The organism is Microbacterium sp. JC 701 (assembly GCF_021026215.1).
Lineage (GTDB): Bacteria > Actinomycetota > Actinomycetes > Actinomycetales > Microbacteriaceae > Microbacterium > Microbacterium algihabitans.
The window spans coordinates 849,128-904,134 of record NZ_JAJNCV010000001.1; the positions used below are offsets into that span (position 1 = coordinate 849,128).

Annotated in this window: 56 protein-coding genes (2 of these 56 running past the window's edge); 26 read left to right on the forward strand and 30 right to left on the reverse strand. The window is 69.9% G+C overall.

Features of this window, described 5'->3' with window-relative positions; all coding sequences use genetic code 11:
- Both LPW41_RS04060 and LPW41_RS17005 read right to left on the reverse strand, forming a co-directional pair.
- On the reverse strand, window positions 1–145 hold the beginning of the coding sequence (locus LPW41_RS04060; protein WP_144829682.1) for a hypothetical protein. 428 nt of this gene lie to the left of the window's left edge; 145 of the gene's 573 nt are visible here — the first part of the coding sequence; it begins with the start codon at window positions 143–145; its stop codon lies beyond the left edge, outside the window.
- A 176-nt stretch (window positions 146–321) separates the two neighbouring features.
- Window positions 322–2,091, reverse strand: coding sequence for a DUF4012 domain-containing protein (locus LPW41_RS17005; protein ID WP_144829679.1), 1,770 nt, complete (start codon window positions 2,089–2,091; stop codon window positions 322–324).
- 101 nt (window positions 2,092–2,192) lie between these two features.
- On the opposite strand from LPW41_RS17005, the gene LPW41_RS04070 reads away from it, so the two are divergent.
- Window positions 2,193–2,819, forward strand: coding sequence for a hypothetical protein (locus LPW41_RS04070; RefSeq protein WP_154096184.1), 627 nt, complete (start codon window positions 2,193–2,195; stop codon window positions 2,817–2,819).
- Here the strand turns inward: LPW41_RS04070 and LPW41_RS04075 are convergent, their stop codons facing one another.
- Both LPW41_RS04075 and LPW41_RS04080 read right to left on the reverse strand, forming a co-directional pair.
- Window positions 2,820–3,938, reverse strand: a complete 1,119-nt coding sequence (locus LPW41_RS04075; RefSeq protein WP_154096183.1) for a hypothetical protein — start codon at window positions 3,936–3,938, stop codon at window positions 2,820–2,822.
- Window positions 3,935–5,602 carry a cell wall metabolism sensor histidine kinase WalK gene (locus LPW41_RS04080; RefSeq protein WP_144829671.1) on the reverse strand — a complete coding sequence of 556 codons (1,668 nt, stop codon included), beginning with the start codon at window positions 5,600–5,602 and terminating at the stop codon, window positions 3,935–3,937. The genes LPW41_RS04075 and LPW41_RS04080 overlap by 4 nt, the downstream gene beginning before the upstream one ends.
- A gap of 180 nt (window positions 5,603–5,782) precedes the next feature.
- Here LPW41_RS04080 and LPW41_RS04085 point away from each other — a divergent pair, with 180 nt between their 5' ends.
- Entirely contained in the window at window positions 5,783–6,583 is an 801-nt protein-coding gene (locus tag LPW41_RS04085; RefSeq protein ID WP_230704517.1) for a fructose 1,6-bisphosphatase, read from the forward strand.
- Between the two features lie 20 nt (window positions 6,584–6,603).
- On the opposite strand, the gene LPW41_RS04090 is transcribed toward LPW41_RS04085, so the two are convergent.
- On the reverse strand, window positions 6,604–7,683 hold the full coding sequence (locus LPW41_RS04090) for a hypothetical protein (RefSeq protein ID WP_144829668.1): 1,080 nt from the start codon (window positions 7,681–7,683) through the stop codon (window positions 6,604–6,606).
- Window positions 7,684–7,825: 142 nt separating this feature from the next.
- On the opposite strand from LPW41_RS04090, the gene LPW41_RS04095 reads away from it, so the two are divergent.
- Window positions 7,826–9,301: a glycosyltransferase gene (locus LPW41_RS04095; RefSeq protein ID WP_144829665.1), complete on the forward strand. Its 1,476-nt coding sequence runs from the start codon at window positions 7,826–7,828 to the stop codon at window positions 9,299–9,301.
- A gap of 87 nt (window positions 9,302–9,388) precedes the next feature.
- Here the strand turns inward: LPW41_RS04095 and LPW41_RS04100 are convergent, their stop codons facing one another.
- A complete protein-coding gene (locus LPW41_RS04100) occupies window positions 9,389–10,342 on the reverse strand; it encodes a response regulator transcription factor (RefSeq protein WP_186325411.1) in 954 nt (317 codons plus the stop codon).
- 120 nt (window positions 10,343–10,462) lie between these two features.
- A complete protein-coding gene (locus tag LPW41_RS04105; protein ID WP_230704170.1) occupies window positions 10,463–11,488 on the reverse strand; it encodes a glycoside hydrolase family 6 protein in 1,026 nt (341 codons plus the stop codon).
- A gap of 75 nt (window positions 11,489–11,563) precedes the next feature.
- On the opposite strand from LPW41_RS04105, the gene LPW41_RS04110 reads away from it, so the two are divergent.
- Window positions 11,564–11,884 (forward strand): ATP-dependent DNA ligase, encoded by a 321-nt coding sequence (locus tag LPW41_RS04110; RefSeq protein ID WP_144829663.1) that lies wholly within the window; start codon window positions 11,564–11,566, stop codon window positions 11,882–11,884.
- A gap of 6 nt (window positions 11,885–11,890) precedes the next feature.
- On the opposite strand, the gene LPW41_RS04115 is transcribed toward LPW41_RS04110, so the two are convergent.
- On the reverse strand, window positions 11,891–12,346 hold the full coding sequence (locus LPW41_RS04115) for a MarR family transcriptional regulator (RefSeq protein ID WP_144829659.1): 456 nt from the start codon (window positions 12,344–12,346) through the stop codon (window positions 11,891–11,893).
- Window positions 12,347–12,532: 186 nt separating this feature from the next.
- Between LPW41_RS04115 and LPW41_RS04120 the strand changes: the two genes are divergently transcribed.
- Window positions 12,533–12,859 (forward strand): hypothetical protein, encoded by a 327-nt coding sequence (locus tag LPW41_RS04120; RefSeq protein WP_154096181.1) that lies wholly within the window; start codon window positions 12,533–12,535, stop codon window positions 12,857–12,859.
- A gap of 15 nt (window positions 12,860–12,874) precedes the next feature.
- Here LPW41_RS04120 and LPW41_RS04125 read toward each other — a convergent pair whose 3' ends face one another.
- Window positions 12,875–13,168 (reverse strand): hypothetical protein, encoded by a 294-nt coding sequence (locus LPW41_RS04125; RefSeq protein WP_144829653.1) that lies wholly within the window; start codon window positions 13,166–13,168, stop codon window positions 12,875–12,877.
- Between the two features lie 169 nt (window positions 13,169–13,337).
- Here LPW41_RS04125 and LPW41_RS04130 point away from each other — a divergent pair, with 169 nt between their 5' ends.
- From LPW41_RS04130 to LPW41_RS04140, 3 genes are read left to right on the forward strand one after another with little or no spacing between them, the layout of a single operon-like run.
- Window positions 13,338–13,715 carry a hypothetical protein gene (locus LPW41_RS04130; protein WP_144829650.1) on the forward strand — a complete coding sequence of 126 codons (378 nt, stop codon included), beginning with the start codon at window positions 13,338–13,340 and terminating at the stop codon, window positions 13,713–13,715.
- 7 nt (window positions 13,716–13,722) lie between these two features.
- The gene (locus LPW41_RS04135; RefSeq protein WP_230704171.1) at window positions 13,723–14,256 is read left to right on the forward strand and encodes a 2'-5' RNA ligase family protein; all 534 of its coding nucleotides are present in this window, start codon (window positions 13,723–13,725) and stop codon (window positions 14,254–14,256) included.
- A 2-nt stretch (window positions 14,257–14,258) separates the two neighbouring features.
- On the forward strand, window positions 14,259–14,636 hold the full coding sequence (locus tag LPW41_RS04140; protein ID WP_154096179.1) for a PPOX class F420-dependent oxidoreductase: 378 nt from the start codon (window positions 14,259–14,261) through the stop codon (window positions 14,634–14,636).
- A gap of 175 nt (window positions 14,637–14,811) precedes the next feature.
- On the opposite strand, the gene LPW41_RS04145 is transcribed toward LPW41_RS04140, so the two are convergent.
- Entirely contained in the window at window positions 14,812–15,861 is a 1,050-nt protein-coding gene (locus LPW41_RS04145) for an Lrp/AsnC family transcriptional regulator (protein WP_230704172.1), read from the reverse strand.
- Between the two features lie 114 nt (window positions 15,862–15,975).
- Between LPW41_RS04145 and LPW41_RS04150 the strand changes: the two genes are divergently transcribed.
- The 6 genes from LPW41_RS04150 to LPW41_RS04175 all read left to right on the forward strand — a co-directional run bounded on the left by LPW41_RS04150 (window position 15,976) and on the right by LPW41_RS04175 (window position 24,360).
- A complete protein-coding gene (locus tag LPW41_RS04150; RefSeq protein WP_230704173.1) occupies window positions 15,976–17,523 on the forward strand; it encodes an AbgT family transporter in 1,548 nt (515 codons plus the stop codon).
- A gap of 50 nt (window positions 17,524–17,573) precedes the next feature.
- On the forward strand, window positions 17,574–18,797 hold the full coding sequence (locus LPW41_RS04155) for a M20 family metallopeptidase (RefSeq protein WP_230704174.1): 1,224 nt from the start codon (window positions 17,574–17,576) through the stop codon (window positions 18,795–18,797).
- Between the two features lie 115 nt (window positions 18,798–18,912).
- On the forward strand, window positions 18,913–19,911 hold the full coding sequence (locus LPW41_RS04160) for a right-handed parallel beta-helix repeat-containing protein (protein ID WP_230704175.1): 999 nt from the start codon (window positions 18,913–18,915) through the stop codon (window positions 19,909–19,911).
- 81 nt (window positions 19,912–19,992) lie between these two features.
- Window positions 19,993–21,291, forward strand: coding sequence for a glycosyltransferase (locus LPW41_RS04165; RefSeq protein ID WP_154096177.1), 1,299 nt, complete (start codon window positions 19,993–19,995; stop codon window positions 21,289–21,291).
- A complete protein-coding gene (locus LPW41_RS04170; protein WP_230704176.1) occupies window positions 21,284–23,443 on the forward strand; it encodes a right-handed parallel beta-helix repeat-containing protein in 2,160 nt (719 codons plus the stop codon). The genes LPW41_RS04165 and LPW41_RS04170 overlap by 8 nt, the downstream gene beginning before the upstream one ends.
- Window positions 23,440–24,360, forward strand: coding sequence for a helix-turn-helix domain-containing protein (locus tag LPW41_RS04175; protein WP_154096175.1), 921 nt, complete (start codon window positions 23,440–23,442; stop codon window positions 24,358–24,360). The genes LPW41_RS04170 and LPW41_RS04175 overlap by 4 nt, the downstream gene beginning before the upstream one ends.
- 68 nt (window positions 24,361–24,428) lie before the next feature.
- On the opposite strand, the gene LPW41_RS04180 is transcribed toward LPW41_RS04175, so the two are convergent.
- The 3 genes from LPW41_RS04180 to LPW41_RS04190 all read right to left on the reverse strand — a co-directional run bounded on the left by LPW41_RS04180 (window position 24,429) and on the right by LPW41_RS04190 (window position 27,307).
- Entirely contained in the window at window positions 24,429–25,394 is a 966-nt protein-coding gene (locus LPW41_RS04180; protein ID WP_144829621.1) for an LLM class F420-dependent oxidoreductase, read from the reverse strand.
- Window positions 25,395–25,509: 115 nt separating this feature from the next.
- On the reverse strand, window positions 25,510–26,532 hold the full coding sequence (locus LPW41_RS04185; protein WP_230704177.1) for a TerC family protein: 1,023 nt from the start codon (window positions 26,530–26,532) through the stop codon (window positions 25,510–25,512).
- A 202-nt stretch (window positions 26,533–26,734) separates the two neighbouring features.
- Window positions 26,735–27,307, reverse strand: a complete 573-nt coding sequence (locus tag LPW41_RS04190; RefSeq protein WP_230704178.1) for a TetR/AcrR family transcriptional regulator — start codon at window positions 27,305–27,307, stop codon at window positions 26,735–26,737.
- Window positions 27,308–27,424: 117 nt separating this feature from the next.
- Between LPW41_RS04190 and LPW41_RS04195 the strand changes: the two genes are divergently transcribed.
- Together LPW41_RS04195 and LPW41_RS04200 are read left to right on the forward strand one after the other, a co-directional pair.
- Window positions 27,425–30,031, forward strand: coding sequence for an MMPL family transporter (locus LPW41_RS04195; protein WP_230704179.1), 2,607 nt, complete (start codon window positions 27,425–27,427; stop codon window positions 30,029–30,031).
- Window positions 30,032–30,120: 89 nt separating this feature from the next.
- Window positions 30,121–30,309 (forward strand): hypothetical protein, encoded by a 189-nt coding sequence (locus tag LPW41_RS04200; RefSeq protein ID WP_230704180.1) that lies wholly within the window; start codon window positions 30,121–30,123, stop codon window positions 30,307–30,309.
- 152 nt (window positions 30,310–30,461) lie between these two features.
- Here LPW41_RS04200 and LPW41_RS04205 read toward each other — a convergent pair whose 3' ends face one another.
- The gene (locus LPW41_RS04205) at window positions 30,462–31,904 is read right to left on the reverse strand and encodes a glycosyltransferase (RefSeq protein ID WP_230704181.1); all 1,443 of its coding nucleotides are present in this window, start codon (window positions 31,902–31,904) and stop codon (window positions 30,462–30,464) included.
- Window positions 31,904–32,149 carry a hypothetical protein gene (locus LPW41_RS04210; RefSeq protein WP_144829604.1) on the reverse strand — a complete coding sequence of 82 codons (246 nt, stop codon included), beginning with the start codon at window positions 32,147–32,149 and terminating at the stop codon, window positions 31,904–31,906. Before LPW41_RS04210 ends, LPW41_RS04205 begins: the two co-directional genes overlap by 1 nt.
- A 183-nt stretch (window positions 32,150–32,332) precedes the next feature.
- Here LPW41_RS04210 and LPW41_RS04215 point away from each other — a divergent pair, with 183 nt between their 5' ends.
- Window positions 32,333–32,968 (forward strand): triacylglycerol lipase, encoded by a 636-nt coding sequence (locus LPW41_RS04215; protein ID WP_230704182.1) that lies wholly within the window; start codon window positions 32,333–32,335, stop codon window positions 32,966–32,968.
- Between the two features lie 23 nt (window positions 32,969–32,991).
- On the opposite strand, the gene LPW41_RS04220 is transcribed toward LPW41_RS04215, so the two are convergent.
- Window positions 32,992–33,582, reverse strand: a complete 591-nt coding sequence (locus tag LPW41_RS04220) for a MarR family winged helix-turn-helix transcriptional regulator (protein WP_144829597.1) — start codon at window positions 33,580–33,582, stop codon at window positions 32,992–32,994.
- Between the two features lie 80 nt (window positions 33,583–33,662).
- Between LPW41_RS04220 and LPW41_RS04225 the strand changes: the two genes are divergently transcribed.
- Window positions 33,663–34,040 carry a hypothetical protein gene (locus tag LPW41_RS04225; protein ID WP_230704183.1) on the forward strand — a complete coding sequence of 126 codons (378 nt, stop codon included), beginning with the start codon at window positions 33,663–33,665 and terminating at the stop codon, window positions 34,038–34,040.
- A 167-nt stretch (window positions 34,041–34,207) separates the two neighbouring features.
- Here LPW41_RS04225 and LPW41_RS04230 read toward each other — a convergent pair whose 3' ends face one another.
- On the reverse strand, window positions 34,208–34,426 hold the full coding sequence (locus LPW41_RS04230; protein WP_230704184.1) for a hypothetical protein: 219 nt from the start codon (window positions 34,424–34,426) through the stop codon (window positions 34,208–34,210).
- A gap of 476 nt (window positions 34,427–34,902) precedes the next feature.
- Between LPW41_RS04230 and LPW41_RS04235 the strand changes: the two genes are divergently transcribed.
- Window positions 34,903–35,589 (forward strand): DUF998 domain-containing protein, encoded by a 687-nt coding sequence (locus tag LPW41_RS04235; protein WP_230704185.1) that lies wholly within the window; start codon window positions 34,903–34,905, stop codon window positions 35,587–35,589.
- A gap of 31 nt (window positions 35,590–35,620) precedes the next feature.
- Window positions 35,621–35,833, forward strand: coding sequence for a hypothetical protein (locus tag LPW41_RS04240; RefSeq protein WP_144829585.1), 213 nt, complete (start codon window positions 35,621–35,623; stop codon window positions 35,831–35,833).
- On the opposite strand, the gene LPW41_RS04245 is transcribed toward LPW41_RS04240, so the two are convergent.
- The gene (locus LPW41_RS04245) at window positions 35,811–38,279 is read right to left on the reverse strand and encodes a LuxR C-terminal-related transcriptional regulator (RefSeq protein ID WP_230704186.1); all 2,469 of its coding nucleotides are present in this window, start codon (window positions 38,277–38,279) and stop codon (window positions 35,811–35,813) included. The genes LPW41_RS04240 and LPW41_RS04245 overlap by 23 nt on opposite strands.
- A gap of 396 nt (window positions 38,280–38,675) precedes the next feature.
- On the opposite strand from LPW41_RS04245, the gene LPW41_RS04250 reads away from it, so the two are divergent.
- Window positions 38,676–40,310: a polysaccharide biosynthesis tyrosine autokinase gene (locus tag LPW41_RS04250; RefSeq protein WP_230704519.1), complete on the forward strand. Its 1,635-nt coding sequence runs from the start codon at window positions 38,676–38,678 to the stop codon at window positions 40,308–40,310.
- Between the two features lie 87 nt (window positions 40,311–40,397).
- Here LPW41_RS04250 and LPW41_RS04255 read toward each other — a convergent pair whose 3' ends face one another.
- A complete protein-coding gene (locus LPW41_RS04255) occupies window positions 40,398–41,873 on the reverse strand; it encodes a sugar transferase (protein WP_230704187.1) in 1,476 nt (491 codons plus the stop codon).
- A 340-nt stretch (window positions 41,874–42,213) separates the two neighbouring features.
- On the opposite strand from LPW41_RS04255, the gene LPW41_RS04260 reads away from it, so the two are divergent.
- The gene (locus tag LPW41_RS04260; RefSeq protein WP_144829575.1) at window positions 42,214–42,489 is read left to right on the forward strand and encodes a helix-turn-helix domain-containing protein; all 276 of its coding nucleotides are present in this window, start codon (window positions 42,214–42,216) and stop codon (window positions 42,487–42,489) included.
- A 94-nt stretch (window positions 42,490–42,583) separates the two neighbouring features.
- The gene (locus LPW41_RS04265) at window positions 42,584–42,937 is read left to right on the forward strand and encodes a hypothetical protein (protein WP_144829572.1); all 354 of its coding nucleotides are present in this window, start codon (window positions 42,584–42,586) and stop codon (window positions 42,935–42,937) included.
- A 61-nt stretch (window positions 42,938–42,998) separates the two neighbouring features.
- Here the strand turns inward: LPW41_RS04265 and tatC are convergent, their stop codons facing one another.
- Together tatC and tatA are read right to left on the reverse strand one after the other, a co-directional pair.
- Window positions 42,999–43,730 (reverse strand): twin-arginine translocase subunit TatC, encoded by a 732-nt coding sequence (gene tatC, locus LPW41_RS04270; RefSeq protein WP_154096166.1) that lies wholly within the window; start codon window positions 43,728–43,730, stop codon window positions 42,999–43,001.
- Window positions 43,731–43,798: 68 nt separating this feature from the next.
- Window positions 43,799–44,260 (reverse strand): twin-arginine translocase TatA/TatE family subunit, encoded by a 462-nt coding sequence (gene tatA, locus LPW41_RS04275; protein WP_230704188.1) that lies wholly within the window; start codon window positions 44,258–44,260, stop codon window positions 43,799–43,801.
- Here tatA and LPW41_RS04280 point away from each other — a divergent pair.
- Window positions 44,259–44,924 carry a hypothetical protein gene (locus tag LPW41_RS04280; protein ID WP_186325410.1) on the forward strand — a complete coding sequence of 222 codons (666 nt, stop codon included), beginning with the start codon at window positions 44,259–44,261 and terminating at the stop codon, window positions 44,922–44,924. The genes tatA and LPW41_RS04280 overlap by 2 nt on opposite strands.
- A 430-nt stretch (window positions 44,925–45,354) precedes the next feature.
- On the opposite strand, the gene LPW41_RS04285 is transcribed toward LPW41_RS04280, so the two are convergent.
- From LPW41_RS04285 to LPW41_RS04305, 5 genes are all read right to left on the reverse strand, one after another.
- Entirely contained in the window at window positions 45,355–45,516 is a 162-nt protein-coding gene (locus LPW41_RS04285; protein WP_186325409.1) for a hypothetical protein, read from the reverse strand.
- A gap of 107 nt (window positions 45,517–45,623) precedes the next feature.
- Window positions 45,624–47,630, reverse strand: coding sequence for an AarF/ABC1/UbiB kinase family protein (locus LPW41_RS04290; RefSeq protein WP_144829555.1), 2,007 nt, complete (start codon window positions 47,628–47,630; stop codon window positions 45,624–45,626).
- Between the two features lie 54 nt (window positions 47,631–47,684).
- Complete coding sequence (locus LPW41_RS04295; protein ID WP_144829552.1) at window positions 47,685–47,909, reverse strand: hypothetical protein; 225 nt, start codon at window positions 47,907–47,909, stop codon at window positions 47,685–47,687.
- Window positions 47,910–48,090: 181 nt separating this feature from the next.
- Window positions 48,091–49,416, reverse strand: a complete 1,326-nt coding sequence (locus LPW41_RS04300; protein ID WP_144829550.1) for a UDP-glucose/GDP-mannose dehydrogenase family protein — start codon at window positions 49,414–49,416, stop codon at window positions 48,091–48,093.
- Between the two features lie 74 nt (window positions 49,417–49,490).
- The gene (locus tag LPW41_RS04305) at window positions 49,491–50,948 is read right to left on the reverse strand and encodes a sugar transferase (RefSeq protein WP_230704189.1); all 1,458 of its coding nucleotides are present in this window, start codon (window positions 50,946–50,948) and stop codon (window positions 49,491–49,493) included.
- Window positions 50,949–51,309: 361 nt separating this feature from the next.
- Between LPW41_RS04305 and LPW41_RS04310 the strand changes: the two genes are divergently transcribed.
- Window positions 51,310–52,413, forward strand: coding sequence for a PIG-L family deacetylase (locus LPW41_RS04310; protein ID WP_144829545.1), 1,104 nt, complete (start codon window positions 51,310–51,312; stop codon window positions 52,411–52,413).
- A 6-nt stretch (window positions 52,414–52,419) separates the two neighbouring features.
- On the opposite strand, the gene LPW41_RS04315 is transcribed toward LPW41_RS04310, so the two are convergent.
- From LPW41_RS04315 to LPW41_RS04325, 3 genes are all read right to left on the reverse strand, one after another.
- Window positions 52,420–52,638, reverse strand: coding sequence for a three-helix bundle dimerization domain-containing protein (locus LPW41_RS04315; RefSeq protein ID WP_230704190.1), 219 nt, complete (start codon window positions 52,636–52,638; stop codon window positions 52,420–52,422).
- 9 nt (window positions 52,639–52,647) lie between these two features.
- A complete protein-coding gene (locus tag LPW41_RS04320; protein ID WP_144829539.1) occupies window positions 52,648–53,172 on the reverse strand; it encodes a YbhB/YbcL family Raf kinase inhibitor-like protein in 525 nt (174 codons plus the stop codon).
- Window positions 53,173–53,242: 70 nt separating this feature from the next.
- On the reverse strand, window positions 53,243–53,524 hold the full coding sequence (locus LPW41_RS04325; RefSeq protein WP_144829537.1) for a hypothetical protein: 282 nt from the start codon (window positions 53,522–53,524) through the stop codon (window positions 53,243–53,245).
- Between the two features lie 186 nt (window positions 53,525–53,710).
- Between LPW41_RS04325 and LPW41_RS04330 the strand changes: the two genes are divergently transcribed.
- Window positions 53,711–54,781 (forward strand): PIG-L family deacetylase, encoded by a 1,071-nt coding sequence (locus LPW41_RS04330; RefSeq protein WP_186325408.1) that lies wholly within the window; start codon window positions 53,711–53,713, stop codon window positions 54,779–54,781.
- Window positions 54,782–54,853: 72 nt separating this feature from the next.
- Here the strand turns inward: LPW41_RS04330 and LPW41_RS04335 are convergent, their stop codons facing one another.
- Window positions 54,854–55,007 carry the 3' portion of an organic hydroperoxide resistance protein gene (locus LPW41_RS04335; RefSeq protein WP_144829531.1) on the reverse strand. Its footprint extends 266 nt past the window's final position, so only the last 154 of its 420 coding nucleotides appear in the window; its start codon lies beyond the right edge, outside the window; it ends in the stop codon at window positions 54,854–54,856.

A 55,007-nucleotide genomic window follows, 5' to 3' on the forward strand; every position in this document is an offset into this window, starting at 1 on the left:
CGCCGGCCGGCAGCGTGGCCGGGTTGGCGACGATGGCGCCGGCGTCGGTGTACGCGTTGGCGGCCGTGGGGGCCATCAGCGCGGCCGCGGCGAGCGAGAGCGCGGCGACGGCCCGGATGATCGTGGTCTTCATGGTGTGCCCCATCTGCTTAGCGTGGTCGAGCCGTGTGCCGTGTCGGAGGGGACGCGGCGTCTTCCGCGTCCGCATGACATGGCGGCTCCTTTGCCCGAGTCTGTCGGCCGTGCCGTGTGCGACCCGGCGGAAAGGGCTCGCTTTCACGCGCCGGCGGGGCAGACTTCACCAGGGGGTCCGGCGCGGCGTCACTCACCGGACCGACATGTGCCTGCACGCGGCACCTCGTCGGGGATGCGGGTGGGCGTCGAGACCGCGCTGACCGCGGTCATGCCCGGCACCGAGACGGTGACCTCGAGATCGGCGCTCTCTCCCGGTGCGAGCTGCACCGACCACTTCAGCACCCGGCGGCCGTCGTGCACGCCGCCGGCGAAGCCCGGGGGATCGCCGTCGCTCGTCGTGCGCTGGCCGATGATCTCCGCGCCGGGCGGCAGGTAGACGTAGACGCCGGTCAGGACGTCGCCCGGGGGCACGCCGTGCTCGCCACCACCGGTCACATACGCGGGGAGTGTGGCGGGGTCGGGGGCGTCGCTGCGCAGCGTCACGTGCACGGACGCCGTTCCGTCACCGCACGACGCGGTCTCGACCTGCGGGTGCAGGTAGTAGTCCATCTTCGAGCCGGTGCCGTCGTTCAGGTAGACCCCGAAGACCCCGGTGGTGGCGCCGGAGACGGGCAGCGCCCCCTGCAGGGTGGTGCCATCGAGGAGCGCCTGCTGCACGGCATCCGCATTCCAGACCAGCAGACGTCGCTCGAGTCCCGCGCGACGGACCGCGTCGATGAGGGCAGCCGGGTCGGCGCGACCGTCGGCGACCGCCTGGAAGACCGCGGTCGACGCGCTCTGGAAGAACGCGTCCTGCTCCCGCGAGTCGGAGTAGCGCCGGTACACCTCGTCGAGCAGGAGGGAGACGGCGTTGTCGGCGGTGAGCTGATCTCCGGAGGGGAGGGCGACGGGTCCGGTGGCGCGCAGCAGGTACGACAAGGTCACCGGGTCGACGGCGACGACGGCGTCGACCTCGGTCCCCGACAGGCGTCGCCACAACTCACGTGCGACGGGGGCTCCCACCGAGAAGTCGGGCACCTGTGTAGCGTTCTGGACGAATCGTGCCGGCCGGGTGTCGTAGATGCTCTGCACGTCGGCCGGGAGCTCGCCTGCGGGCGAGGTGGCGACGGGCTCGAACTCCGGGCTGGAGGCCTGCGCGACGAGCGCCAACCGCCCGTCGTCGGCGTCGAGTTGAGCGACGGCTCCGACGACGCCCCCGAGCGAACGCCACTCGGCGTTGTTCTCGAAGAGCACGAGCGTCGACCGGGGGCCGTCGGCTCCGAGCATGCTCGGGACGAGCAGGGTCGCCCGTCTGAGCGCGTCGGCGTCGTCGGCGGCGGTGTCGAGCTGCTGCGCCGAGGCGGCCACGGCATCGGCGAGCCGTCCGAGGAGCGGAGCCCGTTCGATGCCGGCGACGTCATCGGCGGCGGCCCGCAGTGCGGCGGCGGCCGTCGAGGCGGCGGGCGCGACCGCGGCCAGTCGTGCGACGTCGAAGGCGCCGCCCACCGGCCGGAGGGACTCGGGAGACAGTCCCGCCGAGGCCTCGGCGAGCGGTTCGAAGGCGTTCGCGGCGACGTCGTCGATCGCAGCGGCGGTGCGGGTCAGCGCGTCGAGCTGCGGCCCGACCCACGGGAGCGCCGTCGCCGCGGCCCAGATCGGATCGCTCGTCAATTCCCGCGCCGCGCGGGTGTCGTCAGCGACCGTCGACAGGCGGGAGAGTGCTGCGGCGAGATCGTCGCCGTCGCTGGCCGCGTCGGAGACGCCGGCCTGCGCGGCCGCGAGATGGCCCGCCGCGAGTACCCCTCGCGTGCCGATCCAGGCGGCTGCGGCGAGACCCAGCACGAGCACTCCCACCACCGTCCAGGCGAAGACGGAAGCGGCCGGCGTGGCCGACGAGCGGCGGGTGGTGCGGATCACGCCGAAAACTGTAAGCCTGCCTCATCCGCGCACCGGACCGCGCCGACCGCGGCCACCTAGACTGGGAGGAACGACTCGGGGGAGAATCCATGGTGCGGGCGATGCGGCGCGGCAGAGCGTTCTGGAGCGCGGCGATGGTGGGCGCGTCCGTGTTCGCACTCACCGCGTGCGGGGCCCCGCCATGGGCCCAGGGCGGCGGTCAGGGCACGCCCTCGGCGTCGCCGACTGTCACGCAGACCACGGTTCCGCAGCCGGTGCGCAACGACCTGGCGAGCGGCTCGACGCAGCGGACGCTGACGGCGGGTGCCGTCGGTGCCACAGTGGACTACTGGTCGACGCTGTCGATGGACAAGTGGACGCCCACGGCGCTCAAGCCGGTGAACCTGTCGATGGTCACCACCGTCACGCCCAACGACGGGCAGAAGGTGTACCTGCAGAGGGCGACCATGACGGCCGTGCCGGGCAACGCTTCGCAGTCGTTCTCGCCCCTGTCGGCACAGTCGGATCAGACGGATGCCCCGGGATATCTGGTGCTTGCGCCCTACAGCTACTCGCAGACGTTCAACGTCGGAGAGGTCCCGGCGGACGCGACGTTTGTCACCCTCCAATTCACCTTCGAGTTCTTGGTCCAGACCACCCCCACGTCCAACGAGTTCGCCAAGCAGACGGCCAGCGACACTCTGACGGTCGCCATCGCCGGGGGCGGCGAAGCGACGCCCGCAGGCTGATCAGGGTCGGACGCGCTCCCACCGATCGCCGCCCTGACGGGTGGCCTCGGCCGCGGCTTCTCCGGCCGCCAGCACGAGGGCTGCGAGGTCGTAGTCGGCGCTCTCGGCGGGCACCCAGCCCACGCTCGCCGACAACTGCACGTCGACGTGGTCGGACACGTCCAACTCGGTGATGCGGCGCAGGGTCGTGCGGACGTGCTCCCGGATCACGGAACCCGGTCGGGCGAGGACGATCACGAGGCGACCCCGCGTCTCGCGTCCGATGTCCGCGTCGGCGGGGAAGCTCTCGTCGACGACCGCCTCGAACTCCGTGACGAGCCGCAGCCACCCGTTCTCTCCGGCCGCGCTGCGGATGTGCGTGGGGTCGTCGAGCCGCACCGTCAGCACCGCCCAGGACTGCTCGCGCGCACGGCGGGCGCGACGCAGACGGTCGGATGCCGTGATCACGAAGTGCGGCCACGTCGACGCCGTGTGGCCCCCGGTCGGCGACACCGAGGTGAAGTACAGCAGCGAGACCGTGGCGCACACCAGGTAGATGAGCATCGCGAGTCCGTTGATCACCCGGGGGAGGGCGAGGTCGCCGATGTCGGCAGGGGCGGCCAACCCCGACACGAGGATCGCGGCTCCGACGGCGACGAAGCCCGCCGACACGATCGTGAGCGGCAGAGCGAGTCGCTCCAGGCGATCGGCGGCGCGCCGCAGCTCGCCGATGGTGAGTCCGGCGAACACGGCCGCACCGACGAAGGCCAGCCGGAAGGCGAGGCCGTAGGCGGCGGCGTCGGTCACCGCCGTGAACGCGATCGCGGTCAAGACCGCCTGCATCCCGCCGATCCACGGGAACGCCGGCACCCCGCGACGCGCGCGGAACCCCGACCAGATCAGGGCGGGCGCACCCAGCATGAGTCCGAGCCCCGCGCGGCGCACGGGCTCGGCATCCGCGATCGATCCCATGATCGACACCCAGGTGCTCGTCATCGCCAGCACGAAGGCGAGCGACCACAGCAGCGCGGAGCGCGAGGGACGATGCAGGAAGCCGAGGCCGATGATCATCACCGTGGAGACGGTCGCGACAGTCGCCTGCGCGAGTCCGAGGTTCGAGAGGACGTCGGTGGTGTTCATGCGACGGCGGCGTCCGATCGCGAGGGGAGCACCACCGTCACGGTCGTACCCGCGCCCAGCTCGCTCTCGAGGAAGAGCGACCCGCCCTGGTCTTCCACGATGCTGCGGATGATGCCCATGCCGAGCCCCGTGCCGGGCGTCGGGCTCTCGCGCACCGCCTGCGCGCGGAAGTACGGGTCGAACACCCGATCGATGTCATCGGGATGGATGCCGATGCCCGTGTCGGCGAAGTGGAGGATCACGTCGTCGGGGGAGACCTCTCCGCTGATGCGGATGGTTCCCCCGGCGGACGTGTACTTGATCGCGTTGCTGAGGATGTTGTCGAAGGCCTGCCGCAGGCGGAACGCATCGCCGAGCACCTCCGCGGACTCGGGGAGTTCGTCGATCACGCTCACCCGGCGCGCGGCGGCGGCGGGGCGGAACGAGGCCAGCGACGACGCGATGATGCGGCTCGCATCGGCCGTGGCCGGCCCCGACGTCTCGCGGAACACTCCACGGGAGGTCGCGAGGATCTCGGAGATCAGTTTCTGCATGCGCTCGCCGGCCGCGGCGATGACCTCGAGCTGCTCGTGCACCTTGGGGGACAGGTTCGGATCGTCGAGCGCCAGGTCGGCGTGGCCGATGATCGCCGTCAGCGGGTTGCGCAGCTCGTGCGACACGGTCGCGGCCAGTCGCTCCCGTGCGCGCTCGGACTCGATCAGGGCCGTGATGTCGTGGATGATCAACAGCGTGCTCTCGGGCTCGTCCGACGAGATGAGACGACGCGTGGATGCCGAGAGGGCGTGCCAATCGCCGTGCGGATCGAACAGCCACACCCGCTCGTCGTCGAACTGCTCGCCGCGGGCCGCGCGGGCGAAGGGCCGCTCCGACTCGGGCAGTGGTTCGCCGCGGAGGTTCGCGTACTCGACCGCGCCGCCGGGTCGTTGCGGCTCGTCGCGCTCGACGCCGTACAGCGCGACGTACGTGTCGTTGAGGGCGAGCACCTCGCCGTCGGCGGAGAGGCGGGCGATGCCGGTGTCGAGACCGTTGAGCATCTGCGAGACGCGGCGCTCCTGGCCCGAGACACGTTGCAGAGTGCCCTGCAGGCGGCTCGCCTGGCGACGCAGGAGCTGCTTGAACGCCCGCGTCTGTCGCGCGGACAGGTAGGACGTGATCGCGATGAAGGTGAGAGACAGCAGCACCACGATCAGACGCAGCGCGGTGACGGGACCGGTGGCGTTGACGGCGGCGTCGATGACGATGATGACGCCGACCGCGCCGATCGCCGAAATCAGGTAGACGAGGGTGAAATGGGTGGCGATCCAGATGATCGGGAAGACCCAGAAGAAGCTGAAGCGCAGGTCGGTGCCGAAGCTCAAGAGACCGATGCCGACGATGTCACCGAACGGAATCAGGGCGACCGCCGCGCGGGGCAGCTTCTGCCACGGCACCACGATCGCCACCGCGGTGAGGGCGATGATGACGCCGACGCCCGAGGAGAACGGCCACAGGGCGAACAGCGACGGCTCGAGCGCCTGGACGAGCAGCACGGTGATGACGACGCTGGCGCCGAGCACGAGCTGGAGGAGCCAGACCGACCGGGTGCGGCTGCTCGGGTTCGTCGCGTCGTCGTCCGGCACGACCTCGGGAGGAACCGCCGGCGGGACGCTCCTCAGTGATGCCATGTGTTCGAGTGTATAGAGAGTGGTGTAGTCTTCTGCGCGCCATCCTGTCTCTGCTCGCCGCTCGTGGTTTCGCACCCACGCGCCCGGTCAGACTCCCCCTGAGGCCTGCATCCCGCAGCGTGATGGTCGTTCGTCGACCTCGGCGCGTCCGCGCCCATTCCTCAGGAGTCACCTGTGAGCATGACCTCTCGCCGTCGCGTCCGCGCGACCGCCCTGGCCGTTGCCCTCGCCATCGTCGCGCCGGCCACCTTGACCGGTTGCGGTCAGATCGCCGATGCCTTCAATTCGCTGCCCGGCCAGCCGGGGAGCAACCAATCGGTGGTCGTGCCGACCGCCGCTCCGCAGTCGTCCGCCGACGCGAAGCCCTTCGACTCGCAATTCACCTACGACGGCTCGGTGCGGCTGACCTCCGAGGTCGCCGACGGCCTCGAGCTGCGTCTCGACGTCTGGGCGGTCGACCCCAAGCGCACCATGGAGTGGACCCCCACCAACGAGAAGCAGCTCGGCTTCGCGGTCAACATCGTCGACAACCGGGTCGACGAGAAGGCGGTTCTCGCCGAGAAGCGACGCGTGTACGTCTCGTCGATCTCGGTGACCTCGCAGACGGCTCAGACCAGCGGTCAGGTGTCGAACCCGTTCCAGTTCAGCGCCGACCCGCGCACCCTGGTTCCCACCGACACCCTGCGCTCCGAGCGCGGGCTGCTGCTGAACAGCTACCAGGGCGGCCTGCTGGTGCCCACGACCTCGATCCGCCAGCTGCCGAACGACACCTACGGCATCACGCTCGAGTTCGCGCTCAACGTGGCTGTCGAGGGGACGGCGAACACCGACACCTCGTTCTCGCAGCAGACCGTCTACCAGTACCTGCCGATCGCGATCTTCGCCGACGACGGACAGGTCGACGGAGGCAGCCAGGGGACCGGCACGCAGAGCAGCACGGGCCGCGCACCCGGCTGGGGCCAGACCAACGGGCAGGGCTGAGCGGGCGGCATCCGCCCCTCTCACTCCGCGCCGTTGTGCCCCTGCCGCGGGCGGAGGCGTCGACTCTCCATGAGCAGCGAGAGATCCTCGACGTCCATGACGAGGTAGTGCTCGAACGTCAGGTCGGGAACGTCGTCGTAATCGATCGCCGGCATGCGGCGGGCGAAGGCGCGTCGCACGGCCTGCTCGACCTCGGCGGTGTCGAGAACCGACGGGGCGACGACGAAGACCGTGTCGCGCGCGGGGAGGCCGGTGGCGGCTCCGGGTAGCACGTCCTGGGCCGCCTCGCCGACCGTGCGCAGGATCGTGTCGCCCCGTTCGCCGCTGTGTGCGGCGCGGATGAGATCGATCTCGGGCACGCGCACCAGGGTCGCGCGGACCGACACGTGCTCCGCGAGCAGCATCTCGGCCTCGCGGCGCAGCGAGCCGCGATCGTGCGCGCGGGTGCCGGGGGCGGGGTCGTCGTCGAGTTGCCGGCCGATCCACACGGCACCGACGGAAACCGCGGCGATCGCGAGCGCGCTGACGACGGCCGTCGTCTCGGCCGATACGGCTCCCGGGCTCAGCAGGGGTGCGATCCCGACGGCGGCCACCACGGCGAGTCGGGAGAGGTTGTACGCCGCGAAGAGGCTGAGCGTCCACGCGATCAGCTTTGCTCCGCCCAACTCGCCCAGCGGTCGTCGTGAGAGCTCGAGCGCGCCGAGGGCGGCGAACACCACCAGCCCCGCGGTCTTGAGCAGCGTGGCGTCGTCGAGGTCGATGAGGTACGTGACCCCGAACATGAGGATCACGACCGCGACAGTGCTCACCCCGCCGATCGCGGAGCGACCGTTCAGCCGCCGCGCGCCCGCCCACTGCAGGCCCACCGCCAGCAGATTCGTGGCGTTGCCCGCCGCCGCGGCGGTCACCCCTCCGCCCGCGGTCTCGACGACGTTCATCGCGCCGCACAGCAGAGCCGCGATGGCCGCCATCCCGAAGTAGCGCACCATGTCGGCGCGGGCACCCCCGCGGTCATCGCCGGGGCGGCCGTGGGCGAGGAACAGCATCGTTCCCGCGACGCCGGCTACGGCGATCGATGCGAGAAGAGCGAGGACGATCACAGGGGTCGTCTCCTTCGGGCGTCAGACGCAATCTTGAGGAAATCTTGCGCAGACGGGGGTGTTCGGCAGTGGTCGTCTTGCGGCGAACCTACCAGAGTAGGAACAAGCCGATACGCCGCTCCACCGACAGGAAGACCCCGCCATGACCGATGCGCGCAACTTCACCCCGCAGTCTCGGGATCTTCGCATCCACCCGGGCGAATTGACGGCGACGGCGAGCGAGGAGCACGGCTTCGCCGATGACTTCGCCGCGGTCCTCGAGAACACGTCGGTGCACCGCTCCACCATCGGCTGCGTCATCCCCGCCTACAACGAGGAGGAGTCGATCGCCGATGTGATCGAGGCCCTCCTGGCGCAGACCCGCGTTCCCGACGTCATCCACGTGGTCGTGAACAACACCTCGGACGCCACGGTCAAGATCGCTTCGGAGTACAGCGGACCCCACGAGCTGCACACCGAGCTCGGCGAGCAGTTCACCGAGGTCTTCGTGCACGACATCGGCAAGAACCCCGACAAGAAGGTCGGCGCGCTCAACTACGGCTACTCCCTCGTGGAGGGCTACGACTACCTCCTCGGCGTCGACGGCGACACCATCGCCGACAGCAAGGCCGTCGAGTTCCTCGAGACCGAGGCCGTGTCGGACTCCCGCATCGGCGGCATCTCGGCGATCTACACGATCGACGACAAGCCCATCAAGGGAGTCATCGCGCGCTTCCTGACGGCCGGTCAGCGCACGCAGTTCGCCGCCTTCAACCTGCAGAACATGCTCCGCGGCCGCAATATGGCGGTCCTCGGCGGGCAGTTCTCGATCTTCTCCACGAACGCCCTCCGCGACGCCATGTCGCAGAACCACCAGTCGACCCCGTGGGTGAAGGACTCCGAGGTCGAGGACTCGCTGCTGTCGCTGCAGATCAAGAGCGCCGGCTACCTCACCAAGATCAGCCCGTACGCCCGTGCCGACGTGGGTGGCATGACCACCCTCTCGGGCTACGACGCACAGCAGGTCAAGTGGACCTACGGTGCCATCGAGCTGATGTGGCCCGGCCAGCGTGGTGACACCAAGGGCCAGCCCTTCCACCCGAACCTGCGCCTGCGGTGGTTCGAGAACTTCGGCATGCTCACGAACCTCTTCGTCCGCGTCGCGTTCCTGACGCTGCTCGCCGGTTCGCTGACGCTGAACGCCTTCGTGTTCTCGCCGCTCTGGCTGATCCCGCCGGTCATCGCCATGCTGCTGAACCTGCGCATCGCCCGCACGATGAAGAACGTCAACCGCAACGACGTGCTGTTCGCCGTGTTGTTCTTCCCGGCCGAGTTGTTCATGTGGATCCGCATCAGTCACTTCGTGCGCTCGTGGACCCGCTTCCTCTCACGCAAGAAGGTCGACAACTGGGCGATGCAGGCCAAGGCCGAGCGCGGTGGCGGCCTCGGTCACTGGACGCCGATGATCGTGCTCATCGGCGTGGCGATCGCCCTCGCCGTCATCTGGATCATGGTGGGCCCGATGGTGCAGTCCTCGATCCTGTGGATCGGATGGCCCATCGTCGGCGTGGTCACGGTCCTGCAGACCCTCCTGATGTTCTCCAAGCTCGTCCGTCGCCAGCACGGCTTCAAGGTCTGACGGACCCACGATCTGACCCGAACGCGTCAGAAAGGACGAATGCCTCGGCCCTGGGGAGGGCCGAGGCATTCGTTATGTCCGGGGGCGTCAGGGCGCGGCCAGCAGCTCGGAGGTCAGACGGTAGCCCACGCCGCGCACGGTCTCGATGTACCGGGGGTTCGCGGGGTTGTCGCCCAGCTTGCGCCGCAGGTTGGTCATGTGGGCCTCGATCGCGCGCTTGTCCGCCTCGCCGACGAAGTAGCTCGTGACGTAGGACTCGCCGCGCAGGACGAGGGTGAGGTCGGCCTTGCTGCGCACGCGTCGCTTCGACTCCATCAGGGTCGCGAGCAGGTCGAACTCGGTGCGCGTGAGGTCGAGCTCCTCGCCACCGACACGCACGAGGCGACTGTCGGGGTCGAGCTGCAGGTCGCGGTGCGCCACCCAGGCTCCGCCGGTCGGAGTGAGCTCGCCCGCAGCGGCGCGCGGCACGATCTCGCCTCCGGGTGCCGCGGCGCGCGGTTCGGGTCCCTGCGACGACGGCACGACCACCGGTGCGCTCGCCGCGGGGGCCGAGGCGACCGGTGAGGGTGCCGCGGGTGCGGGCGAATCGGTGCGGGCGGCGGGGAACGAGGGGCCGACGCTGTCCTGTCGAGGGGCCGCGGATGCCGCGGAGTCGCCGGCGCGCGGACGTCGCAGCAGCGCCTCGATGCGCGCGCGGAGTTCGCGCGGACGGAACGGCTTGACCACGTACTCATCGGCGCCCGCGCCGAGGCCCAGGACGACGTCGGCCTCTTCTTCGAGGCCGGTCAGCATGATGATGTAGGTGTCGCTCTGCTGGCGGATGCGGCGCGCGGCTTCGAACCCGTCGATGCCGGGCATGTTCACGTCGAGCGTGGTGATCAGCGGCTGGTAGGCGATGACCGCCCGCACGCCGTCGATGCCGTTACCGACCGACACGGTGGAGAAACCGGCCGATTCGAGCACTTCGACCAGGAGGTGTCGGATGTCGGGATCGTCTTCGACGATGACGGCTGTCTTCAGCAACTCGGTGCTGTCGCTCATTTCACCCACTCTTCCGGCTTCGCACGAGATCGTGCCCGCGTTCTCCCCCGAGACACGGCGTCGCACAGCGACGAGCGCAATCTTGACACACTTCGCGCGCGGGGAGGACGGTCCGCGCCGTCAGCGCTGCTCTCTGGTCAGCTCTGCAGCGGCCGCCGGCCACCACGTGCCGGCAACCGGGCCCCCGTTGCATTCGCCGTCGCTCTCGCCCGGGGGCTTGATCCACAGGTTCGTGTCGACGACCCCGTCGCCGTAGGAACCGCCCGGGCTCCCCACGAGTCGACCCGCGGGGTTGCACCACTCGGAGCCCGCCGGCCCGGCACCGTTTCGCGAGGTGTCGATGACCGCGTGGATGCCGCCGAGCTGGTCGGAGAGCGCGTGGGCGTAGGCGAACTCCGCCGCGGTGTCCTGGTAGTTCGACACATTCAGCGCGACTCCGCGCACGTCGGAGAGAAGATTCGTCGCTCGCAGGAGGTCGGCCATCTCGGCCGGCGGATGCCACGAGGAGTGGCCCCCATCGAGGTAGATCCAGGTGTTGGTGCCGCGGATGCTGTCGACCGCCCCGCGCAGGTAGCCCGCGCGGTCCTGGATGGACCCGCACGAGGATGCCAGAGCGATGCTGTCGGGCTCGAGGACGACGATCTTCTGGATGTCGGAGGCATTGCGCAAGGCGTCGCCGATCCGCCCGGTCCATTCGCGGTAGGCGTCGGGGTCGAGTCCGCCGGCGGAGTGATTGCCGCAGTCACGATCGGGGAGTCCGTACACGGCGATCGACAGCGCCGCCTTCTGGTCGCGGGCTTCAGCGGCCAGGTGCGCCACGCGGTCCCACACCTCATCGACCGGATCAATCTCGGGCGTGAGCCAGTATGTCGTGGGCTGGGTCGAGAGCCACTCCGCGGCCGCGTTCTCATCGGCGTCGCCCGCGCCGGCGCGGGCCGCCTGCGCGGCCTTCGACTCGTCGGGAGCGACGATGCGCGTGTCGACGGCGGGCGGGCGGGCCCCGAGGGTCTGGAAGAGAGTGGTCACGAGGCTCCCGACCACGGCGATGGCGGCGATCAACGCCGCGATGACGACGATGGCTCCGACGACCACGAGGGCGCGCGGAATCCGTCGTCGGGGCCTCTTCGGCCGGTGCGTTCGCGCCACGTTGAGGACTCTATCCGAGGTGAGCGGGGGTGGCGCCGAGGTAGTTAACTCGGTGAACGGGCATAGACTCTCTCCGTGGGAAAACTGGTTTACAACACGTCAGGTCACTCGTTCGACATCGAGGACCGGACGCTCTCTCACCTTCGTGTCGTCTTCATGAACAAGCTGCGCCGTGGCGAGCCGTTCATGTTCCACTTCCCGATGGGTGACGGCAGTGGCACGCGTTCCCTGTGGATCTCGCCGTCGATTCCGCTGGTCTTCCACTTCTACGGCAGTCGTGCTCCGCAGCTGAACCGCCGGTGGATCGACGACCTCATGAACGAGGCGAGCACCCCGCAGGGTCTCAGCGTCGTCGCCGAGCCCGACCCCGATTCGGTGCCGAGCCTCATCGGGTGACGATCGTCAGGCGCACTCGGCGTCGACGACTTCGCGCACGCGGTCGAGGAAGGCGGCGACCTGGTCGGCCAGCGCGTCGGGAAGGTCGAGGGCGAACTCGCGGATGCGCGCCGTGACCGGGTCGATCGCGTCGGCGTCGGTGTCGCGATCGAAGGGGAGCACGAACTTGCTCCGGCGATCGGCGGGATTCGCGGCGAAGGTGATGAGGCCTCCCGCGTGCAGACGATCGAGCATGCCCGTCACCGACGCCGTCGATACGGCGAGCGACTGAGCGATCTCGGTCGGCGTGACCGACAGGCCCGCGTCGGCCCGCTCGAGGATCAGGCGCATCGCGGCTCGAGCGTTCTCGCTGGGTCCGCAGTCTGTCTGGCGGCGTCGCGCGAGGCGCGCCTCCGCGAGACGCAGTCGCTCCACGGCGCGTGCGGCTGTGGTCGCGTGGTCCTCAGCAGTGTCGAACGTCATAGGTCTCCTCGGGGCTCCGGCCACCCGGGGCCAGTCTAGTTAGGTCGTCGAGATACACGACAGGCGATGCATTCCGGTTCGAGTCCGACAACGCGATGGATCCCCGTCGTTTCCCTTCTCTTCCCTTGCGATAGTTAGGCAATCTAGTAAAATAACGAGGGCCGAATCTCCTGGAAGGAGACGCTCATGGGCTTCTTGTATTACGGTTCCTCCGCGAGCCCGATCAGCATTCCCGATCGGGTTCTCGCGCACGTGAAGGTCGTGATCGCGACGAAGCTCCGACGCGGCGAGAGCTTCACGATGTCGTGGCGGCACCCGTCGGGCGAAGAGACCGGACGCAGCACGATCTGGATCCAGCCGTCGATCCCGCTTCGTTTCGTCTTCGGGGCGGTCGAGCCCGAGATGCTCGATCCGCAGTTGTTGCAGACCTACGCGAACTCGGCCAACTCCTCGAGTGGCCTGACCCTCGACATCGAATCGCACGACGTCCCCGTCGCCGAGCGGTCCCGCTGAACCGACTCGACCCGGTCAGACGGTGCCCGTGGCGTGACGGTGAGCGATCGCCGACATCCACTGCAGGCCCGGGCACGGAGGCGCGGATCGTCCGCGCATCCGCTCCCACGCCTCGACGTAGATCCCCTCGAGCAGGGCGTCGGCCCGCTGCGCCAGGCCGGTGAGGGCCAGCAGAGTCGCGTACACGCGCGGCGAGGTCGCATCGTAGAAGGCGACGAACGCGTCGCAGTCTCCGGAGGCCGCGCGCACCAGGAGGGCATCCAGATCGGGATCGCGGGTCGCTGCGGATGCGACATCGGTCATGGTCACGGGCACCTCCTTCGTGTGTGAACCAAGTCAACTCGCGGGCGCGGCCGGCGGCCTGGGGTTGCGCAATACGTACGGGTGTCGTAGCGGTCATCGGCCGATGTCGTGTGTCGGTGCGGAGGCCGCCGTCAAGCCCGCCGGGGTGGCCCTGGAACGTCATAACGTGGGGGTCATGAGAACTCCGGTGCGGTGGGCCCTCGCCCTGGCCATGATGTTCGCCGGTGTCGCGCACCTGACCTTCGCGCGGCGCGATTTCCAGGCGCAGGTGCCCGATGCCCTGGTCGAGAAGCTCCCTCTGGATCGGGACGCCGTGGTCGTGGCATCCGGTGTCGTCGAGGCGGCGTTCGGTCTCGCGCTCGTGGCGTTGCCCAAGGAGCGTCGGCGGATCGGAGCGGCGCTGGCTGCCTTCTTCGTGGCGATCTTCCCCGGCAACATCGATCAGTGGCGCAAGGGACGTTCGGCCTTCGGGCTCGACACCGACCAGAAGCGATTCGGACGCCTTTTCTTCCAACCTCTCCTCGTTGCCGCCGCCTGGTGGTCGACGCGCTGAGCGCGCCATGACGGACGTCGTCAGTCTCGAGCTCGTCTTCGACGACGACACGGATGCCGCGGTGCGCAGCGAGTGGAAGGCCTTGGCCGACGCCGGTCTGCCCAGCCAGGCCCAGCACAAGGGCGAGAGCAACCGGCCGCACACGACGCTGCTCGTACGGTCCGCGCTCCGCGACATCGCGGCGTCGGAGCTCGACAGGGCGCTCCCGGTGGCTCTCACCCTCGGCGCGCCGCTCCTGTTCGGCGCGGGGCGCACGCGTGTGATCGCGCGATCGGTCGTTCCGACCATGGACGTGCTCGCCCTCCATTCCCGCGTCCACGAGCTCGCGGGCCCCGGCGACGACGTCGACCACACGCGTCCCGGTGCCTGGACGGCCCACGTGACGCTGGCCCGTCGGGTGCCGCTCGACCGGGTGGGCGACGCGCTGGAGGTGCTCGCCGCGGCGGGCGGCGCCGATCTCGCGGCCCGAGCCGTCGGCATCCGGAGGTGGGATGCCGCTACGCGGACGGTGTCGTCCATCGCCGGACGTGGCACGCTGTAACCGTGCTGACCGACGACGCCCTCGCCTTCATGAGCGAGTACCACCTGGCCACCCTTTCCACCGTGGGCCGCTCCGGCCGTGTGCACTCGGTGCCCGTCGGCTTCACCTACGAGGACGGCGTGGTCCGTGTGATCGGCTCGCGCGGGACCCAGAAATTCGTCAATGCCGCCCGCAGTGGTCGCGCATCGATCTGCTCGGTGGACCGGGGCAGCTGGATCAGCTTCGAGGGCCCCGCCCGGGTTACCGACGACGCCGACGCGGTGGCGCACGCCGTCGACCTGTACGCCGCCCGCTACCGCCAGCCCCGCGTGAACCCCGAGCGCGTGGTCCTCGAGCTGACCGTCGAGCGGGTTCTGGGCTCTCCGTCCTTCCGCGCCTGAGGGGGTCGTCGGCGCGCGGAGCCCCGGCGGCAGACACACCGCGCACATCTCGGCGAAGCGGCGGGGCAGCTGATCGGTGTCCTCGATGTCGATGACGTGCTCGCCCTAGACGCCGGGGCAAGCGGGGCACTCCTCGAAGGCGGACACGGTGCCACGCCTCCGATGACCTGACCGCTCAGGGGCCGGCGCCGGCAGTCCGCGCATGCTCCGGAGCCGGGGCAAGCCACGACACGTGGCCCTCGCGTCGGTCCTCGTCGTCGAAGAGGTGGCCGACGCGCTTGTAGTAGTGCAGCAGGATGGCGCGATCGAGGACGCGCAACTCCAGGCTCCGGGCCAGCTCCGCCTCCAGCGAAGCGGCATCCGACAGGTCTCGGAGCCACACGATGACGTAGAGGTTCGATGCCCCGCCCGCGAGGGCGGCGCACATGCGCGTCATCGGCATGTTCGCGATCTGCAGCGCCGTCGCCTCGAGCCGTGCCGCGGGGACCACGAGCCAAAGGGCCAGAGCGTGCGGCCACATCCTCTGTTCGAGCGACACGTCGATGCGCTGCTGGATCCATCCCGTGCCGAGCAGCCGCCGCACCACGCGACGCGCGTGAGCCTCGGAGCTGCCAAGCCTGGCCGCGATCGCCTGCGGCGACGCGCGACCGTCGCGCTCCAGTTCGTCGAGCACCGCATGCCACTGCGCGGTCGGCGCGATCGGCTCGTCATCGGGGACCGAGGGCAGAGCAACCGCCTGCGGGGGACCGACCGCGCGCCAGCGCGAACCTTCGGAGAACATGCGGGTCACCACGGTCGAGCGCACGCCGATGACCGCCTCGTGCGACCCCAACCACGACTGGATGAGCCGGCGGAAGCGCGCCATGTCCTCCGCGAGGATCGTCAGGACGAGATCGCGGTCGCCCGTCATGCCGGTGACGGAGATGACCTTCGGATGCATGCGCAGCACGGCGGCGACGGCGTCGACGCTGCCCGGTCGGCAGCGTACCTCGGTCAGCCCGAAGAGCATGCCCGCGCCGGAACCCACGTACGTCGTCGCCCATGCGGCCCCCGACTCGACGATCGCCGCCCAACGCCGTCGGGCGGTCGGGGCGCTGACGCCGACGGCGCGGCCGATCGACGCCCACGAGGCGCGTGGCGCGTCCTGCAGAGCGGCGACGAGCGCGAGGTCCGAATCCGACAGGTCGTGCGGGTGGGGCGACGACTCGATGCGCATAACCGACATCTTGGCATCCGTGGGAGTCGGAATCGAACATCCGCCACTGGTTGTGACACGCGATCGGCAAGATGCCAGGCACAGTCTTTCCGACCGCCACGTCGAACAACACGGAGCCCCCCCATGTCGACCGACACCACCCCCGCACTGACCCTCGCCGACGCCACAGGCCTCGGCGGCCGCATCCTGCGCGGGATCGAACGCGTGGGCAACAAGCTGCCCCACCCCTTCTACCTCTTCCTCCTCATCGCCGGCCTCGTGGCCGTCGCTTCGGCGATCGCCACCCTGCTCGGGGCGGCCACGATCGACCCCGCCACGGGCGAGACGATCCCCATCCGCAGCATCCTGTCGGGCGAAGGCGTCGTCTACGCGCTCACGACCGCGATCCAGAACTTCGTCACGTTCCCCCCGCTCGGCCTCATCGTCACCGTCATGCTCGGCATCGGCGTCGCCGAGCGGCTCGGACTGCTGAAAGCCGCGATGCGCGGCGCCGTGCTCGCGGCGCCCGGCTGGGCGGTGACGTTCGTGGTCGTGCTCGTCAGCCTCATGGGCAACCTGGCGTCCGACTCGGCGATGGTGATTCTGCCGCCCCTCGCCGCAGCAGCGTTCCTCGCCGCCGGTCGGCACCCGCTCGCCGGCTTCGCGGCCTCGTACGCCGCGGTCGTCGCCGGGTTCAGTGCCAACGTCGTCCCCGCGGGCACGGACGTTCTGCTGTCGGGCATCACGACGAGCGCCGCGCAGATCGTCGATCCCGGGGCGTCGGTGTCACCGCTCGCCAACTACTTCTTCATGGCCACCTCGACCCTCCTCCTCGCCGTCGTCATCACGGTCGTCTGCCAGCGTTACGTCGAACCGCGTCTCACCCCCTACGAGGGGGGCCTTGCCGACGAAGACGCGTCCAAGCCGCTCGAGGCGATCGAGCGCCGCGGACTGCGGGTGGCCGGAATCGCCGTCGCCGCCTACCTCGCCATCGTCGCGACGGTCGTCGCCGTGCCCGGGTCGCCTCTGCAGGGCGAAGGAGGGCAGATCCTCCGATCGCCCTTCATGACGGCGCTGCCGATCTTCATCCTCTTCCTCTTCCTCGTCTCGGGCATCGCATACGGACTCGGTGCCCGCACCCTCACCTCGGCGCGACAGGTACCCGAGCACATGACGGCAGCGGTGAAGGACCTCGTTCCCTTCATCGTCGTGATCTTCACGGCCGCGCAGGCGATCGCGTGGTTCAACTGGTCTCAGCTCGGCCTGCTGCTCGCGACATCGGGGGCCGAGGCGATGAAGGCGACCGGGCTCGGCGGGCTCGGCGGACTGGTGCTCTTCAGCCTGTTCTGCACGATCCCGGCGTTGCTGCTGGCGAGCGGTTCGGCGTTGTGGACCCTGCTCGCGCCGATCTTCGTGCCGATGTTCATGCTCGCGGGCATCGACCCCGCGTACGTCCAGGCCGCCTTCCGCATCACCGACTCCGCGACCAACCCGCTCGTGCCGATGAACCCGATGCTGCCCGTCGTCCTCGGTCTGCTGCAGCGGTGGCAGCCGAAAGCCGGACTCGGAACCCTCTTCAGCCTCGTCATCCCCTTCACCCTCGTGATCTGGGGCGTCTGGCTCCTGCAGTTCATCGTCTGGGGTCTGCTCGGCCTGCCGGTCGGCCCCGGCCACGGCCTCGAGCTGCAGTGACCGTCATCGCCTCTCCATCCGCCCGCCGAGACCCCCAGGAGGTCCACCCCATGTCCACCCTCACCGCGCGTTCCACCGCCGCAGCGAGCATCGACGCGATGCCGACCACGATCACCGAGCTGCGTCCCTTCCTCGAGCGCAGGCTCGCAACGCTCGTCGACGTCGCCGCAGACCTGCACGCGCATCCCGAGATCCGCTTCACGGAGACGCACGCCGCCGCGCGCCTGACGGCCGAACTCGAGCTGGCGGGCTTCGCAATCGAGCGCGGTTTCGCCGGCCTCGAGACGGCGTTCGTGGCGCGCTGGTCGACGACGGATGCCGACGCCCCGACCATCGCGATCTTCTGCGAGTACGACGCCCTCGAGGAGATCGGTCACGCGTGCGGGCACAACATCATCGCCGCCTGCGGTCTCGGCGCGGGTCTTCTCGTCAAGGACGCGTTGGAGGCGTCGCCGGTGCCCGCGAATCTCGTCGTCATCGGCAGCCCGGGCGAAGAGGGCGCCGCCGGCAAGGTGCCCATGATCGAGGGCGGTGTGCTCGACGGCGTCGACCTGGCGATGATGGTGCACCCGTCGGGGACCGATGCCGTACGCGGCTCGTCGCTGTCGCGCGTCGCCCTCGACATCGACTTCCACGGAAAGGCGGCGCATGCGGCGGCGGCGCCCGAACTCGGTCGAAACGCCCTCGACGGCGCGACGCTGGCGCTGACGGCCATCGGGATGCTCCGACAGCAGATGACCGATGACGTCCGCATCCACGCGATCATCACGAACGGAGGGCAAGCGCCGAACATCATCCCCGAGCGCGCGAGTCTGCGGATCTTCGTGCGGGCGGCAGATCGCGACCATCTGCTCTCGAACGTCGTACCGCGCGTGCGGGACTGCTTCGAGGGTGCGGCGATCGCAACCGGCACGACGGTGGAGATCGCGGAGAACACGCCACCCTATTTCTCGTTGCGGTCCAACCCGACGCTCGTCGACGTCGCCGAGGCCGCCTACAGCGTGCTCGGGCGCGATCTCGAGCCCGACCCCACCGTCGCGGGCTCCACGGACATGGGCAACGTCAGCCATGTCGTCCCGTCGATCCACCCGATGATCTGCCTCGCCCGCGACGTGGCTCCGCACACCCGGGAGTTCGCCGCGGCCGCCGGTTCGGCCGAGCTCGCTCCGCCCACGATCGCCGACGGAGCGCTCATGCTCGCCGCGACGGCGCTCTCCGCGTTCCGTGAACCGAGCGTGGTCGCCGACGCCAAGGCGACCTTCGCGCGGGACTGAGCTCGTCCGGCCCCGCGCCCCTGCGACGCCGAACGCATCCGCCGGCGGCGGGGGAGACCCTGCCGCCGGTCGGACGTGGGTCCGTCGAAGCGGGGCTCCTGCGATACTCGACCCGATGTCCCGCCTTCCTCGATCCCTCGCGCTGCTCAGCGCCGGCCTGATGCTCTCCGCATGCGCCCCCGGTGTCGCGTCGACCGCGTCGACGGCGCTTCCCGCGGCGGACGAGCCGTGCGCGCCCGGGGCGGTGCAGGTCGGTGCCGACGCCGACGCCCTGCAGCGCGCTCTGGATGACGCGAAGCCCGGCGCCGTCCTGCAGCTGGCCGATGCGACCTACACGGGGCGGTTCCGCGCCACCGCCTCAGGGACCACCGATCAGCCCATCGTCCTGTGCGGCGTCGCCGGCAGCGTGATCGACGCGGGCGGTGTCGATCACGGGTATGCGCTGCACCTCGACGGAGCGTCGCACTGGGACGTTCGCGACCTGGAGGTGCGCGGTGGGCAGAAGGGCGTCGTCCTCGACGGCGTCTCGCACACGATGTTGTCCGGCCTGCGCATCTCCCACGTCGGCCAGGAAGGGCTCCACCTGCGTGCGGCGAGCAGCGACAATCTCGTACGCGCGATCACGGTCGAGCAGACCGGGTTGACCGACCCCGAATTCGGGGAGGGGATCTACGTGGGATCGGCCGAGTCGAACTGGTGCCGCTACAGCGCGTGTCAGCCCGACCGCAGTGATCGGAACGTCTTCGAGCAGCTCGTCGTCGCGGACACCACCGCGGAGGCCGTCGACGTGAAGGAGGGCACCAGCGACGGCATCATCCGGGCGTCCACGCTCGCCACCGCGTCCGGGGCGAGCGTCGACAGCGCGATCGACCTGAAGGGCTCCGGGTGGCGGCTCGAGGGCAGCACCGTGACCGGCCCCGTCGACGCCGTCTCGGTGCACGTCATCGTCGCGCCGTGGGGGGAGCGCAACACCGTCAGCGGCTCGGACCTGCGGGCGGCGGCGGCCGGCGTCGGCGTGCGGCTGGTGGGCGCGGCGCAGAGGGCGGGCAACGTCGTCGCGTGTGACAACACCGTGTCGGCGGGTATCGAGCTCGTTACCGGTCGCTGTACCTGACGACACGGCGGCACCGGACGCGCTATCGTTCACTGTCTCCCCTGGCGCAGCCGACGGCATTGGCCGTCAGGAGGGGACACGGTGCACGACGGCTCATTCGCTGAGCAGCTCATGTGGGTGCTGCCCTTCGGCTACCTCGGGATCGTCTCGTGGGGCTTCTGGCTGGTGCGCAAGATCCTCGCCGCCACCGCCCGTCCCGTGCGAAACGCGTTCCGCACGACCACGACCGTCGTCGTCCCGTCGTTCCACGAAGACCCCGACGTCCTCGTCCGATGCCTTCGCACCTGGGTACGGCAGGGGCCCTCGCGCATCATCATCGTGCTCGACCTCGCCGACATCGAGGCCCAACGGCGCATCGAGGCCCTCGGCATCCCGGGCGTCGACGTCGTCATGTTCCAGCACCGGGGCAAGCGGTCGGCCCTCGGCGTCGGCATTCGGATGGTCGACACCGAACTCATCGTGTTCGTCGACTCCGACACCGCGTGGGACGACGGCATGCTCGCCGCCGTGCAGATGCCCTTCATCGATCCCGCGGTCGGCGCCGTCAGCACCCGGCAGAACGTCTACCTTCCGCGATCGAGCGTGTGGCGCCGCGTCGCGGACTGGATCATCGACCTGCGCTACACCGACTACGCCCCCGCGATGGGGCGGTTTGGGGGGATCATCTGCGCCTCGGGTCGTACCGCCGCGTACCGACGCACCGTGATCCAGCCCCGCGTCGAAGACCTCGAGCACGAGATCTTCTTCGGACGCGAGTGCGTGGCCGGAGACGACGGCCGGATGACGTGGCTCGTGCTGTCGCAGGGGTTCCGCGTCGCGCATCAGGACAGTGCGCGGGCACTGTCGATGTTCCCCGGCACGTTCCGGGCGTTCGTGAAGCAGCGGGTGCGATGGAGCCGGAACTCCTACCGCTGCTATCTCACGGCGATCCGGCGCGGGTGGGTGTTCAAGGTGCCGCTGATCTCGCAGATCACGATGATGCAGATCCTGCTCACCCCGTTCACGATGTTCGTCGCGCTCGGTTACATCGCGCTCTCCGTGCGGTCCTCCCACCCCTGGCTCGCCCTCGGGCTGGCCGTGCTGTGGTTGTTCGTCGGTCGCGGCATCCGCGGCATGTCGCATCTGTGGCGGCGGCCCGAGGACATCGTGCTGCTCCCGCTCGTCACCCTCGTGATCATCCTCGTGGCGCTGCCCATCAAGGTCTACGCGCTGTTCACGATGAACAAGCAGGGGTGGCTGACGCGATCGGCGGATGCCACGGGCGGCGAGGGCCAGACCGAGGCGAGCCTCGGGGGCGAGGGGCAGTCGGCGGCGAGCGTCGGCCTGTCGGGCGCGGATGCGCACGCTGCGGCGGCGACCGGTGAGGTGAGCCGTGGATGACGATGGCGCGCTGACGGCGGAGGAGCGCGGCGACGCCCGGCCCGGCATCCGCGGCCCGGTTCGAGTGGCCATGGTGGTCGCCGTCGTGGTGCTGGTCGTGGGGGTCGTGCTGACGGGCAACTTCGTGCACACCGGCACGTTCCTGCCGTGGGTGGACGCGGCCGCGCAGTCCGACACGCCCCTCGTCGCGCCGTCTCCGTCGGGCTCGGCGGGTTCCGACGGTTCGGACACGCCGAAGACGCCGGCCGAGAGGGTCGCGGCGGAGGACGCGCGGCTCTCCGCGGTTGCGGCGCTGCCCACGGGCGATCCCGCTCTGCTGGACACCTGGAACACCGTGGTGCTTGCTCCTCGCAACGGTCAGCAGACGGGGTACCTCTTCGGCGACCTCGTGGCCCTGGGGGCCGTGCGGGTCGACGACGGCACGACCGCGACCCTCGTCCGCAACGTCGTCATCCGGGCGGGTGCCGAACTCGACCTGTATCCGAGCGCAGCTCAGGGCACGGACACCCTGCGCCTGCTCAGCACGGCGGACACCACCACGAGCATCGTGGGCTGGGGCGGCATCCTCGCGATCGGCGGAACAGCCGACCACCCCGTCACGGTGACCAGCTGGGACGACACGCTGGCCGCCCCCGACACCGATCAGAGTGACGGGCGCGCCTACATCCGTGTGCGCGACGGCATCCTGGGTCTGGTGTCGACACGCCTCTCTGATCTCGGCTTCTGGAGCGGTCGCACGGGTGGGGTCTCGGTGACGGGGAGCGGCAGCGGGTCGATCGCCGCGTTGCAGGACGTCACGACGACGGGACTGCACTACGGGTTCTTCGGATCCGACACCACCGGCATCACGATCACGGATTCCCGCTTCGACGATTCGACGCTGACCGGCGTGGAGGTCACGAACGGCGCGAGCGACACGACCATCGAGAAGACGAGCATCACCGGTTCCGGCGGCGACGGGATCGCCGTCTCGCGGCAGTCGAGCGCCGTCACTCTCGACGACGTCACGGTCGAGGGATCGGCCGGGTGGGGTGTCCGGGTCGACGGAGCCGCGCTCGCTGACGGACCGACGACCGGCGGCTACGGTCTCACCCCCTCCCAGGGGCTCACGCTCACCGAGTGCCGCATCTCGGGCAATCGCGAGGGCGGTCTGCGGGTCATCTCGACCGACGACACCGAGATCCGGCGCACCACGGTCGACGAGACGCGCACGGCCGTCCTCGTCGAGGGGCCCTCGACCGGGCTGACCGTCGCCAACGCCGATCTATCGTCCGCAGATCTGCGCGGTCTCGACATCTCGGGCGACATCACGGATGCCACGGTGTCCGACTCGCGCCTGGTGGGCCGCCGCATCGCGCTGGAGTTGACGCGCGCGGCCGTCATCGTGAGCGGAAACGACATGACCGTGGCATCCGGATACGCGGTCGAACTGGCTGACGGAGCCCGCGCCGACATCACCGGCAACGTGCTGCGCGGCGTCGGTCAGGACGCGGTCGCCCTGTGGTCGGGGGCGCGCACCATGCAGGCAGACAACGATCAGTCCGCCTGGACGTTCCAGTGGGCCTGGGTCGGGTGGATGAACGAGCATCCGATGATGTGGATGTGGGCCCTCGTGCTGCTGGTCCCCGCGATCGGCGTGCCCGTGCTGTGGCGTCGCCGTCGCGAGCATCAGCGTCTGCGCGACCTGCTGCGTGAGGCACTGCTGCGCCATGGTGAGGAGCAGATGGCCGCTTACCCGGGAGGCGTCGTCGAAGCGCCACGCCCGGTCGACGAGCAGCCGGCGGAAGCGACCGCTCCGGTGCTCGTCGGATCGCCGTCATCGACGAGCACGCGCGGAGCGGGACCGCGGATGCCGCGGGGTCCGGGGTCGTGGACGCCGGGGGAGCGGTTCGCGACGTCGGAGCCGGTTGCGACCCCGCGTGGTGGGGTCCGTCCGGGGCGCGTGCGGCCCCGATCCTTCGCCGATCTGCGGACGGGGCCCCTGGAGGGGCGCACGTTCGCTTCGCTCCAGGACTTCGCCGTCGCGGCGGTGCGGGAGGGCGGTTACTCCGTCACCACCATTGCGCGCCTGTTCCGGATACAGCATTGGCGTCTGCAACAGTGGGTCGACGAGGCCGATCGCGCCTCGCGTGAGACGGGAGTGAGCGCGTGAACGACGCACCGGAGGCGGATCGCCTCGACGAAGTCCTGCACACCTTGGCTGCCCGCGTGCGCCGCATGCGCGAGGAACGCGATCTGTCGATCACGGCCCTGTCGTTCGAAGCGGGGCTGTCGGAGTCGCGGGTGCGCGCACTCGAAGCCGGTCGGACGACGGCCTCGTTGGCGACCCTGGTCGCCCTGGCCGAGACCTTCGAGGTCGACGTCGCCGAGCTCTTCGCCGACCCGGTACGCGCGGCTGCACCGGTCGAGCCCGCGAGCGCCTACGTCGTTCCCAGCGAGGTCATCTGGGGCGGCGAGCTCCCGCCCGCGCCGTGGATGCCCGAGGCTGCAGCCGCTCCGGCGCCGAGCCCCTATGTCGTGCCCAGCGAGGTCGTGTGGGGAGGCGATCTTCCGCCCGCGGCCTGGACGACCGCGGTGGCCGCACCGACGATGCCGGAGGCGACCTCGGGTGCACGCCCCGCGCCACCGGCGGTGACCCCGACCGAGACGACGTGGGGAGGCTCACTCCCGGACGCCCCCTGGGTAGCGCCGGTACCGGCACCGCCCGTGGCCTCCGTCAGCGTCCCCGTGTCGAGCCGGGTACCCGCCGGCGTGAGCAGGGACATCGCCTCGAACGCCACGTCCGCCGCGGAATCGGTGCACCGCCGTGCGGCCGCCCACGGGGTCGAACACATGTCGCCGTACGTCTTGGTGGTGCAGGGGCAGACCCCGCCCCGCCAGCCGCGGACGTTCGCCGACCTCCGCGAGGGAGTGCTCGCGGGTCGGGAGTTCCGCTCGCTCCGCGAGTTCGCGATCGCCGCGGTGGCCGAGGCGAACCATTCCCCCGTCGCCGTGGCACGGGTTTTCCGTCTCCCGGTGTGGCGCCTCGAGGAGTGGGTGCGCGAGGCGGGATACGTCGCAACCCGCTGAGGCGGATCCCGGATGCCGCCGGGGGGACGCACGAGATGCGCGCCCCCGCGACGGGTCGATCCGGGGGATCAAAGGGCGCGGAGCTTCTCCAACAGGGGAGCGGCGACCTCGTCGACGAACCGCTGCTGCTGCGCGTCGCCGACCTGCACGATGGCGATGTCGGTGAAGCCGGCGTCGATGAACGGGCGCACGCTCTCGGCGAGCTCGTCGAGATCGGGGCCGCACGCGATGGAATCGGCGACGTCCTCCGGGCGCACGAACTGCGACGCCCCCGCGAATCCGGCCGGGGTCGGCAGGTCGGAGTTGACGGCCCATCCACCGGCGAACCACCGGAACTGGTCGTGCGCGCGCTCGATCGCGGCTCCCTTGTCCGGGTCCCAACTGATGGGGATCTGCCCGATCTTGCGGGACTCGCCCTCGTGGTGCTCGTCCCAGCCGGCGATGAGGTCGGCTTCGGGTTCGGTGGTGATGAGGTGGTCGCCCAGCGGGGCGAATCGCTTGATGGAGTGCTCGCCCGACACCGCGACGCCGATCGGGACCCCGCCTTCGGGGGCGTCCCAGACGCGAGCGGAGTCGACGCGGAAGTACTCTCCGTCGTACGTCACGAGGTCGCCCGTGTGCAGGGCGCGGATGATCTCGATCGCCTCGACGAGCATGTCCTGGCGCGCGTGCACCGCGGGCCATCCCTCTCCGACCACGTGCTCGTTCAGGTTCTCACCCGAACCGAGGCCGAGCGTGAAGCGCCCGTCGGAGAGCAACTGCAGGGTGGCTGCCTTCTGAGCGACGACGGCCGGGTGATACCGGATCGTCGGGCAGGTGACATAGGTCATGAGTTCGACATCGGTGGTCGCCTGAGCGACCGCGCCGAGAACCGTCCACGCGTACGGGGCGTGCCCCTGGCTGGTGAGCCACGGCGAATAGTGATCGCTGGAGACGAGGAAGTCGTAGCCGGCGCGTTCGGCGCCGACGGCATAGTCAACGAGGGCCTTCGGGCCGCTCTGCTCGGTCATGAGGGTGTAGCCGAATCGCGTCATGCGGCCACGGTAGGTGCGATCTCGAGGGGGATCGCCGGGGTTGCGCCGACACCTCGGATGCGGCAGGGAACGACGACGGGCCCGCGGCGGCTGCCGCGGGCCCGTCGTCGAAGGGTCAGTCCTCGGGGGCGTGGATGACCTTCTCGCCGTCGAAGGTCTCGCGTTCCTTCTTCTTGTCGTCGTTGCGGGTCTTGCGCAGGCTCGCGATCGTGGCGACGGCGACGGTCGCGGCGATGAACAACAGCGAGAACCAGATGGGGATCTCGGGCACCCACAGCAGCGGCTCGCCGCCGTTGATGAAGGGCAGCTCGTTGACGTGCAGGGCGTGGAACACGAGCTTGACGCCGATGAAGGCGAGGATGACAGCGAGGCCCTGAGCGAGGTAGACCAGGCGCTCGAGCAGGCCGCCGATGAGGAAGTACAGCTGACGCAGGCCCATCAGGGCGAAGGCGTTGGCGGTGAAGACGATGTACGCCTCGTTCGTCAGGCCGTAGATCGCGGGGATCGAGTCGACGGCGAAGACGAGGTCGATGAAGCCGATCGCGATGATGACCAGCAGCATCGGGGTGACGAAGCGCTTGCCGTCCTTCTTCACCGTCAGCTTGTCTTCGTTGTACTCCTCGGTGACGGGGAGGACGCGGCGGACGAAGGTCATGAACTTGCCGTTGGCCGGGTCGCTCTCGCCGTGGGCGAAGGCCTGGCGGTAGGCCAGGACCAGCAGCAGGGCACCGAAGATGTAGAAGATCCACGAAAAGTTCTCGATGAGGGCGGCGCCGACGGCGATGAACGCGCCGCGCATGATCAGCGCGATCACGATGCCGACCATCAGCACCTTCTGCTGATACTTCTTCGGCACGGCGAAGCCGGTCATGATGATGAGGAAGACGAAGAGGTTGTCGATCGACAGCGCCTTCTCGGTCAGGTACCCGGCGAAGTACTCACCGCCGTAGGTCCAGCCCGACACGACGCCGATGCCGACGCCGAACAGCAGCGCGAGCCCGATGTAGAAGGCCGACCAGCGGGCGGATTCGCCGATCGTCGGCTCGTGCGGCTTGCGCACGTGCGCGAAGAACTCGAACACGAAGAACGCGATCGTGACCGCGATCGTGACGATCCAGATGAGGGGGGTGACGCCCATGGCGACCTCCAAGGGAAATAGGTGTACGACAAGACACCAAGGTCTCTTCCGCCCCGGTGAGAGGGCCGACGTCCCGGGCTCACGATGGCGTGGTCCGTATTGACGAGATCGTCGCGGTGGGAGTACTCCCCTTGTTGAGAGAGATTGTACGGGATGCCGCTGTGCGCTGCGGGGCTGGACGCTGAGAGTCCCGTCGTGGTAATCAGCTCAGCGCGGGGGGCGGGCCGGCGACGACATCGACCAGCGCCAGCATGTCGGCGGAGTCGAAGTGCTCACGGCTCAGCGCGCGCAGGATCACCGCACCGAGGAGAGCGTCGGCGGCCGCCGCGAGACGCGGGCCCCCGGCGTCGCCCATCGCTCGTGACAAGCGGTCCATCAGCGGCGCGGCCAGGATCTCGGATCGCAGGCGCCGACCGGTTTCGGCGCTGCCGGCGGAGGCGGCGACGAGGGAGCGCAGCAGTCCTTCTCCGTCGGCGCTCGCGCGCAGGGTGAAGATCTCGATCAGCCACGCGGCCAGGTCGGCGCGCGGGTCGCCGGTGTCGGGGATCGCGCGCTGGGGGCCGAGCAGGCGGCCCTCGAGGATCGCTTCGGCGAGCACGTCGCCCTTGCTCGGCCACCAGCGGTAGATCGTCTGCTTTCCCACGCCGGCGCGACGGGCGATTCCCTCGATCGTCAGGTGGTCGTAGCCGCGCTCGGCGAACAGGGCGACGGCCGCGTCGAGGATGGCCAGGCGCGCGGCTTCGCTGCGGATGGGGCCACTGCGCGGAAGTGCCATGACACACATTCTGGACGATGTCGAGCCGAATCGAGACGAGACGGTGCGTGTTATCTTATCCGCACTGGTCGGAGCCGACGGTGCTCCTGCGTGCGCACCGCACGAGAGGAACACCGCATGGCCGAATTTCTGCACCGTCTCGGGACCTTCGCCGCTCGGCGCGCGTGGACGGTCGTCGTGGCCTGGGTGGTCATCCTCGGCGTCGTCGTCGGCGGCTTCCTGATCGGATTCAAGGGGCTGAGCTCGAGCTTCGACATCCCCGGCACGGCATCCGGAGACGTGATCGCCGAACTCGAAGGCGAGCTGCCCGACTTCGCCGGCGCAGCGGGAGCGGTCGTGTTCCGCACCGACAACGGGTCAGCCCTCGACGACGCGCAGAAGAGCGCCATCAGCGCTCTGGTCGCCTCCGCGGGCGACCTCCCCGACGTGGCGCGCGTGACCGATCCGTTCTCGGCGCAGCAGCAGCTCGACGATCAGCGGCAGCAGGTCGCCGACGGGACTCAGCAGCTCGACGCGGCGCGCGCGCAGCTCGCCTCGGGGCAGCAGCAGCTCGACGCCGGCACCGCTCAGCTCGACGCGGGCCAGCAGCAGCTCGACGCGGCTCGTGCGCAGCTCGAGGCGGCGCCCCTGCCCGAGGCGCAGAAGGCCGCGCAGCTGTCGGCGCTCTCCGCGCAGCAGAGCCAGCTCGACCAGCAGCGCGCTGCGCTCGGCGACCAGCAGACGCAGCTGACGGACGGGCAGGCGCAGCTCGAGGCGCAGCAGACCCAGCTCGACCAGGGCTCGGAGCTTCTCGCATTCGCGGATGCCGTGCGACTGGTGTCCGAGGACGGCTCGACGGCCATCGTCAACGTGTCCTTCAGCGAGCCCCGGCTCGAGCTCTCGGAGGAATCGAAGCAGGCGGTCGTCGCCCACTTCACCTCGGACCCGGTCGACGGCGTCGACGTCGCGTTCAACACCGAGATCTCGCAGGGGGTGCCCGAGATCCTCGGCGTCGGCGAGGCGATCGGTGTCGCGGTCGCCGCCATCGTGCTGATCGTCGTGCTGGGCTCGCTGCTGGCGGCGTCCTTCCCGATCATCACGGCGCTCGTGGGTGTGGCCATCGGTGCCATGGCGACCCTGTCGTTCTCGGGTGTCGTGCAGATGGCATCCGTCACCCCCATCCTCGGAGTCATGCTCGGTCTCGCCGTCGGCATCGACTATGCGCTGTTCATCCTCTACCGGCACCGCCGGCAGGTCCTGCAGGGGGCGGACGTCGTCGAGTCGATCGGCCTCGCGAACGGCACCGCGGGCAACGCCGTGGTCTTCGCCGGCACGACGGTCATCGTGGCGTTGCTGGCCTTGAACATCACCGGCATTCCGTTCCTGGGGCTGATGGGCACCGCGGGTGCGGTCAGCGTCCTGGTCGCGGTCCTCATCGCGGTCTCGCTCACCCCCGCGCTGCTGGGTCTTGCGGGGCTGCGGATCCTGAGCCGTCGCGCCCGCGCCCGTGTCGCCGCGCTCGGCGCGGCCGAACACCCGCGCCGCGCCGCGCGCACGGGAGTCGCCCCGACGGATGCCGAGGAGCACCCGCGCCGCGCCGCCCGCACCGGTTCGATCCTCACCGCCGGCGCCCCCGTCGCGCCCATGTCGACCGTGCGGGCGATCGTCACGATGCTCGTCGCGACCCTCGCCCTGCTCGTGGTCGCCATCCCCGCGCTGTCGATGCGTCTGGGACTCCCCGACGGCGGCTCGGAGGCGGAGGACTCGACGGCGTACCAGGCCTTCACCTGGACCGAAGAGGCGTTCGGCGCCGGAGCGAACGCTCCTCTGCTGGTCACCGCGGCGCTGCCGGCGGACACGGCCGAAGCCGACGTGCAGGGCATCCAGCTCGACGTCGCCCGCGAGCTCTTCGCTCAAGACGACGTGGTCGCCGTGGCGCCCGTCGCCGTGTCGGAGGACCGCCGTCTCGCCGCTTTCCAGGTGATCCCCGCCGAGGGGCCCAATGCGGTGTCGACCGATCGGCTCGTGCGCGATCTGCGCGCCATCCCGCCGGTCGATGGAGACATCGTGCTCGGGGTGGCCGGGGCCGCGGCCATCAACATCGACATCTCCGAGGGGCTCGCCGACGTCCTGCCCATCTACCTCGTCGTCGTCGTCGGGTTGTCGTTCCTCATCATGGTGGCGGTGTTCCGCTCGCTGCTGGTGCCGCTGATCGCCACCCTCGGATTCGTGCTGTCGCTGTTCGCCACCTACGGCGCGGTGACCGCGGTCTTCCAGTGGGGCTGGCTCGGCGAGGTGCTCGGAGTCCACAACCCCGGCCCGATCCTGAGCTTCCTCCCGGTGATCCTCGTCGGCATCCTGTTCGGGCTCGCGATGGACTACCAGCTCTTCCTCGCCACCGGCATGCGCGAGGCCTGGGCGCACGGCGCCGCTCCCCGGCTCGCGGTCGCGCGGGGCTTCCGGGCCGGACGCACCGTGGTCGCCGCGGCGGCGATCATCATGATCGCGGTGTTCTCCGGCTTCATCGCCTCCGATTCGGTCATCATCAAATCGATGGGGCTCGGGCTCGCCCTGGGCGTGCTGTTCGACGCCTTCATCGTGCGCATGCTGCTGATGCCGGCCATCATGCACGTGCTCGGCGGAGCGGCGTGGTGGCTGCCGAAATGGCTCGACCGCATCGTGCCGAACGTCGACGTGGAGGGCTCGGCGCTCGAGCGCCGGCACCCGTCGCACCACGGCGTCTGAGCATTCTCGGCCGGGGCTGCGCAAGCCCCGGCCGATCCTCTCGCGCGGAGGGGAGGATTCGGGCACGACCCGTACCGAGGAGGACGACGATGACCGATCGCGAAGAGACCCAGGACGCTCCCGTCATGGACGGCGCCACCGACGCCGGTGTGGAGGAGAAGAAGGACGGCGCGCGCGAGCAGCGCGCCGCGGACGCTGCGGTGCAGGACGACGACCCGGCCCAGCAGGACCTGCAGGACGACCTGCGCAGCATCAAGGGCTACGGCGAAGACCGCTGAGCCGGACGACGACCCCCGTCCGGAGCCAGGTGGGGGACAGGCTCGACGAGCGGGAGTCGTCGCGGACGCCGAGATGAGGCGTCATCCGCGCCGGCGATGCCGGGGTCGGGTACAGAAACAGTACGCCCGGCCACCGGACTCGCTGCGGGAATTCAGCCAATCCGAAGGCGGCGCCGAAGGGTTTCGCGCACACGCCAGGTCGAATGACGCAGGCGGTGCCGACGTCGGGCTCGCCGAAGTGTGAGACCCCAGCGCGCGAGCACCGCGTTCTCGTCGTAGGCGCGGGCGCGATCACGCGCACGACGCCGCATGCGTTGCAGCGAGGCGGCGTCGAGGGATGAGGCGGCGACGAGGGCGTCGGCGAGGGCGTCCACGTCACCCGGGGGCACCAGCCACCCCGTGCTGCCGTGAGCGATCAGCTCACGGGGACCGTACGCCACGTCGTACGCGATCGGGAGGCAGCCCGCCGCCATCGCCTCGGCGACCACGAGCGAGAAGGCCTCGGAGCGGCTGGTCAGCAGGAGGAACCCCGTCGACGCGAGGGTGTCTCGAGCCCCGGGCTGGAAGCCGTGGAAGCGCACGCCCTCGCCCGCGCGCTGTTCGAGAGGGAGGCGCGCGGGTCCGTCGCCGTAGACGTCGAGGGTCAGATCGTCGAGGCGGGCGCGGGCGCACGCGACGGCCTCGATCGCATCCTCCACCCGCTTGATGGGTTCGAGACGAGCGATCACCGTCGCACCCGATCGCGGCCGAACGAGGTCGGCCTCGGGGATCGCCACCGGATGCGGAACAGCGGCCAACAGGGGGAGCACCCCCACCTCGCGTCGGACGTCGCCCGCTTGGCGTGCCGTGCAGAACACGACGGCGTCGAACGCGCTCAGGCGGGAGAAGACCTCCGCGCGCGAGGGGCGGATCGAGGTGCCGTCGTCGGTGAGGTGCGAGCCGTGCACCACGTGCAGCACGGTGACGCCGGGTCGTCGGTATCCCGCCGCGAACCGCGCCATCGCCTTGCTGTCGACGAGCAGGAAGGAGGGTTCGCCGGCGGTGAGCCGGTCGAGCCACGCCGCGTAGAGCTCCCGCACCCCCCGCCACGCCGAGCGAGGCGCGCCGGTGGCGTCGCACGTCACGATCACGCGACGCCGGCGTCCGGACGCGTGCGGGACGTCCCGCCGGTCGCTCGCGGCGAGGGTCCCGTCCGGGCGCAGGTGATCGATCTGCGCGACGGCGCCGCGGGCATCGGTGCGGATCCGTCGCACGAGCGTCTCGCCGGAGTACTCGGCATCCGCGTCGCCTCCGAGGGGGGAGAAACCCGCCCCCGCGCCGACGGCCCGACCGCGCAGATCGTTCTCGCGCAGCCAATCCCACAGGTTGGTCAGTCGCACCCCGTCGGTGAGGGCTCCGCGACGAGCGAGCTCGGCGGTCACCGCCACCCGGTCGTCTCGATCGTCGCAGGTGAGGACGTGCACCGCCGTCCTGCCGAGCCCGGCGAACAGCCGCGAGCGTTGGAACAGGGCCGCGGTGAGGCCGCCGTATTCGCGTGGTACGCCCCAGGTCAGAACGAATTGCCGGCCGGCGGGGAGAAGGGAACCGCGCGCCATCACGCGTCGTGGGTGGGGATCTCCCCGGCGGCGATCGCGTCGGCGTAGGTGCGGATGTCGGGGCCGGGCTCGTAGTCGATGAAGCGGTCCTTGATCCGGGCGTTGATCTGCGCGAAGGCCTCGTCCGACGAGATCCCCTCGCTCTCGCGTGCCACGGCGACGACGGCCTCGCGCAGCACCTTGTCGGCGTCGTCGAGGATCTTCTGGCGGGCCGGCTCGTTCCAGCGGATGTCCGAGGTTTCCATGGCGACACCCTACGGCGGCCGCGGCGGGTCGAACGCCGGGGTTGCGTCGCACGGAGGCCTGTGCGGAGCAACCCACCTCCGCGCTCGCGATGAGGCCGCGAGGATGGGCGGATGTCGACGGATGCCGTGCCCCCACGCGACTCGAGGACGCCCGGTGTCCGGGCGCGGAACCTGAGATGGTGGGTGCGCGACTACGGCTACGCGCTCGCCGCGCAGCGACGGGCGGCCTTCGGTCGGTCGCTCCCCGAGGGGTTGACGAGCGGAACAGGCACGCCGATCGTCCTGCTGCCGGGCATCTACGAGACCTGGCGCTTCCTCGAACCCCTCGCCCGGGTGCTGCACGACAGAGGCCACCCCGTGCACGCGGTGACCGAGCTCGGTGACAACCGCCGACCGATCGCCGAGCAGGCTCGCCGCTTGGGCTCTCTGCTCGAGACGAGGGGCCTCGACGACGTCGTGCTGGTGGCGCACAGCAAGGGGGGCCTCATCGGCAAGCACCTGATGGCGTTCAGCCCGCTCGGGGACCGCGTCAGGGCGATGGTGGCCGTCGCGACCCCGTTCGGGGGCTCGCGCTACAGCAGGGTCATGCCGACGCCGTCCTTGCGCGCCTTCGCGTCGGGGGATGCGACGATGCGGGCGCTGTCCGCGGCCGTCGAGGCCAACGCGCGCATCGTCTCGATCTACGGCGTCTTCGACCCGCACATCCCCGAAGGCAGCGAACTGGCGGGTGCGCGGAACGTGCCCCTGTCCACGGGCGGGCATTTCCGCGTCCTCGCCGACCCGCGCGTGGTGGAAGAGGTCGTCCGCGTGGCGGAATGACCCACCCGGCCGCGTGGTGGCACTCAGGCGGCGTCGGGGTGGGCGATGCGCGGTGCGAAGACGGTGTCGGATGCCGCGGACGAAGTCCGGGAGATCATGCAGCACGTGTCGCCGGCGTCGACGCACAGATCGGCGACGGCGCAGCGCATGCGGCGGAGGAACGCCGTCACTGCCTCTGTCTCGCTCTCGGTCATTCCGCGGGTGGCCTGCATCATCCGGGCGTGCATGGCGGTGAGGGTCTCGCGCATCTCGTCATCCGCGTGGGCGGTCGTCGAGACGAGCACCTTGCGACGGTCCACGGGATGCGGCCGGCGCGTCAGGTGACCGGAGCGCTCGAGGCGGTCGAGGAGGGCGGTGACCGATGCCGTGGAGACGCCCAGGTGACGGGCGAGATCGATCGGGGTCACGTCGCGCTGGGCGCTCGCCGCGCGCGTGAGGAAGCGCAGGACGAGCAGTTCGTTCTCGCCCATCGCCATCGAATCCTGCGTGCGTCGGCGCATCGTCATCTCGGCCGCGCGGTACGACCGCATGGCCTCCATGATGCGCGCCCCGCGCTCGTCTTCGCGATTCTCGCTGTACCAGTACGAGGGCGGTGACGGATCTTCGTTCGTCATCTGGTTCCTAATATCTCGCTTGCCTATTCGCTAGTCTAACTAGTAAGTTCTGAAACGAGCAACGAGCAGAGGGGTACATCATGGCGAAGCTCTACTACGGCACGACGACCGAGCCGATCAGCATCGACGACCGCATGTTGGCGCACGTCAAAGTCGTGGTCGCCACGAAACTGCGACGTGGCGAGAGCTTCACGCTCTCGTGGATCCACGGCGCCGACGAGCCCGCCGGCCGATCGACGATCTGGCTGCAGCCGTCCATTCCGCTGCGGTTCGTGTTCGACTCCGAGCAGCCCGAGGCTCTCGACCAGAACCTCCTCAAGCGCATGGCGAACGACGCCAACTCCTCGCGAGGGCTGAGCCTCGACATCTCGATGGACGAGCCGGCCCAGACCGGCTCCGCCACCCGTCCTGCTTCGCAGGGCGGCAAGGCGGCGCGCTCGCTCGCTCGAGCGGCGTGAGCGGGCCGAGGGAGCGGACGGTCGGGACCGCGAGTGGTCCCGTCTCCTTCGCTACGTGGGCGCACACTGAACAACGTCTTCGAGAAAGAGAGCAATGAACCCTCCTGCCACGTGGGACCTCCCCACCGAACCGATCTCCATCGTCACCGCGGAGGAACTCGAGGCGCTCAGTCGCCGGTGACGTCTCCGTCAGTCGGCGGAGGCGCGTGCTCGCTGCGGATGCGAATCGTCCCGAGCGCGAAGAGCACCGTGCCGATCGCGAGCAGGCCCAGCTTGGGCTCCGTGGGGGAGTCCGCCGGGAAGAGGAGCGTCGGGGCGGCCAGCACCGCCGCCGATGCGACGCACAGGAGAACGGCCACCGGGCGCTGCGTCGACCGTTTCGTCATCGGGCTCCCTCCGGTTCGCCGCTAGCCTAGCGAGCCGCTGAAGCGGAGGCACGGTCTCGCCGTTCGGGTTCCGTGACCGCGAAACCGTGCCTCCCTGAGCAACCGGTCGGCGGGTTGGGAACCTGGGGGAGAACCGTTCGCGCCGCTGCTCGAGGTCGAGCATCGCACGTGATGCAGACGGTCTGAGAGGCTGATCGAGCGTTATCACCCGTCAATGCGTCAGAGATCATCAGACGCTGTCGGCGGGGCCGCTTGCGAAGAAGAAGGTGCGGGCAGAGCGTCGGCATCTTGCGTTTGCGGCCCCCCGGCTCGCATGCGCCGCGTTCGCTCTGCCCGCTGAACCAAGCATCCGACGTCGCGGGGGCAGACTGAAGCCCAAAGGCCCGGAAATCACCCTGACGGCCGAACACCTCACCACGCGGGGCGGGGCAACGGGGCGAAGCGATAGTGTGGCCGGGCGCCACCCGGGAGGACCCATGACCGAAACCGTCGAGCGGCCCGTCTCGGGAGTCCGTCGAGACGCCCCCCATCGGCCCGCTCTGCTGGCGAATGTGGGGGCTGCCGCCGCGTTCGGCAGTGCCGCCCTCATCTGGTTGTGTCGTGCTTGGGATCCGAGCGTCCAATACGTCAGCCAGTTGGGCGCGACCGCGATGCCCACGGCTCCGGTGTTCAACCTCGCGCTGCTCCTGCTCGCCGTGGCCGCGGTGCTGGTGGATCGCGCGCTCGTTGCGCGGCCGGTCGGCTACGTCGTGGGGTGGCCCGTGGCGACGACCCTGCTGATCTGCGGGCTCTGCTTCGGCGTCGCCTCCGTGGTCACGTGCTCGCCGGGCTGTCCCGTTCCCTTCACTCCCGGTTCGCTCCCTCAGGATCTCCTGCACATCACGTTCGCCGTGCTGGGATTCGTGCTCGCGATCGTCGCGATGGGGCAGGTCGCGATGATCCGCCGTCGTCCGTGGATGCGCGCGACGAGCGTGGTCACGCTCATCGCGGTCGGCGTCACCGCTTTCACCGGGGCGATGATCGCCCTCTTCCGGGGGGACACCGCGCTGGGCGGCAACCTCGAGTTCACGGCTGCCACCCTGGCGATCGCCTGGTTCGGTGTATTCGGACTGCAGGTCGCCGCCGACCATCGCCAGGCCGTCCGCCGGGGCTCGTCGGTCTGAATCGGTCCGCCGAGCGATTACCGTGTCTCGCGTGCGACTTCACCGACTCCGACGGCTGCTGACCTGGCTGCTGTCGTTCGCCGCGCTCGTGGTCATCCTCGCGGTGCTGCGCGGTGCCGGCGTTCCCCTCTCGGTGCCGGGGGTGCTGATCGTGGTTGCGGCGCTGGTCCTCGCGCGCGTCGTCATCGGACGTGCGCGTCGCCGGCGCCGCGACCGTGCGATCACTCCACCTCGGTCTCGATGAGACCCCAGGCGTGCGCGGCGCGGATCGCGCTCGATCTGTCGGAGACCTCGAGCTTGCGGTAGAGGCTCTGCAGCTGGGTCTTGACGGTGTTCGGCGAGACCACGAGCGCTCGGGCGATGTCGGCGATCGTCGAGGTCGGCGTCAGCTGTGCCAGCACGACCTGCTCCCGACGCGTCAGGTGCGGAACGCTCACCGACGAGGCGAAGAACGAGGCGCGCTTCTCCACCTGCTCTCGTGCCGTCGGCGACAGCATCCGCAGCACGAGGGCTCGGTCCTCCGGCGCGACCGCACTCCACGGACTCCACAGGCCGTAGCGCATGCTCAGCGCCTCGGCGCGCTGCACGGCCGAGCGGTGCGCGGCCACGCCGTTCAAGCGGACGTCGGCGACGATGCTGACCACCAGGCTCTCCAGAGCGGCCCGGGGAGACGGCTCATGGTGCAGACCCCACTTCACGCTCATCACGAAGGCCTCGTGGGCGCGTCCGGCGTACAACTGCGAGAGCGCGATCGCCGGAGCGGTCGTCGACGACAGGGCGAAGGGCCCTTCGAACAGAGCCAGCGCTTTGCGCGCCTGGCGCAGCGCGATGAGCACCCGGGCGCGCGCGGTGAGGATCTGCGTGGACTGGAAGTGCGACGGCGGCGTGCTGCGCGCGCGTGCGGTCCACGACCGCAAAAGACCGAGAGCATCGGGCGCCGCCTCCGACAGCAGGTAGGACTGCACGTGCACGGCAGCGGCGTAGGGCCAGAGCTCGCGCGCGCCCGCAGTGGCGCTGACGTCGTCGAGGATCGATCGCGCAGCGGGAGCGTCGCCCTCTTCGAGGAGGAGCCACGCGGTCGCGATGCGCATTCCTTCCCCCCAGGGCGAAGCCGCCCAGTCGTCCTCGGCGCTCTGACGCGCGATGTTGCGAGCCTCGGCGACGTCGCCCTCCATCAGGGCGATGATCGCGCGGGCCCCCCGGGCGCGGAGTTTGCGGGCGGGGGGAGCGACCCGCTCGGACTGGGCCAGCGCGAGACCGGCATCGCGCAGCTTGCCCATCGCGAACGAGGTCATGGCCACCTGGTACCACCCCTCGGCGGTCGCGTCCGCACCGGATTCCGACGACCGGCGTAGCGCGTCGGAGAGCAGTGAGGCGGCTTCGGTCGCGAGGGCGAAACGGCCGGCCGCTTGCAGGATGCCGACGCGGAGGACGAGCGATTCGACATCGGTCGATGAGGCGCTCTTCGCGTCGGGCAGCTGCGTCAGCACCCGGACGGCGGCGGTCGGGGTCTCGGCCGAGCAGGCGGTCTGCGGATCGAGGGCGAGCAACGCGTCCATGGTCCGCGGAGTCAGCGGCGCCGTCGTCCGCAGCACTCCGACCAGCCGGGAGAAGGCCGCCTTGTCGCGCGCCCAGATCTCGGGTCCGGAGGACCGCAGGATCGAGGCGAGCATCTCCCAACGTTCGGCATCGGCTGCCATCTGCGCGGCTCGCACTTGCTCGCCGCCGCGGACGAGGTGGTCGAGCAGCTTCGACTGGGCGGAGCTGACGAGCTCGGGCTTGCGCGTGCCGATGTCGCGGAGCCACTGCTCCCGGACCGGCTCCGCGAGGGTCAAGCGCGTCGCGCTCGGCCACATGAACCCCGCGCTCTGCAGTTCGCTCAACAGCTGGCGGACCGAGCCGACCGTCGGATCGATCCCCAGCGCGTCCGCGAGGGGCACGGTGACGTACGGGGCGACCGCGAGAAGGCGGACCTCGTCGGTGATGACCTGCGACAGGCGCTCCTCCATGTCGGCCGTCAAGGTCGCCCCGGCGTGCTCCGCCGCGACGATGGCCTCGTCTCGGGTGCGTAACGGGAGGCCCTCGAGCCGGAGGCGGGCGGCGACGAGCTGACACAGCGCCGGCCAGCCGTGCGTGCGCTCGACGAGGGTCTCGACCCCCACCTCTGTGCTCTCGACGCCGTTGAGTGCGAGGACGGACGCCACCTCCTGCTGCGACATCAGCAGGTGCGGGGCGGGGACGACCTGCACGTCGAACTCGAGAGCGACCAGCGGGCTCTCGAGCCCTGTCGCCTGGCGGGTGGCGACGACGATGCGAAGGGCCGTGTCGGCGCGCAGGAGGGCGAGGACGTCGTCGGTCGTGAGTCCCTCGGCCTCGTTGAAGTTGTCGATCAGCAGCACGTGCAGGCTCGGTCCGTCCGAGAAGGCGTCGAGGACGCGCGAGAGTTCTTTCGCACCCGTCACGCCGCCGTCGATGAACTGCACGCCGCGCTCCGGGTCGTGCTCCATGGAGGCCGCGAACTGGCGCAGCAGCGAGGTCTTTCCGACGCCGGCGGGACCTCGTAGGAGCACGACGTCGCTCGACATGGCCTCGCGCACGCGGGCGATCGCCTCGTGGCGCGTCGTCCAGAATCGGCTGGTCCGGCGGATCGCACGGATGCCATCGGGCGCTGTCTCCACATCGATCAGCATGAGTACCTCCAAAGTGTCGCGACGTCGGCGCTCTCGGGCGAGCGCGATCTCCACGCGGCGGTGTGCCGTGCGTGTCGAGATGATCTTCGGGGTGATGCGGCATTCGATCCGTCGAAACGGCGATCTTTCATCCCCCTTGTCATCCCCTCATCACCCCCTGCTCTTCACCCTTTTTTCTCACCCTCCGGCGGTCCGGCCGGTGGGTCGGCGGTGCCTCGCAGCGCGGGACCCTATCGGTCAACGCGGCTCCGCCGACGAGGCGGCTGATCGGCGAGCGCCGTCTTTCGCCCGTCGCCGCGGTGCGAAGGCGCGCGCGAAGAGATCTCGGACTCGTGCCTATGCTGCGGCGACCCGGCGGTGTCTCCGCCGCATCGCGAAAGGCGGATCCGAGTGGACATGCAGAAGGTCGTGCGCATCTTGCGCGCCTACTGGAAGGCGATCGTCGCCTTGACGATCGTGGGGAGCTTGGCGGGGTTCGCCTGGAGCGCCGTGCAACCGCGCGTCTACACCGCCGACGCCAGCGGGTACGTCGCGGCCACCTCGTCGGACGGGTCGACGGGAGCAGCCCTCGCCGGAGACCAGCTCGCGCTGTCGAAGGTCAAGTCGTTCGTCGACATGGGCTACTGGCGCAGCGTCGCCGAGTCGGCGCGGCAGCAGTTGGGGGTCGATGACAGCCCGGAAGACCTCGTGCAGCGCATCCACGTGTCCAATCCGGTCGACACCGTGAACATCCGGGTGGATGCCACGGGGTCGACGCCCGAAGCGGCCCGCGATCTCGCCGAGGCCTGGATCCACGGCATGACCTCCGAGGTCAACGGATTGGAGACGGGCGGGAACGGTGAAGGCGCCGTGCGTCTGATCGCCGGGGATTCCGCGCGCCTCCCCGACGCTCCGTCGTCTCCGAACGTCAAGCTCGACGTGCTGATCGGCGGTCTGCTCGGTGCCGTGGCCGGTGTCGTGTTCGCGCTCGTGCGCCGGGCGTTCGATCGCCGGCTGCGCAACGCCCGCGACGTCACCGACGCCGTCGACGCGTCGGTCGTCGGTGTGCTCCCCGTCGACAAGGACCTCGCCGGCGGTCGAGCGGTGTTCTCGTTCGACGACATCAAGGACGGTCGGGGATCGTTCGCTCACAAGGAGGCCATGCGCGAGTTGCGCACGAACCTCCAGTACGTCGACGTCGACCGCCCCGCCCGCATCATGGTGATCACGAGTCCGCTCCCCGGTGACGGCAAGTCCACCACTGCGGCGAACCTCGCAGTCAGCATCGCGGCCACGGGACAGTCCGTCATCCTGATCGACGCCGACCTGCGACGACCGGTGCTGGGCGGCATCTTCGGCTTCTCCGATGACGTGGGGCTCTCGGACGTCCTCGCCGGCCGTGCACAGATCGAGCAGGTCGCACATCAGGTCGATGAGCACGGGCGCCTGTTCGTCGTGGCGGCCGGGCGCACGCCGCCCAACCCCACCGAGATGGTCGGTTCTCAGCGCATGCAGGCGCTGACCCGCAAGCTCGCCGAAGACCTCGTGGTGATCATCGATTCCCCGCCCACGTTGGCGGTGGCGGATGCGGCCGTCATCGCGAGCTGGGCGGACGGGGCCGTGCTGGTGGTCACGGTCGGCCGTACGACCGACGACATGCTCACGCGCGCGACCGAGAACCTCGCGAAGACCCGTGGCCGCCTCCTGGGCGTCGTGCTGAACCGGATGCCGCTGCGCGGCGCGGACTCGAGCTACTACGGAGCCCAGTACGGCGGCTACTACGGCTACGGCGTGCCGGCCTCGACTCGGGGACCCTGGTGGCGCCTCCGGCGCCGGGTACCGGCGGAGGCGGGCGCGGTATCGGACGCGGATTCCGCGTCGCGTCGCGCGTCCGGCGGTGTCCCGCCGGAGAACGTGCGAGGGCTGCGGACTCTCGCCCACCGGAGGACGACTGGCGCGCCTGTGGGTGAGCCGACTGGTGATCCGGCCATGGTCGGAGCCCCCTCGGGAGCGGAAGACTCCGCGCACCTGCGCCGTTCGCGGGGGAAGTGAACCTCCGCACCTGACAACGTGCAAAGGGGGGAGGCGCCGATCCGATGGATCGGACCCCCCCCCCCCCCCCCCCCCCCCCCTTGTTCGTCAGTGCGCGGTTTCGCCGGGAGCGACGACGGCGCGGAAGGTGCGGGCGAGGATCACGATGTCGCCGACGAGGGACCAATTCTCGACGTAGAAGAGGTCGAGTCGGATGGCATCGTCCCAGGCCAGCGCGGATCTGCCGCTGACCTGCCAGAGCCCGCTCATCCCCGGGCGCACCATGAGCCGACGGTGGGCGTCGTCGTCGTAGAACTCCACTTCCGCGTCGCGCTGCGGGCGCGGGCCGACGAGGCTCATCTGCCCGCCGAGGACGTTGAAGAGCTGCGGCAGCTCGTCGAGCGAGTACTTGCGCAACCATCGCCCGACAGGCGTGATGCGGGGGTCGTTGTCGATCTTGAACAGGGGAGTGCCCTCGCGCCCCTGTTCGGCGAGCAGCTCCTGCAGCCGCGCGTCGGCTCCGTCGATCATCGATCTGAACTTCAGCATGCCGAAGTGCGCGCCGCCCTGTCCGACGCGCTCCTGGCGGAAGAAGACCGGTCCCGGCCCCGAGGCGCGCACGAGCAGGGCGAGCACCGCGAAGACGGGAGCGAGGGCGAGCACGAGCACACCGGCTCCGGCGATGTCGAAGACGCGCTTCAGAACGCGCTGGGTGGCGGAGAACTGCGGCGTCTCGACATGCACGAGGGGTAGGCCTGCGACCGGCCTCGTGTGGAGCCGGGGGCCGGCGACATCGATGAGGTTCATCGCGACGATGAGGTGGTGTCGGCCGGAGTCGAGGCTCCAGCCGATCCTGCGGATGTCTGCGGGCTGGAGGACCGCTCCGCCCGAGACGAGCACGCCGTCGGCGCCGGACGTCGCCAGACACTCGCGCAGGGCGTTCGCCTCCTCGTCCGACCACGCGGGGCCCGATCCCGCGCGAGAGAGGGCGAGCACTCCGACGACGTGGAGGCCGGCGCTCGGCTGGCGAGAGAGTTCGCCGGCGACGCGCTCGTTCTCGTCTGCGGCTCCGACGAGCACCACTCGCGTGCTCATGGCCCCCGCGGCGCGACGGCGGGAGAGCCATCGCCGGCTCAGGAGCCGCCCGCACAGAAGGCCGGCGGTGCCCAGCGGGAGGCTCAACAGGAAGTAGCCACGCGAGAGCTCCGCGTCGCTCAGGTAGGCCACGATCGAGACGAGCCCGAACATCTGCATCGACGCGGCGAGGATGAGGCGGTACTCGGCTGCTCCGTAACCGATGACGCGAGGCTGGCGAGTACCCCAGAGGAACAGGGCCGCCAGCCAGGCCGCCGCGAGACCGAAGGACACCGCCGTATAGGTGACGGGCGCGGATGCCACGTGCACAGGGTCCGGGCCGAGCCAGGCCACCTGCGCACCGAAGACGGCCGCGGCGATCACCGCGGTGTCGACGGCGGCCACCACGTGGGAGTACTTCCTCTGCCAGGGCGTGCGCACGCCCCTGCCGGACCGGGTGAGATTGTCGGACTCGACGGATGAGGCGACGAGTGAGACGGAAGAGTTCATGCATACTCCGCAGTCCATGCCCGGGGGCTGATGATCCCCCCACCGCCCCGGGATGGTTTCGACGGTGGGCGCGGGGACTCTGCCACCTTCGCGGTGGTCGAAAGACCGGGGATCCGGGCGATGGTGCGGGGTGAAGCCCGTTCCTTGGTGCGCTCGTCACTCCGGTGGTGCGTCCACGCCGAGCGGCTCGCCCGCCGCCCGCACCGCACATAGCCCTCGCGCTCACCCCTGCGTCAGTTCGCCTCACCATGCCTCGAAGACCTCACTCAGAGGCGATCGAGGATGACGTAGGCATGTTTACATGTCTATGTGGGGGTGATGCACCGATCAAGCTTTACCTATGACCGATGCGCCCGACCCCTGGTCCGACTTCGTCCGCGAACTCGGCATGCGCATATTCCGCGCGCGCTCCGAACAGCACCTTTCGCAGGAGCAGGTCGCGCACGCTGCCGGGCTCGCGACCTTCACGTACCGGAAGCTGGAGAAGGGCGAGTCCAATCCGGGCACTTCCGCCAACCCGCGTCTGCGGACGATCGTGGCCGTCTCCGAGGTGCTCGGGGTGCCGCTGCCGGACCTCATTCCGACCCCGCCGAAGGGGCTGCCGCCCGAACGGTGAGGGCAGTGTCGGAGGTCTGTTGTTCACTGTGTTCGTGCCCGCCGATGTTCGGGTCGCCGAGTTCTGCGGCGGCCCCGAGAGAGAGGTGTCAGGCATGGCCGCTGATGATCGATTCGCCCGCGAGGTGAAGACCCGACGATGCTCTTACGAATGGTGCGTCACCGCGCACGGGGCGACCGTTCACCCCGACGACGAAGATCATCGCAGCGCGGGTCGCGGATTCCGAGCCTGGGTCCGCGACGGTTCCGGGCGGGGGACGGGGACGCTCAGTGACGTCGAGGTCGGCGCGCTCCGGCGCACCGACGACGATCGCACGTGGGTGGTCGTCGAGACGGGCGCGGGGATCGCCCTGGCTCTCGACGCCGACGCGGCTCGTTCGCTGGGGCGGCGGCTGACCGACGATCTGGGGCCGACCGGCGTCTTGCGATCCGTCTTCGACGACCGGTGATGTCGCTGCCCGGTGGCATGCGGATGACCCACGACGTCGTCGGGCGTCTGTGCGGCCGGAGTCAGGACGCCGCGGCTGCTTTCCGCGCGGCTCGCCGGTCGTGCACCCACGCCCACGCGGCCGAGCCCAGATAGAGCAGGCACAGCGGAAGGGCGATGATGAGCATGCTCATCAGGTCGGAGGGCGGCGTGACCGCAGCCGAGAAGACGACGATGATCACCAGCGCGACGCGCCACCCGCGGATGATCGTCCGTGCGCTCAGCACCCCGACGGCGTTCAGCAGGACCACGGCCAGGGGAGAGACGAAGGCGATTCCGACGCCGACGACGAGCTTGAGGAGGAAGTCGAAGTACTGACTCGCGGTGAGCAGGGTGGTCGAACCGGCCGGCGCGAAGCTCGCGAGCACGTGCACGATCTGCGGCATGACGGTCCAGCCGAAGAAGACGCCTCCGAAGAAGAGCGGAAGCGCCGTAGCGACGAAGACGATGCCCATCCGCCGTTCGCGCGAGGTCAGACCGGGAACGAGAAAGCCCCACACCTGGGTCAGCCAGACGGGGGCCGCGAGCACGATGCCGAGCGTCATGGCGATCTTGAACCGCAGATCGAAGGCTTCGCCGAGTCGCGTGAAGTTGAGGCTGGTCGTCGAGGGACCCTGCACGGAGCTCAGCGGCGCCGATGCCGCCTCGATCACCAGGTCGGAGAGCAGGAAGCCGCCGACGGCCGCGACGATGATGGCGATCGCAGAGACCGTGGCGCGTCGACGGAACTCGGACAGATGGGACAGGAGGGACATGGCCCCGCCGCTCCCTGTGCCGTCGGCGTGTCGGCTTCGGCGCCGATCGCGCACGCGGGTGCGGGATCTCACGTGGACGACGACGGGCCTGACGGATTGCGGCCCGGCTGGTCGTTCGCCGTCGCGGAAGAGGGCGCCGACGCGGGTTCCGTCTTGTCGCCCTTCGCCTCGCGCGTCTCGGCGCGCAGAATGCGAACCGATTCACCGACGCTCTTGGCGAGGCTCGGCAGCTTGGCGGCACCGAACAAGAGGAGGACGACCGCCAGGATGAGGAGCAGGTGCCAGCCAGAGAACGCATTGCCGAAAATACCCATGTGGGAACCCTTCGATAGACGGCGGTACTCCTCATGCTTGACGCCCGACATCATGAGAAGGGGGCGTGGGTGCGCGAACATCGCCCGGACCCCGAGGAAATTCACCCGGTTGGCGAAGAAAGGCCGATCGGCCGACTGCGCCGGTTCACGCGTTCTACTGGAGCGGCGGGGCGAGCTCTCGCAGAAGAGGGGGCGTGATGCGCGCATGCCGTTCATGACCGTCGATCGCATCCTCGTGCTGTGCACGGCGAACATGATCCGCTCACCGTTCGTGGCCGGATTGCTCTCGTCGCGGCTGCCGCAGGCGCGGGCCGGACGCCTCGCGGTGCACAGCGCCGGGACGGCGGCGCGACCCGGGCACGCGGTGCCCGAGGACGTCCTGCGAATCGGACGGACCTACGGGTTGTCGCTCGACACCCATCGCTCGCGCCGTCTGGACGAGAGCCTCCTGCGGGCGGGCGACACGGTGCTGTGCGCGGAAGCCGCTCACCGTCGCGTCGTGCTCGATCTGCGCCCGGATCTCATCGCCTCCACGTTCACGATCCGCGAGTTCGCCCGGCTGACCGAGGCTCCGTCCGTGCGTGGTTCGGCCGGTTCGTGGGCGGAGCTCGTGCGCGCCTGCGCCGGTGCCCGACTCGCCTCGGCGGGCACGAACGCCGAGACCGACGACATCGTCGACCCCGTCGACGGACCCGCCTCGGCGTGGTTCGCGTTCGAGCGCCAGGCCACCGGCGCCGTCTCGGCGATCCTGGGCGCCGTCGGATCGTTGCGACCCACCGGCCCGAGTGCCTCCGCCGCCGATCCGGCCCCCCGCACGCGGCGGGAGTACCGACAGGCGCAGCTCACGCCGTCAGACCCGCCCGCCCCGTGGAGGAAGTGACATGTTCGATTTCGGACTCGACAAACTGCTCCTCGTCGGAATCCTCGTCGGGGTGATCCTCGGACCCTCACGGCTGCGCGAGCTTCGTCAGACGATCCCGCGCTCACTGGGTCGGCTGCACGCCCTTTACCTCGAGGGGCGGTCGCAGGTCATCGACGAACTCGACGATCTGGCGCCGGATTGGCGCGAGTATGACCCGCGCGCTCTTCATCCACGCCGGATCCTGCGCGAACTCGCCGACACCGCCGCACGGGATGCGGCGACGGGAGGGGAGAAGACGACCGCGGACGCCGCTCAGGGTGAGTCGGAAGGTGAGGGGGGCGACGCCAAGGAACGGCGTGAGTCGAGCGCTGGCTCGCCTCACCCCGTGTCCGTCACGGCGGAGAACTCGCCGAGCGAGGTGCCCTCCGCTCCGCCGGATGGCGAGACGTCAGAGGCGCCCGGAGGGGACGAGCTCGTGCGGGGCGCCCGCGACCGAGAGGACCGACTCGGACTCGGCGCGGGTGATCATCCGACCCACCCCGACGCCGACGGCGACGGACGCGAGCGCCCAGACGATGACGGCACAGAACACAGCGGCGAGAGCGATCATGGGACTTCTCCTTCGTAGCCCGATTGCCCACCGGTGAGGTGGTTGATGTCACGGTAGCGCCGCGGACGGCCCGGACGCGGCATCCGGAGACCATCGATTCGCGCGTGTCAGCCTTTTCTGGTGAACGTTCTGCGGACGATGCGCAGGAGTCCGAGGAATCCGAAAAGGCCGATCACGGCGCCGAGCACGCCGAACAGCGTGATCGATCCGCCCAGAACGGGACCCCCGCCGGCGACCACGAGGACCACGGCGAGGACGACGGCGGCGATGGAGACCAGCGTCGAGGCGATCTCGGCGGTGGTGCGGCCGAGGATGCCGCCCACGTCGTCGCCGCTCTCGCCGCGGAGGGTGATGCCGATCGACCCCTTCTCGGCGCCGGCGAGGAGGTTCTCGAGGCGACGGGGGATGCGCTGCAGCCGGGCGAGCGAGATGACGCTCTGCGCTTGCAGGTCGGTGAGCATCTTCTTCGCCGAAACGGTGCGCCGCAGAAGGCTCGGCATGAGCGGGAGGGCTTCTCCGACCATGTCGAAATCGTCGACGATGACCCGGAGGCACCCCTCGAGCGTGGCGAAGCTGCGGAACGCCGAAGCCAGCTCGCCCGGGAGCGCGATGTGGTGTTGGCGAATCACATCCACCATGCGGGTGAAGATCGAACCCTGCCCGGTGGTGCGCAGGTGTTCGGTCGTGAGCACGATACCGACATCGTGGCGGAAGGCCTCGACGTCGAGGTCGTCGGGAGGATCGACGATCAGCAGCAGGGCGTCGGTGGCCGCGACGTCGTTCTCGCTCAGGGCGGCGAGCAGGAACGCGGTCATGTGCTGGCGACGGCTGCGCTCGATCACTCCGACGGCGCCGAAGTCGATGAGCCCGAGGGAGCCGTTCTCGCGGAGGAGGACATTGCCCGGATGCAGATCGGCGTGGAAGACCCCGTAGACGAGGATCTGTTCGATCACCGTCGACATCAACACCCGTGCGAGCCGTTCCCGGTCGTCGGCGGTCATCGCTGCCAACCGCTCGGCGGAATCGCTCAGTGCGGTGCCGTCGACGAGCTCCATCGTCAGGACGCGCTGATGCGAGGCTGCCGCGTGGATCCGCGGAACGGTGACCATGCTGCGGCGGTCGGGCTCCGCGCGGTCGATGAGATCGACCGTCGAGGCGACCATCATGGTGTTGCGGGCCTCGATGCGGTAGTCGAGCTCCTCGAGCAGGGTGGCGGTGAAGCCGCGCGCGACCGACTCGATGCGCAGATCGCGCCCGACGCGCGTGCGCATCTCGGCCCGGTGCGCGAGTCGGCCGATGATGTCGGCATCCGCCTCCACTTGGGCGCGCGCGGCGGGACGCTGCACCTTCACGACCACGGCGGTGCCGTCGAGAAGGTGCGCGCGGTGGACCTGCGCGACGGAGGCAGCGGCGAGGGGAGAGGGGTCCACGTCGGCGTACACCTGATCGAGGGGGCGACCGAGGTCCGTCTCGATCACCGCCCGCACGGTGTCCCACGGCAACGTGGTCGCCTTCGTCTGAAGGGAGGCGAGCGCGCTCAGGTAGGGCTCCGGGATGAGGTCTCGACGGGTCGAGAGCACCTGCCCGAGTTTGACGAAGCTGACCCCGGCGTCGTTGATGGTCGCGACGATCGCGTTCGCGCGTTCCTCGGAGGTGCTCAACTGCTCTTCGACCCGTGAACGACCGCCGTGGAACAGCCAGCCGACGCCGTGACGCGAGGCGATGGCGAGGATCTCCAGGTACCGGCGCGTGCGCTTTCGCTGGCGCAGCGCGGCGCGCACGAGATCGACGGGGTTGGGGAGCGCGCGCGTGGGGAAGATCGCCTCGCTCGCGACCAAGGCGGCGACGCCCAACGCGAAGACCCACGCGAGGGAGAGGGCGATCAGCCCGACCCACAACCACACGTCGTCCGCGGGGATGGGCGTCGTGGCATCCGGAAGCCCTGTCTGGCGCAACGTCCACTGCGTGAACGGCACGCCGAGGAAGAAGACGAGCAGGCCGACCACGATGCTGCGTGGCCACCCCACTGCGGTGCCGAGGACGCGGCGCGCCACGAACCCCACGAGCACCGCAGACACGATGGCGGAGATCGAGATGAGCAGAGTGGCGACCACGGGGTCAGCGTATCGGCCCGTCGCTCACCCGCCACGAGGCGGACGCGCGGGCGGTCAGTGGTGGAGTTCGCGCAACAGCTTCTTCCCGCGCTTCTCCGCCGCGGACGCGGCCTTCTTGGCAGCCTTGTGACGACGCTTGCGTGCCCGGGGGTCGTCCCAGAGTCGCACCAGTTGGTGCCCGACCGATTCGCGGTTCTTCACCTGCACTCGCGATGAGCGCGCACCGACGACGTACGCGACGACCGCGATCGCGCCGATCAGGATGATCTTGTTGCGCATGGCATCCTCCTCTGGATCCGGATCCGCCGCGTGCCGACACGGAGGTCGTGGGCACGGACGAGACCCTCATCACTCAGACGTGTCGACCACCGCATTCGTCACGCGATTCACGACGGGCGACGCGCAACGACGACGAACGCCCCGACCGGAAGGGGTCGGGGCGTTCGTCATCACGGGAGGCTCAGGGGCGGCCCATGCCGAAGTAGGTCCATCCGGCCGCACGCCAGGCTGCGGGGTCGAGGCAGTTGCGGCCGTCGATGACGACGCGGCCGCGCGCGAGCGACGCGGCGTGCTCGGGGGAGAGCTCGCGGCGGTACTCGTCCCACTCCGTGACCACGATCACGGCGTCGGCATCGCGCAGGGTCGCGTCGAGGTCGGCGTCGTAGGTCAGCTGGGGATGGATGCGTCGCGCGTTCTCGATCGCGGCCGGGTCGGTGAGCGTCACGTGAGCACCGAGCCCGTGCAGGCGGACGGCGACGTCGAGCGCGGGGGAGTCGCGGATGTCGTCGCTGTGAGGCTTGAAGGCCGCACCCAGGACGGCGATCTTCTTCTCGAAGACGCTCCCGTCGAGCGCCTGCGTGGCGAGCTCGACGGCGCGGTCACGACGGCGCAGGTTGATCGCGTCGATCTCGCGAAGGAAGGCGACGGACTCGCCGCGACCGAGCTCCTCCGCGCGAGCGGAGAAGGCGCGGATGTCCTTGGGCAGGCATCCGCCGCCGAAGCCGATCCCGGCGCCGAGGAATCGTCGGCCGATGCGGGCGTCGTGGCCGATGGCGTCGGCGAGGGTCGTGACATCGGCTCCGGTGACCTCGGCGATCTCCGCCATGGCGTTGATGAAGCTGATCTTCGTCGCGAGGAAGGCGTTCGCCGACACCTTGACGAGCTCGGCCGTGGCGTAGTCGGTGACGATGAAGGGCGTGCCCTTGGCGATCGACGGGTGGTAGACCTCGCGGAGGACCTGGGCGCAACGCTCGCCCTCGGCCGTCGGGGCACCGTCGTCGGAGGGGACGCCGGCCACGAGACGGTCGGGATCGACGGTGTCCTGTACGGCCCAGCCCTCGCGGAGGAACTCGGGGTTCCACACGAGGGTCGCACCGCGCTCGGCGACGCGCGGTGCGAGACGCGCGGCCGTGCCCACGGGAACAGTCGATTTTCCGGCGACGATGTCGCCCTCGCTGAGGAAGGGCAGCAGGGCGTCGACGGCCGCGTTGACATAGGTCATGTCGGCGGCGTGCCCACCGGCTTGCTGCGGGGTGCCGACACCGATGAAGTGCACCACGGCGCCCTGCGCCGCGGACATCTCGGTCGTGAACGACAGACGACCAGAGGCGATGCCCTCGGTCAGAATCTCCTGCAGACCGGGCTCGAAGAAGGGGGCCTCCCCGCGGGAGAGCGCCGCGATCTTGCGCTCATCGACGTCGATCCCGACGACCTCGTGACCGATGGAAGCCATCGCGGCGGCGTGCACCGCTCCGAGATAACCGCATCCCACTACAGACAAACGCACTATTTAGCCTTTCGGGTAGGTGTGGACGCACTTCCGCGGGGCGGAGCGCGTTCCCGCGACCACGCGGGCGGACATCATGCGGCTGTCTCGCCCGGCGCCAGGGTGGCGCGAGCCGTCTTGCCGAGGATGACGAAGTCGCCGAGGAGCGTCCAGTTCTCCACGTAGGAGAGATCCAGTCGCACCGACTCCTCCCAGGATAGAGAGGAGCGGCCGCTGACCTGCCACAGACCGGTGATCCCGGGCTTGGCCAGGAAGCGGCGGTGCACGTGATCGGCGTAGACGGCGACCTCGGACGGCAACGGAGGACGCGGGCCCACGAGCGACATCGAGCCGCCGATCACGTTGAACAGCTGGGGGAGTTCATCGAGGCTGAACTTGCGCATGATCCGCCCGATCGGGGTGACGCGCGGATCGTTCTTCATCTTGAACAGCACTTCGTTGCCCGAGTCGCGGTCGTCTGCGGCCAGCTGCGCCAGCAACTCCTCGGCATCCACCACCATCGACCGGAACTTGATCATGGTGAACTCGCGTCCGCGGAAGCCCACGCGGGTCTGCCGGAAGAAGATCGGCCCCTCGCTCGAGAGCCGCACGGCGGCCATGAGGAACAGCAGGAGCGGGCTGAGCAGCACGACGCCGACCGATGCCGCGATCAGGTCGACGCTGCGCTTGAGGAAGCTCTGCCCCTTGGAGAACTTCGGGGTCTCGACGTGGATGAGGGGGAGCCCGGCGACGGGGCGCGTGTGCAGGCGCGGGCCGGCGATGTCGACGATGCTCGGGGCGAGCACGAGGTGCTGACGACCCGCCTCGAGACTCCAGGAGATCTGCTTCACCTTGGACGCCGGCAGATCGTCGGCGCTCGTGATGGCGACGGTGTCGGCGCCGGTCGCCTGCAGGGCGCGGGTCACGTCGCCGACCTGGCCCATCACGGGGATCGAGGTCCCGGGGATGACGTCGGCGACCTTTCCGTTGGGGACGCATGCCCCCACCACTCGGTAGCCGGCGCTCGGCGTGCGGGCGAACTCCTGGGCGAGGTGCGTGACCGAGGGGAGGGATCCGACCAGGAGGACGCTCGCCGAAGACAGGCCGCGCGAGCGCTGGAACACGAGCCACTGCCGCCACATCCACCGCGTGAAGATGAGTACGAGGATGCCGGCGGGGAGGCTGATGAGGAGATAACCGCGCGCGACGTCGATCTGCGTGAGGAAGGCGACGATGGCGATCGTGCCGAAGAGGCGGAAGCTCGAATCGGCGATGCGCACGTATTCCTGCGAGCCGGTGCCGATGACGCGGTCGCTGCGGGAGTCGACGAACGACAGCGACCACATCCACGTCACGATGACGATCGCCGAGAAGACCCAGTACGACAGATCCGAGATGCGGCTGTCGCTGCCTGCGGCGACCTGCGCGTTGCCGAGGCCGAACCAGAGCAGCTGCGTGCCGTAGACCACCCAGACGAGCGCGAAGAAGTCGGTGATGGCGAGGTTGCGTCGGTAGCGGCGCCGCCACGGGTCGGGGGACGGCGCTGGGGGCACACGAGGCGCGACGGTCTGCGGCCCCGGGGTCTGCGCCTGTGGGTCGTCAGGAAGCGGTGCGTCCTCGGCGGGCAGGCCCGTCCGCACGTCAAAGGCCACGATGTGATGCCCCTCCCCCGGGGTTCGAGCGCGCCGATATCGACTTGTGAAAGATAACAGGCTCGATTCGTCGGCGTCGGCGACCTTTGCGAACTGTCATTCGTCCGAAACATGAACGTTGCGTCCGTGCGCGGGACGGCCGGGTCGTGGCGGCGGGAAGGACGCGTCGTTTACACTCGGGGCGGGCCGGGGGGACCCCCCGGTGTCCGTCATTCTCGGCCTCGCCAGGGCGAGACCCCCACCCGCCGCCGGAAGGCCTTCGATGTCACGCGCTGATCTGCGCCCGAGGCCTCCGCGCCGACGCCTCTCGGCGGGGCTCATCGCGGCGCTCGCCATGGCCGTGGTGGTCGTCAGCGCCGTCGCGGGTGTGTTCGCGTTCGCCCTCCTGCGACCCGGTGGCGACCCCGTCGCGGCCTCCGCGTCACCGTCGGCGTCATCCGTTCCGACGAAATCGCCATCGGCGCAGCCGACCCCCACCGCGAGCGACACGCCGACTTCGACTCCGACGCCGCCTCCGCCTCCCGCGGTGTCTTCTCCCGCGGCTCAGCCGTGCGAGTCGGGCGCGACGATGCTGACGGTCTGGGCGCATCCCGACGACGACATCATCTTCGCCAACCCGATGATCTCCGACGCCCTCGCTGCCGGCGAGTGCGTCCGAACGGTCTTCGTGACCGCCGGCGACGCGGGCAAGGGGATGGGGTACGTGAAGGCGCGCGAGCTCGGCATCCTCCGCGCCTACAACGCCATGCGAAAGAACGACGGGCTGTGGGATGCGCAGGAGTTCGACCTCTCCTCCGGGCTGCACGTGCGACGGCTCAGCCCCCAGGGCGACGCGCGCGTGTCGGTGCTGTTCCTGCGCCTTCCCGACGGCAACATCACCGACGGGGGATTCTCGGCGACGGGCTACGCCACCCTGAGCAAGCTGTGGGACGGGCAGAGCGCGACGCTCGCGCCGATCGACGGCGGATCCGCCGTCTCGCGCGATCAGCTCGTCGCGTCGATCGCCGAACTCGGAGCCGCGCTCACTCCCGCGCAGATCCTGACGCACATCCCGCGCGGCAGCGCCTTCGCGCCCGGGGACCATCCCGACCATTCGGTGGTGGGCAGCCTCGTGCGCGAGGCGATCGGAGCGAACGCGACCTTGGCACCCGGCATCCGGTACTTCGTCGGCTACCCGTCGCAGAACCTGCCCCGCAACCTCGACGACGCGACCCTCGACGCCAAGGTCGACACGTACCGCATCTACACCCAGCAGGACGACGTCATCCGGTGCGCGGACCGATCGGCGTGCCTGAAGACGCGGAAGTTCGGCGAGTGGCTGCAGCGGTCGTACCCCAAGACCGAGGCAGAGCTCCAGCTGGGCTGAGCGGGATCAGCTCTCGTCGAGGGAGTTTTCGACGGCGGTGCGCGCGTCGCGCTCGGCGATGATCTCGACGAAGTCCTTCACGGGGGCGTCGGCGTATTTGTCGACCGCCGCCACCGCCTCGTCGTGGATGACGTCGGACGGTGCGGCGGGGAAGCGCGCCTGAACGCGCTCCTCCACTTCGGCGATCGTTTCGTCCTTGTCGAAGCCCTCGCTGTGTTTCGTCATGGCCGGACCTCAGTGCTGGTAGGTGCCGTGCAGGATCGCGCGGCCGAGCGTTTTGAACGCCAGGTTGAACGAGACCACGGCGGGGGAGGCGTCGGCGTCGACGCCGAGGGTGTCCTCGCCCACGGCGTGAACGACGAAGAAGTAGCGGTGGATCTGGTCGCCCTCCGGCGGTGCCGCTCCCATGAAGCCGGCCTCGCCGCCGTCGTTCCGCACGTGGAACGCGCCGCCGGGCAGATCGGCGGCGGCCGCGCCCGTCGCCAGCTCCGTCACGTCGCCGGGGAGGTCGACGAGGACCCAGTGCCAGAACCCGCTCGGGGTCGGCGCGTCGGGGTCGAAGCAGGTGACGACGAACGATTTCGTCCCCTCGGGTGCCCCCGACCAGCGCAGGTGCGGGGAGGTGTTGCCGCCGTCGGCGACCTGGTCGTCCTTCAGCGGCTGTCCGTCGGTGACGTCGTAGCTGACCACCTCGAACGAGGCGACGGCGGGGAGGAGCGGGTAGGGGTCCGGAGTCTGCGCGCGGGAGAGGTCGACCATGACGGGCACGTTAGGCGGCGCAGGTGACGTGTCGCGAGGGCTTGCACCGTGCCCGGCCGACCGGTAGCGGTCAGCGGGTGACGGCGAGGAGCGAGCGGGCGACGTCGTGGCATCCGCCGGGTGAGGGAAGGCCGTAATCGACCTCGACGACCGTGCGGAGTTCGGCCGCGAGGTCGTCGGCCGTGGGGGCGCTTTCCAGAGCTCCGAGGATGGGGAGGATCAGGTCGTCGTACTCGTCGGCGGGCCAGCCACGACCGATGTGGTGCACGCCGATGGGGTCCCATTCGTTGAGGATTTCGCGGATGCGGAGGGCTTCGGGAGACAGTGACCGCGGCGGTGAGGACGTCTGCATGCCCCGAGTGTGGGCAGTGCGCTTCGGAGTGGGCTGAGCGTCGGCCCAGCGCTGGGTGTACGAAGAGTGCAGAGAGCGTCGCGAATGCCGTCGCTCGGAGGTTCTTCAGCAGGATCATCGACGAGCCGATGTAGCGTCGGTAGCCGATATCCGCCGCCGGGGGGCGCTGTACAGGACGGAGTCGCCGTGAGTGACATCGACGAGCCTTCGGGCGGCGACCCCGCGCGCGGCGGCGACCAGTCGTCGCGCAAGAGCGGACTGTCCCGGCGCACGCTCGTCTTCGGGGGGATCGCGGTCGGCGGCTTGGCCGTGCTCGGCGGGGGAGCGCTGGTGTACCGGGAGGTGCGACGCGCCGCGGGACCCGAGGGCAGCTGGGTGAAGTTGAGCCCGATCGTGCCGCTGCCCGAATCGTCGCCCGGCGCCACCTCGCCGGCGTTCGAGCAACCGGGGGCGGACACGACGGTCGCCGTCTGGGCCCACGCCGATGACGACATCATCTTCGCCAACCCGCATCTCGCGGGGATCATCGCCTCGGGCGCGACCCTGCGCACGGTCTTCGTCACGGCCGGCGATGCGGGACGGGGCCTGGAGTACGCGAAGCTGCGCGAAGCCGGCATCCGCGCCGCCTACGACGACATGCGCGGCAGCTCGGAGCCGTGGGACGAGAAGCAGATCACGTTGCTCAGCGGCGCGCGGGTCACGCGCTTCGTGCCGTCGGACGACGATCGGCTGTCGATCACCGTCCTGCGGCTGCCCGACGGCAATCTGAGCGCGAAGGGTTTCCCCGCCACCGGCGATGCGGGCCTGACGCAGCTCATCAACGGCACCGTGCCGGCTCTGCAGCCCATCGATGACGGTCCCACCCTCGACAGCGGGCGCCTGTCGCAGACCGTCGCCGAGTTGATCCACGCGGGTCGGCCCGACCGCGTGACGACGAACGTTCCGCACGAGAGCGCCTTCGCCCGGGGCGACCACCCCGACCACTCGTGCGTGGGATCGCTCGTGCGCACGGTCGCGGCGACGGCGGGGGTGGCGGCGGAGGCCATCACCTACTACATCGGTTATCCGTCGCAGCACCAGCCGCCGAACGTGCTCGGCGCGGACCTCGATGCGAAGGTGGCGGCCTACCAGACCTACGCCGCGCACGACCCCGTCGTGACGTGCGACTCCGCCGCGGCCTGTCTGGCGCAGCCGGGGTTCGGTCAGTGGCTGCGGCGCTCGTATCCCAAGACGGACGGCGAATTGCAGCTGCACTGAGCCTGTCGGGAAGGCCCAGGACGGAGCGCGATACGTGGGGCTCAGCGCTCCGCCCCGGGGGTCGAGGGGAGGTCAGTCCTCCGAGACGGTGACGGTGACCTCGATGTTTCCGCGGGTGGCGTTCGAGTAGGGGCAGACCTGGTGGGCCTCGTCGGCGAGCTGCTGGGCGAGCTGCGCCTCGATGCCCGGCAGGACGACCTCGAGCAGAACGGCGAGCTGGTAGCCG

Bases quoted from the DNA above. Each gene is read 5' to 3' on its own strand.
- LPW41_RS04150 (WP_230704173.1), top strand. From the start codon at position 15,976: ATGTCGACCGACACCACCCCCGCACTGACCCTCGCCGACGCCACAGGC.
- LPW41_RS04235 (WP_230704185.1), top strand. From the start codon at position 34,903: ATGACCGAAACCGTCGAGCGGCCCGTCTCGGGAGTCCGTCGAGACGCC.
- LPW41_RS04185 (WP_230704177.1), bottom strand. From the start codon at position 26,532: ATGGGCGTCACCCCCCTCATCTGGATCGTCACGATCGCGGTCACGATC.
- LPW41_RS04325 (WP_144829537.1), bottom strand. From the start codon at position 53,524: ATGCAGACGTCCTCACCGCCGCGGTCACTGTCTCCCGAAGCCCTCCGC.
- LPW41_RS04245 (WP_230704186.1), bottom strand. From the start codon at position 38,279: ATGCTGATCGATGTGGAGACAGCGCCCGATGGCATCCGTGCGATCCGC.
- LPW41_RS04310 (WP_144829545.1), top strand. From the start codon at position 51,310: ATGTCACGCGCTGATCTGCGCCCGAGGCCTCCGCGCCGACGCCTCTCG.
- LPW41_RS04255 (WP_230704187.1), bottom strand. From the start codon at position 41,873: ATGAACTCTTCCGTCTCACTCGTCGCCTCATCCGTCGAGTCCGACAAT.
- LPW41_RS04200 (WP_230704180.1), top strand. From the start codon at position 30,121: ATGACCGATCGCGAAGAGACCCAGGACGCTCCCGTCATGGACGGCGCC.
- LPW41_RS04070 (WP_154096184.1), top strand. From the start codon at position 2,193: ATGCGGCGCGGCAGAGCGTTCTGGAGCGCGGCGATGGTGGGCGCGTCC.
- LPW41_RS04190 (WP_230704178.1), bottom strand. From the start codon at position 27,307: ATGGCACTTCCGCGCAGTGGCCCCATCCGCAGCGAAGCCGCGCGCCTG.
- LPW41_RS04085 (WP_230704517.1), top strand. From the start codon at position 5,783: ATGACCTCTCGCCGTCGCGTCCGCGCGACCGCCCTGGCCGTTGCCCTC.
- LPW41_RS04095 (WP_144829665.1), top strand. From the start codon at position 7,826: ATGACCGATGCGCGCAACTTCACCCCGCAGTCTCGGGATCTTCGCATC.
- tatA (WP_230704188.1), bottom strand. From the start codon at position 44,260: ATGAACGGCATGCGCGCATCACGCCCCCTCTTCTGCGAGAGCTCGCCC.
- LPW41_RS04155 (WP_230704174.1), top strand. From the start codon at position 17,574: ATGTCCACCCTCACCGCGCGTTCCACCGCCGCAGCGAGCATCGACGCG.
- LPW41_RS04145 (WP_230704172.1), bottom strand. From the start codon at position 15,861: ATGTCGGTTATGCGCATCGAGTCGTCGCCCCACCCGCACGACCTGTCG.
- LPW41_RS04210 (WP_144829604.1), bottom strand. From the start codon at position 32,149: ATGGAAACCTCGGACATCCGCTGGAACGAGCCGGCCCGCCAGAAGATC.
- LPW41_RS04320 (WP_144829539.1), bottom strand. From the start codon at position 53,172: ATGGTCGACCTCTCCCGCGCGCAGACTCCGGACCCCTACCCGCTCCTC.
- LPW41_RS04120 (WP_154096181.1), top strand. From the start codon at position 12,533: ATGGGCTTCTTGTATTACGGTTCCTCCGCGAGCCCGATCAGCATTCCC.
- LPW41_RS04220 (WP_144829597.1), bottom strand. From the start codon at position 33,582: ATGACGAACGAAGATCCGTCACCGCCCTCGTACTGGTACAGCGAGAAT.
- LPW41_RS04285 (WP_186325409.1), bottom strand. From the start codon at position 45,516: ATGATCGCTCTCGCCGCTGTGTTCTGTGCCGTCATCGTCTGGGCGCTC.
- LPW41_RS04130 (WP_144829650.1), top strand. From the start codon at position 13,338: ATGAGAACTCCGGTGCGGTGGGCCCTCGCCCTGGCCATGATGTTCGCC.
- LPW41_RS04280 (WP_186325410.1), top strand. From the start codon at position 44,259: ATGACCGTCGATCGCATCCTCGTGCTGTGCACGGCGAACATGATCCGC.
- LPW41_RS04260 (WP_144829575.1), top strand. From the start codon at position 42,214: ATGACCGATGCGCCCGACCCCTGGTCCGACTTCGTCCGCGAACTCGGC.
- LPW41_RS04195 (WP_230704179.1), top strand. From the start codon at position 27,425: ATGGCCGAATTTCTGCACCGTCTCGGGACCTTCGCCGCTCGGCGCGCG.
- tatC (WP_154096166.1), bottom strand. From the start codon at position 43,730: ATGTCCCTCCTGTCCCATCTGTCCGAGTTCCGTCGACGCGCCACGGTC.
- LPW41_RS04295 (WP_144829552.1), bottom strand. From the start codon at position 47,909: ATGCGCAACAAGATCATCCTGATCGGCGCGATCGCGGTCGTCGCGTAC.
- LPW41_RS04160 (WP_230704175.1), top strand. From the start codon at position 18,913: ATGTCCCGCCTTCCTCGATCCCTCGCGCTGCTCAGCGCCGGCCTGATG.
- LPW41_RS04230 (WP_230704184.1), bottom strand. From the start codon at position 34,426: ATGACGAAACGGTCGACGCAGCGCCCGGTGGCCGTTCTCCTGTGCGTC.
- LPW41_RS04205 (WP_230704181.1), bottom strand. From the start codon at position 31,904: ATGGCGCGCGGTTCCCTTCTCCCCGCCGGCCGGCAATTCGTTCTGACC.
- LPW41_RS04080 (WP_144829671.1), bottom strand. From the start codon at position 5,602: ATGGCATCACTGAGGAGCGTCCCGCCGGCGGTTCCTCCCGAGGTCGTG.
- LPW41_RS04075 (WP_154096183.1), bottom strand. From the start codon at position 3,938: ATGAACACCACCGACGTCCTCTCGAACCTCGGACTCGCGCAGGCGACT.
- LPW41_RS04115 (WP_144829659.1), bottom strand. From the start codon at position 12,346: ATGACGTTCGACACTGCTGAGGACCACGCGACCACAGCCGCACGCGCC.
- LPW41_RS04315 (WP_230704190.1), bottom strand. From the start codon at position 52,638: ATGACGAAACACAGCGAGGGCTTCGACAAGGACGAAACGATCGCCGAA.
- LPW41_RS04180 (WP_144829621.1), bottom strand. From the start codon at position 25,394: ATGACGCGATTCGGCTACACCCTCATGACCGAGCAGAGCGGCCCGAAG.
- LPW41_RS04225 (WP_230704183.1), top strand. From the start codon at position 33,663: ATGGCGAAGCTCTACTACGGCACGACGACCGAGCCGATCAGCATCGAC.
- LPW41_RS04265 (WP_144829572.1), top strand. From the start codon at position 42,584: ATGGCCGCTGATGATCGATTCGCCCGCGAGGTGAAGACCCGACGATGC.
- LPW41_RS04100 (WP_186325411.1), bottom strand. From the start codon at position 10,342: ATGAGCGACAGCACCGAGTTGCTGAAGACAGCCGTCATCGTCGAAGAC.
- LPW41_RS04250 (WP_230704519.1), top strand. From the start codon at position 38,676: ATGCAGAAGGTCGTGCGCATCTTGCGCGCCTACTGGAAGGCGATCGTC.
- LPW41_RS04135 (WP_230704171.1), top strand. From the start codon at position 13,723: ATGACGGACGTCGTCAGTCTCGAGCTCGTCTTCGACGACGACACGGAT.